The organism is Paenibacillus radicibacter (assembly GCF_024721995.1).
Taxonomy (GTDB): domain Bacteria; phylum Bacillota; class Bacilli; order Paenibacillales; family NBRC-103111; genus Paenibacillus_AM; species Paenibacillus_AM radicibacter.
Genome location: NZ_JANQBC010000017.1, coordinates 1 through 55962 on the forward strand (window position 1 = coordinate 1; position 55962 = coordinate 55962).

Sequence of the window (55962 nt, forward strand, 5' to 3'; positions counted from 1 at the left end):
GGTGAGCCATTACCTCACCAACTAGCTAATGCGCCGCAGGCCCATCTGTAAGTGATAGATTGCTCCATCTTTCCTAACTCTCTCATGCGAGAATGTTATTTATCCGGTATTAGCACACGTTTCCGTGAGTTATCCCAGTCTTACAGGCAGGTTGCCTACGTGTTACTCACCCGTCCGCCGCTAAGCTATCCCCGAAGGAATATCTCCGCTCGACTTGCATGTATTAGGCACGCCGCCAGCGTTCGTCCTGAGCCAGGATCAAACTCTCCATTAAAAGAGCTGATTGCTCAAAATTTACTTACTAGCTTGTCTCAATCAATCGCTCGAAAGCGATGATCTCGACTGTTTGAGATTCGTTAGAATCTCATCTATTCATTCACTCGTTGTTCAGTTTTCAAAGGACAATTTCTCTTTTTTAGCTTCGCGCCGTTTTTAGCGGCGACTTGATTAATATACCATATTCGACTCTTTCGAGTCAAGCACTTTTTTTAATTCTTTTTTCTTGCTTCGTACTTGTCTGTTCTTGTCGAATGCTGCCGTTTTCAGCGGCGAGTTATAGATTAACAAATATTTTGGGATACGTCAACACTTTTTCTAAAACTTTTTTAATGGGGTTAAATTATTAATGATATACCCGATTTCGAGCATACTTGGATATCTCTTTAGCCGGAGCTAATCGAGCATACATACGAAATATTACTCTATATCTAGATTCAATTGCTCCCTTGATTTCACCATCAATGCGCTTATCATTCAGATCGAATAGCATCTCATCTAACTCTTTACGTAGGACATAGTCAAGTTCCTTGCATTCCCGTTCATTAAACATAAATCCGAGCATAACTTCACACAAGCCCCTTTCTAATCGGCAAGTCATTTAGGCGATGACGCAAATCGTCGCTTTATTGTTATGCTCAAATTTTGGTAATTTTATGACGCTAATTGAAAATATATTTAAGATTGTACAAGCCACAATGAGACTGTGCTCTCGATCAATGCTGCAATTAGTAATGAAACAACCAATAGAATAAGTAGCGGCACCATAAGTTTGGATAGTCGAATAAAGTTATCTTTGAATTTGCGCTTACGATCCTCGTTCCCTAATGAGCCAATCCCCTGAATAACAAGCACCCCTAAACGCAGTCCATATGCACAAGCAATAAACAATGCCGGTATTTCTAGTACTCCATGCGGCGCAATACCTTTCACTAAGTCAAGCCATGTTCCCTCTTGCATGTTCCCTACAAAGCCCAGAAGTAAACCATTCGTAAATATGCTTATGATCGGCATAATACCAAATAGGAGTCCCATCAACACCATCAATACCATCGACTTCACGTTGTTAAAGAATATGATTTTGAAAAAAGCGAGCTCGACGACTTCACTGTCCTTAGCTTGCTCAGCGAGCTTCTGAATGTGTTTCATCTGCTCCATGATGATCGCTTCGTTCCAATGATTTGCTCCAAGAACTATTCCCAATATAAATAGCCCTACGATGATACAAAAGTATACCTTCATCTCCTTAAAATGATGAAGCAATGCTCTTAATGACATATTTTTCACTCTCCCTATGGATAGGTTAGCATAAAAACCAAGTGTACGAGCATACATTTCTTAATAACTGGAATGAAACAAGCCCTTGGCTTAAGTCCAAGTTAAAAGGAGGTTTAATCGACCGTGAACTATTTTTATGTCATTAACGGAAAAAAGCTGAAACAAATCATTTTTATCGTAGTTGCCGTGCTTTTTGCCGCTGGGATTGTGTATTCCGAAAAAGGAAACATATCGGTCTTCTCTGGGAATCAACCCGCTGCTATTTACAGTGTCCCCACAGAAAAGAAGTTAATTGCCTTAACTTTTGATATTTCTTGGGGAGACAAGCGTGCCGAGCCTATCTTAAAAATTTTGGAAGACAAAGGCGTTAAGAAAGCAACCTTCTTCCTCTCCTCCCCTTGGAGTAAAACACACCAAGAAACAGTTACTCACATTAAAAACGCTGGATTCGAGATCGGCTCCCATGGAAATAAACACGTCAACTACAGTTCACTAAGTGATGATGAGATCCGCAAACAAATCTCTATCGCACATACCGTGTTGACGGAATTAACTGGACAAGAACCGAATTTGATTCGTATGCCAAATGGCGATTTTGATAAGCGAGTGCTACGAATTGCGAATGAAATGAAATACTCGGTTATCCAATGGGATACAGATTCTCTGGATTGGATGAATATTGGGGTCGATAAGATCATCAACCGCGTGGTATCTAAAGCACACCCTGGCGATATCGTCCTTATGCATGCAAGCGATTCCTGTCAACAAACGCATGAGGCATTACCTGCCATTATCGATAAACTTCGTGAACAAGGATATGAATTCGTTTCTGTCAGTGAACTCATGCAGCAAACAAAAGTGGAAAATAAGGAAGTTAAAGATACAATCACTACACCAGACAGACATGTTTATTAGAATAGTGAAAAGAGCTTGAGGGTCAACCGAAAAGCTCTTTTTTTATGAAAAAATACACCAACATAAAGTTAATCGCATTGCTCCATACTATATGTATTCACCTTTAGAATCGGGGAAAGGAGCATGTAGAATGGTTAAACGCAAAACATGGCTAACACTTATACCGACAGTCACTGTTGCTGCTCTCATCTTGTCAGGCTGTGATAATGAGTCTGGTGTGACAAAGGAATACAAAGACGCCAAAAGTATGGTTCTCGATATTATGAAGTCAGAAGAAGGCAAAAAAGCGATCTCTGAAGCCACAAAAGGCGGAGGAGATGAAGGCGGAGATTCGTCTGGTGGAGATCAAGGCGGCGGACAAGGTGGTCAGGGTGGCGGGCAAAGCGGTGGTGCAAAAGCAAGCGGGCAAGGCGGCGCACAAATGCTCAGCAGTTCGGATTCCAATCAGTTAAAGATGGTCGTTACCGAGGTTATGACCTCTGATGCGAACAATCGTAAATTTTTGCAAAATCTGATGAAGGATCCTAAATTTGCGAGCGATTTCGCGAAGGCTATTAAACAACAAAACAAACAACTACAAGTTGAGTTACTCAAAGATCCTGAGTATCAAAAAGATATGCTGGATGTTATGAAAAACCCGGATTTCAGCAAAATCGTTCAGGATGCGCTCAAAACAATATCCAATCGTCAACAAACGAAGCTTATTGTTCAAGACACGCTACAAAGTCCAATGTTCAAAGCCGAACTTATTACTTTATTAAAGAAAGCAGTTGAAGAACAGCTGCAAGAGCCTGAGAAAAAAGGACAAGAAAAGGATAAGCAAAAAGAAGGCGGAGATCAGGGCGGTCAGGACAAAGAGAAGTCTGAAGGCGATCAAGGGAAAGATAAGTCCAAAGAAGAAAGTGGATCTGGTGATCAATAGGACGCAAAAAAGGACTAATCACAAATGTGTTAGTCCTTCTCTTTTTATATAAAACAAATTAATTTAACTTTGCCGTAACTTGACGCGCAACCTCTAAGTATAATTGACCTGTTGGATGATCTGCTTTATAAACCGAAGGTGCATAATCCGCTTCACTAATATGGTTATCTGGTGCACCTAGCGGTACTTGTGCAAGTAATTCAGTATGCAGTTCTTCAGCGAGCTTCGCACCACCACCACGGCCAAATACGAACTCCTTCTCCCCGCACTTGCCGCATTCATAATACGACATGTTCTCTACAACGCCCAGAATTTCATGATTCGTACTACGAGCCATAGAGCCTGCACGTGCTGCAACGAAAGCTGCAGTTGCATGTGGTGTTGTTACGATAATCTCTGTCGATTGTGGAATCATCTGATGCACATCAAGTGCGATGTCCCCTGTTCCTGGCGGTAAATCGAGCAGCATGTAATCAATTTCGCCCCAGTTCACTTCCGCGAAGAAGTTGCGAAGCATCTTACCAAGCATCGGACCACGCCATACCACTGGCGCATTATCAGGTACGAAGAAACCCATGGATACAACTTTAACACCGTGTTTAACAACAGGAATAATAGCATTGTCGACCAGTTCAGGACGTTCTTCAATCCCCATCATGTCTGGAATACTAAATCCATAAATATCAGCATCAATGATTCCGACCTTGTTACCTAATCTCGCAAGAGCCACAGCTAAATTAACGGTTACAGTCGACTTTCCTACTCCACCCTTACCAGAAGCAATGGCAATGAACTTCGTTTGGGAGTCAAGTGCAAGTAGGTTAGGAATCTCATTTTTCACTGCAGCTTTAATTCCACCTTGCGCAAGTTGTTCTCGTTCAAAATCAGTGATGCTGCGGAAACGAATGTGAACTTGACCTACACCTTTCGCTTCAAGCGCTTGTGTAACAGCTTGTCTAACTTCATTCTGATAATCTTCACTCTCTGTAGTTACAACGAATGTAAGAGAGACATTATTTTCTTTAATCATCATATCTCGAACAAAATTAAGCTCAACGACAGACTTTCCGTATTCAGGATCTTGTAATGACTTTAGGGCTTCCAAGATTAGTTCCTTGCTTACCATGTCAACACCTCGTAAAGTTACTATTTATAATTCTCTTATTATACCAATAAAATCAGGTTGGACCAACCTTCTCACCGGAATAATATCGAAGAATTCCTTGATAAATAGAAGCCGCTACTTTTTGCTGATACGCTTTGGTACGAAGCTGCTGCGCTTCCGTCGGATTCGAAAGGAAACCTGCTTCAATGAGTGCACTTGGCATTTTTAAATTTTCAAGAATAAAGATTCCTTTATCAATACGCTTTACCGTACGGTCTGTGTTTGATAAGTTACGTTTCAATTCTTCCTGAATCAATGTCGCAAGCGTGTAATTCTCTTGATGGATCGGATAGTAGAATGTTTGTGCGCCATTCCATTTACTTGAGGGAACAGCATTCATATGGATAGAGAGGAACATGTCTGCCTTCTTATCCTCAATAAACTTGACCCTAGCCTTTAAATCTTCTGTCTTACGCTTACTATAACCCTTCGTATCAGGAGCTGCGAGATCTGTATCCTCTTCACGAATCATATACACGATTGCCCCTGCTTGCTGCAAATAGTCCCGAATGTATGTTGATATCGCTAGATTTATGTCTTTTTCCACAACACCACTCTTACTAGAAGCCCCGCCATCTACTCCCCCATGTCCCGCATCCAGAACAATTGTTCGACCTGATAGAGGCATCGTCCAATCACTCCAAGTCTTCGTCGTTGGAAGTTCATTGGTGTAGATAAAACCGATTAATGCCACTAAGAAAAGGGACATGATTATTTTCAAAATGGCAGATGGCGTTAGCCAAATGACGAAGCGTTTTCTTTTTTTGTCCATAAAAAAATCCACCTCCGACCCATACAGATTCTTGTTCATCTATATGGGACAAGGCGGACAAATATACCGAACTTCTTTAATCCACTTGTGAAACGGCTATTGCTTTGATGCCATCAATTAAGATTTGTGCGACTTCTGGACGTGTAAATTGCTCAGGAGGACGTTCCCCTGCACGTAGAAGTGCTCGCACTTTCGTACCTGATAAATGCAGATGATCTTTCGTATCGTGCGGACAAGTTTTGCTAGATGCCATATTCCCGCATTTGGTACAGAAGAAACTATGTTCGAAGAACAACGGTGTGATACCTAAATCTTCTTTGGTAAATTGGCTAAAAATCTCTTGGGCTTCATAGGTGCCGTAATAGTCGCCTACACCCGCGTGATCACGTCCTACAATAAAATGGGTGCATCCATAATTCTTACGTACAATCGCGTGAAAAATCGCTTCACGAGGCCCTGCATAGCGCATAGCAGCAGGAAATACACCTAAGAATGTACGATCCTTCGGATAGTAGTTCTCGAGCAATACTAAGTATGAGCGCATGCGCACGTCAGCCGAAATATCATCCGACTTCGTCTCTCCAACCAAAGGATTGAGGAATAAGGCATCGACGATTTCCATAGCAGACTTTTGAATATATTCATGCGCGCGATGAACAGGATTTCTCGTCTGGAAGCCTACAACAGTCCGCCAACCTTTTTCTGAGAAAATGCGTCGCGTTTCTGAGGGATCATAGTAAAAATCATTAAATTGATCGGGTCTTGGGCGATTCAATACTTGTATTGGACCACCAACATAGTACGCAGGCTTGCTGTAAAGCTTGGCAACTCCAGGATGCTCGGGATCAGCTGTCTTAAACACCTTTACAGCTTCGTATTCTTGATCAGCCTGATACACACTTCTAACTTCGATTACACCGTATATTAGCCCATCCTGATCGCCTATAAGCGCCAATTTCTCGCCGACAGTAATCGTCCTTGCAAGTTCTTCCTTGACACCGAGCGTGATCGGAATGCTCCATACATCACCTGTAGCAAGTCGCATATTCTCAACAACAGATTGATAATCATCTTTTTCCATAAACCCTTCTAACGGGGAAAAAGCACCCACTCCAATTAAATCAAGATCAGATAATGCCCAAGTGTTGATTGGTATGGAACGAAGAGAAGAAGCTTGCAGAAGCAGTTGCTCACGTATCTCTCCTATCACCACTTTATTAATTAATACGCCGCCATGCGGTGCAATTGTTGTAGCCATTACTTTTACTCCCCCAGTATTCAATGGATATAATCAAGATTTATGCAGCCCACATTCTGTCTTATCTGAATCCGACCAGCGCCCAGCGCGAGGATCTTCTCCAGGCATTACCTGACGCGTACAGTGTTCACAACCGATACTAGGGTAATGCTGGTCATGCAGTGGATTATAGATGAGCCCGTGAGCTCGGATGTAATTCCACACATCATCAGAGGACCAATTTGCAATAGGATTAAACTTAATAAGGCCAAACTTTGTGTCATACTCAATTTTCTTCGCATTTGCACGAGTAGGTGCCTGATCACGACGTATTCCTGTAATCCATGCCTCATAATTGCGCAAAATCGTTGTTAGCGGATCTACCTTGCGGATATTACAACATGCATTGGGATTACTCTTCCATAACTCATCACCATGTTCAGCTGCTTGCTCTGCTAAAGTAAGTTTAGGCAGCACTTGAACAAACTTTAATCCATAATACTCCTCTAGACGATTACGCGTCTCGTACGTTTCTTTAAAATGAACATTGGTGTCCAAGTAAAAAATATCAGAAGTTGGTGAGATTTTCTGGAGCATATCGACCAATACTACATCTTCTGCACCAAATGAACATGCAAAAGTAATGTTCGGAAATGTATCTACCGCCCATTTAATGATGTTCTCAGGCGTGTCCTGTTCAAACTCTTCACTTTTTTGAGCAATTAGCCTTTCTTTCTCGAACAAATTCATTGTCTTGCGGCCTCCCTTTAATTCCGATTATTTCAATATGAATAATACTATTATAAAGGAGTTCCATAAGTTGTCAATTCATTTAGAACTATAGTCATTTTTTAAAAAAAGAAAAAAACCCTTCCTGCATATACAATGCAGAAAGGGTTTTGATTGTGACAACTGCCTATTAACGTTTCGAGAATTGAGGCGCACGACGAGCAGCTTTTAAGCCGTACTTCTTACGCTCTTTCATACGAGGGTCACGAGTTAGGAAGCCCGCTTTCTTAAGGGATCCACGGTACTCAGGGTCAGCTTTAAGCAATGCACGGGAAATACCGTGACGAATTGCTCCAGCTTGTCCAGAAATACCACCACCATGAGCAATTACTAATACATCATAGTTGCCAAGTGTTTCAGTTAATGTTAAAGGTTGTTTAACGATCAACTTCAAAGTTTCTAGACCAAAATATTCGTTAATATCACGCTTGTTGATTACGATTCGTCCTTCACCCGGTACAAGGCGCACACGTGCTACCGAATGCTTACGACGACCCGTTCCATAGTATTGAACTTGTGCCATGAGTCAGCCCTCCTTTATTATTAACCGCGTAGTTCCCAAACAACTGGTAGTTGTGCAGCATGTGGATGCTCGGAACCTGCATATACTTTTAATTTCATTTTCATGCTGTTGCCAAGACGAGTCTTAGGCAACATACCGTATACTGCTAGCTCAAGCATACGCTCAGGCTTGTTCTTAAGCATGTCTCCAGCGGAAGTTACTTTCAAACCACCATTGTGCATGGAGTGACGGTAGTACATTTTGTTCGTTAATTTCTTACCTGTAAGGTGGATCTTCTCAGCGTTGATGATGATTACGAAATCACCAGTGTCAACGTGAGGTGTAAAAGTAGGTTTGTGTTTACCACGAATGATACTTGCTGCTTCACTAGCAAGACGACCTAGCGTCTTATCCGTAGCATCAATGATGTGCCATTTGCGATCAACTTCTGTAGCCTTAGCCATATATGTTGGTTGCATGCGTAGTTCCTCCTAAACAATATATCTCGATTCTTCAATCGGTTTATTTCAATTATATTCGATAGTTACATTTCATTCATTAGTGGCCGACTTGATCTTCGGGGCCGTGGGATAGCCGATCAAGAAACACCGTTTATTATTGTAACCGATCTTGCGTCTGATTTCAACCTATATTTTTCAATAATGGACATTCTGCAACATCAAACCATGCGCTTCCGCTGTGGGTCCCGCTTTGGAGCGATCTTTAGCCGCTAATATACGAGCCATATCCTCACTCGTTCGTTTACCTCTGCCGATTTGCAGAAGTGTCCCGACAATAATCCGAACCATATTATATAAAAAGCCATTACCAGTCATTACAATGCGAATGACGGATGGTGTGTTATAACCTACATCATAATCATCTTCCAACACGTCAAGACGTAAGTCATAAAGCTTACGTACATGACTTCGCTTGGTGCTGCGTACGGAACAAAAAGAAGTAAAGTCATGTTCACCTAGTAAGTGCATAAGGCCCGCACGCATCGCCTCCACGTCTAAACGCGCAGGGTGGTGCAGTTGGTATTGTCGGTTAAACACGTCCGCAAACCGACCGGTACGAATCGTATAACTGTATGTTTTTAGCTTAGCTTCATGTCGTGAATGAAATTCAAGTGGGACTTCTTCCGCGTTACGCGTCACAATATCAAGAGGTAACCTTGTATTGAGTGCCAAGCACCAACGTTCCACAGGAATTTGGGAAGTGGTAATAAAATTAAACACCTGACCCTTTGCATGCACCCCTGCATCAGTTCTGCCAGAAGCTTGAATTTTTATTGGTTCCCTCGTTAAATTCTCGATTGCTGTCTCCAACTCACCTTGAATCGTTACGGCATCCGGTTGCGATTGAAATCCCGAATACTTGGTGCCATCGTAAGCAACGACAAAGCGTAGGTTTCTCACGTTCAGGTTCCCCCAGTATTACAAGTTGTGTAGCCATTTTAGGTGCAAAAAAAAGGGCTTCATCAGAATCAAATGATTCCATCCACCCTTTCCCAATTTTTATGCGCGATCAACAAGTTCCAAAAATACCATTGGAGCAGCATCTCCGCGACGAGGTCCAACTTTAAGGATACGCGTGTATCCACCTGGACGCTCATTGTAGCGAGGCGCAAGCTCTGCAAACAATTTTTGGATAGCATCTTGTTGTCCGTCAAGTGTTTCACGACGAACAAACGAAGCTACTTGACGACGAGCGTGAAGATCTCCGCGCTTAGCAGTTGTAATCAACTTCTCAGCGATCGAACGAACTTCCTTCGCTTTCGACTCAGTAGTTTGGATGCGTTCATGTAAAAATAGATCCGTTACGAGGTCACGGAACAATGCTTTCCGTGCACTGGAGTTACGGCCTAATTTTTGATAAAGTGCCATGTTCTTTTACCTCCTCTAGTCTTCCGCGCGTAGTCCTAAACCTAGCTCTTCAAGCTTCTCTTGAACTTCTTCAAGTGATTTACGGCCAAGGTTACGCACTTTCATCATATCTTCTTCTGTTTTGGTGATCAATTCTTGAACAGAGTTGATACCCGCACGCTTCAAACAGTTGTAAGAACGAACAGAAAGATCTAGTTCTTCGATCGTCATCTCTAGAACTTTTTCTTTTTTGTCTTCTTCTTTTTCAACCATGATCTCAGCGTCTTTCGCTTCGTCAGTTAGACCAACGAATAGCATCAAGTGTTCTGTTAAGATCTTAGCACCTAAACTAACAGCTTCTTCTGGTCGAATGCTGCCATCAGTCCATACTTCGAGTGTCAACTTGTCATAGTTAGTGACTTGACCAACACGAGTATTTTCCACACTGTAATTCACACGGGTAATTGGCGTGTAAATCGAATCAACCGGAATTAAACCGATGAGTTGCTCTTCTCTCTTATTCTTATCCAAAGCTACATAACCACGACCGCGGTTAGCATGGATTCGCATATGAAGACGAGAATCCGAGGATAATGTAGCAATGTGCAGATCCGGATTAAGAATCTCAACATCACTATCTCCACGGATATCTCCTGCAAGAACAGGGCCTTCGCCCTCTGCATCAATCTCTAATACTTTTTCCTCATCGGAATGAATCTTGAGAGACAACCCTTTCAGGTTTAGGATGATTTCTGTTACATCTTCCATTACACCTGGAATCGTCGAGAACTCGTGCAAGACACCGTCAATTTGAACGGATGTTACTGCTGCTCCCGGCAAAGAAGAGAGTAAGATACGACGTAGTGAATTACCTAAAGTTGTACCGTATCCACGCTCAAGCGGTTCGACTACGAATTTACCGTAAGAACCATCCTCGCTGAGGGCTACGGTTTCTATTTTTGGCTTTTCGATCTCGATCATCAAATGGACCCTCCTTCAAAACGTCGTTTCCTGGGACAAACTATAAAACGCGCAGTATAACTACCCATCAGATTATTATTAACCATATTTGGATAATTATACCACAGCATGATCCTCAAAATTAGACGCGACGACGTTTTGGAGGGCGGCATCCGTTATGTGGTACTGGAGTCACGTCTTTGATTAAGTTAACTTCAAGACCAGCTGCTTGTAAAGAGCGGATTGCTGCTTCACGTCCAGCTCCTGGACCTTTAACCATTACCTCTACAACTTTCATGCCGTGTTCCATTGCAGCTTTAGCTGCAGTTTCAGCAGCCATTTGCGCAGCAAATGGTGTGCTTTTACGGGAACCTTTGAAACCCATACCACCGGAACTAGCCCAAGAGATAGCATTACCGTGTGGATCTGTGATCGTTACGATCGTGTTATTGAAAGTGGAGCGAATGTGCGCAACACCAGTCTCAATATTTTTACGATCGCGACGTTTAGTACGAACGACTTTTTTAGGTTTAGCCATGAGATCTAACCCCCTTTATTATTTTTTCTTGTTAGCTACTGTACGACGAGGACCTTTGCGAGTACGAGCATTAGTCTTCGTGCGTTGTCCACGAACTGGTAAACCACGACGGTGGCGAATACCACGGTAGCAGCCAATTTCGATTAGACGTTTGATGTTAAGTGCGATTTCACGACGAAGGTCACCTTCAACCTTAAGAGTCTTGTCAATCGCTTCACGGATTTTGCTTACTTCGTCTTCAGTTAGATCACGTACGCGAGTATCTGGGCTAATCCCAGTTGCAGCGATAACTTTTTGGGAAGTAGTGTTACCAATACCAAAAATGTATGTCAATGCAATTACTACGCGCTTATCACGAGGTAAGTCAACGCCAGCTATACGAGCCATTTACAAGCACCTCCTTATCCTTGTTTTTGTTTGTGTTTCGGATTTTCGCAAATTACCATTACATTACCCTTACGACGAATGACTTTGCATTTTTCGCAAATTGGTTTGACCGAGGGTCTTACCTTCATTTTGAATCCCTCCTAAATTTATCCGAAGGAGAAATCGCTTCGGAAGCATTCGCTCAAACTTACCATTTATTTAAATCGATAGGTGATACGGCCGCGCGTTAGGTCATAAGGAGAAAGTTCCACTGTTACTTTATCCCCTGGTAAAATTCGAATGAAATGCATACGAATCTTTCCGGACACGTGCGCCAAAATTTTATGACCGTTCTCCAATTCTACTTTGAACATAGCGTTGGGAAGTGGTTCAATTACGGTGCCTTCTACTTCAATCACATCTTCTTTGGCCAACTGTCATTCTCCTCTCTCATCTGTACTTGATTGCATTTTATCTGAAAATCGCTTCAGTGCAAATCGCAACTTTCCGTTTGTTACACGTCCTGTTTCCTTCAAGCTGGTTTCCACTTCAGCAGGGATCTCATCCATGAGCTGCAGATGAAGTATATTCTTCTTCTTCGGTAAATCGAACTTTCGCTTGTCACCGTCAGCAATGAGAACAAATTTATTATCCACGATACTAACGATTACAGCAAATTTAGTTTCTTCTCTACCACGCAGCACCTTGACGATCTGTCCAACTTGAGGCGTTCCTAGTTGTTCCACTCATCCTCACCTACGTTCTGCAATGTTAATCATTTGACTAAAGTCAAAATTTCATAACCATCTGCAGTAATTGCAATCGTATGCTCAAAGTGAGCGCATAAGGAACCATCCACAGTAACGACTGTCCAATTATCCTGCAACGTTTTCACGTAGCGCTCTCCTACGTTAACCATTGGCTCGATGGCAAGCACCATGCCTGGTTTCAAAACTGGACCTTTGTTCGGAAATCCGTAATTCGGTATTTGTGGATCTTCATGCAGTTCAGAGCCTATGCCATGCCCTACATATTCACGCACAATTGAGAATCCAGCTTCCTCAGCACATTTTTGAATCGCGTGAGAAATTGTATACAGCCTTACATCCGGTCCTGCTTCATTAAGGCCAGCATATAAAGATTGTTCGGTCACTTCAAGCAATCGTTTCGCCGTGTCAGATATTTCACCAACCGGATATGTCCATGCAGAGTCCCCGTGATACCCCTTATATTGCGCTCCAATATCAATGGAGATAATGTCGCCTTCACTTAGCTTACGCGGTCCGGGTATACCATGAACCAATTCGTCATTGACGGAAGCACAGATCGAGCCAGAAAAACCGCCATAGCCTTTAAAAGATGGAATTGCTCCTTGACTGCGAATATATTCCTCAGCTATTTGATCAAGTTCCTTTGTTGTGATGTTCGGTCGAATCGCTTGCTTCAGCAAACGATGTGTATCGGCTACGATACGTCCGGCTTCCCGCATTAAATCTAGTTCAACTTCGGACTTACATTTGATCATCCAGCTTAACCTCGCAATAATGAGCTAATTTCTGAAGTAACCAAGTCGATGTCCTGGTCCCCGTTGACTTCACGAAGCAAACCTTTACCGCGATAGTATTCCAAAAGCGGAGCAGTCTTGTTTACATACTCATCTAAACGAGTTCCAACCTTTTCTTCTGTATCATCTGAACGTTGATACAGTTCACCTTCACATTTATCGCATACGCCATCTTGCTTAGGTGGGTTAAACACGACATGGTACGTTGCGCCGCATGATTTACAAATCCGACGGCCTGTAAGTCTAGCCAACAACAGATTACGATCAACGCCAAGATTGATAACATGATCAATCTTCTTACCTAAGGATTCCATAATTACGTCAAGCGCGTCGGCTTGAGCAATCGTTCTTGGAAAACCATCAAGTAGTGAGCCTTCATTGCAATCTGGCTGTTGAAGCCGTTCCCTTACGATTCCATTCGTTATTTCATCAGGTACTAATAGACCTTTATCTACGTATCCCTTTGCCTCAATACCCAAAGGAGTTTCTTGACTCATTGCCAAACGAAACGCATCTCCAGTAGAGATATGAGGAATATGAAACGTACTTACAATTCTTTCCGCCTGAGTGCCTTTACCTGCACCAGGAGGACCCATAAATATAACGTTCACTCCGATACCCTCCCATCGCGATTGACAACGAAACAGCACAATAGGTGCCGATGTCGCCATAACCGCAACCATCAGAACCTATTTAGCTATTTATTAATAAACCCTTTGTAATGACGCTTAATTAGCTGACTCTCAATTGTTTTCATCATTTCAAGAGCTACACCCACCAAGATTAGGATCGATGTTCCACCGATCGAAACAGATGTAGGCAGCCCTGCCGCTTTACCAAAGATCATTGGCAAAATGGAGATTAAAGCAAGGAAGAATGCGCCAGTTAAAGTAATACGTGTCATAATGCGGGTCAAGTATACGGTAGTTGCCTTACCAGGACGAACGCCTGGAATATATCCACCGTTCTTTTTCATTTGATCTGCCATTTGTTCAGGATTCATCTGTACGAAAGTATAGAAGAATGTAAACCCGACAATAAGCAATACGTACAGGACCATCGCAAGCGGTGCGCCTGTAGATATATTCAAATTGTGTTGAATCCAGTCTGCAAGCCAACTTCTTCCTGTCCAGAAAGATGCAATGATTGATGGGAAGGTCATTAGTGAACTCGCAAAAATAACCGGAATAACACCCGCAGCATTGACTTTCATAGGAATATGTGTCGATTGTCCACCGTACATTTTGCGTCCAACTACACGTTTAGCATATTGAACTGGGATCTTACGAATCCCTTGCTGTACGAAGATAACAAAGACAACAATGGCGATTGCAACCACTAGGATCAGAACCGCTTTAATGATGTTCATAAATAAAGCATCGCCAGCATCAACAAACAATTGCGTTGCAATTTTGCCGATACCGCCTGGAATAGCAGCTACGATACCTGCAAAGATGATAATGGAGATACCATTGCCAATTCCATTTTCGGTGATTTGTTCCCCTAGCCACATTAAGAAAGATGTACCTGCTGTAAGCACGATCACGATTAACGCATATGTCGCAACGGATGGGTTAATAACCAATCCCGCATACACATTGTTAAACCCAATCGAAAATCCAATAGCTTGAATTAATCCGAGTACGATTGTGCCGTATCGTGTAATTTGCGTCAACTTCTTCTTACCAACATCGCCCTCTTTTGCCCATTGAGCAAATCTAGGAATAACATCCATGGAGAGCAATTGCACGATAATGGAGGCCGTAATGTAAGGCATAATCCCCATTGCAAAAATGGAGAATTGGAACAATGCGCCCCCCGAGAATGTGTTGAGCAATCCGAAAACATTCGAAGTTGCAGATTGGTCAAATTGACGAATCGCATCTGCGTTAATATTCGGCACTGGAATGAAAGCACCAATACGATAAACAATTAAAACAAGCAGAGTGAAGATTATCCGTTTACGTAAATCCATTACTTTAAAAATATTGGATAAGGTACGAAACATTAAATCACCTCAGATTGACCACCGGCAGCCTGGATTTTATCCACCGCAGATTGAGAGAACTTATTTGCTTTAACTGTTAGTTTAACAGTTAGTTCACCGTTGCCTAAGATCTTGATGCCGTCTTTAGGAGATTTGACAATTCCAGATGTCATTAAAACTTCTGGTGTCACTTCTGTGCCTTCTGCAAATTGATTAAGTTCTGTCAAGTTAACAATCGCAAATACTTTGCGATTCGGGTTGTTGAATCCACGCTTCGGCAAACGACGGTACAATGGGTTTTGACCACCCTCGAATCCTGGACGAACACCGCCGCCTGAACGCGAATTTTGACCTTTGTGACCGCGAGTTGACGTCTTACCCATACCACTACCTGGTCCACGACCAACACGTTTACGAGTATGACGAGCACCTACAGCAGAACTAAGCTCATGTAACTTCATCGTTGCACCTCCTCTAAGCTTTTGTATGCATTACGCTTCAATTTCTTTAACTTCTACTAAGTGACTTACTTGGTTTACCATGCCGCGAATAGCAGCATTGTCAGCTTGAACAACGGTTTGGTGCAACTTACGAAGACCAAGTGTGTTCACAGTCACTCGTTGCCCTTCAGGGCGACCGATAAGACTACGCTTTAGGGTAATTTGAAGTTGTTTTGCCATGTTTACCCCTCCTAACCTAAAAGCTCTTTCACGGTTTTACCGCGAAGTTTAGCTACCTCATCAGCTCTCTTTAGACGGGACAAGCCTTCTAAAGTAGCGTTAACCATGTTCATGGAGTTTGAGGAACCAAGAGATTTTGTCAAGATATCGCCAATACCTGCAAGTTCAAGTACTGCACGAACTGGACCGCCAGCGATTACCCCAGTACCTTGGGAAGCTGGTTTAAGTAGGACATGTCCTGCACCAAATTTTCCGTTCACTAAGTGAGGAATTGTTGTTCCTACGATTGGAATATGGATCAAGTTTTTCTTAGCATCTTCGATTCCTTTACGAATCGCGTCTGGAACCTCGGATGCTTTACCGATCCCTGCGCCTACCCAGCCTTTGCCGTCGCCGACAACAACGAGTGCACTAAAGCTGAAACGACGTCCGCCTTTTACTACTTTAGCAACGCGGTTAATATGAACAACTTTTTCTGTGAGTTCTAAAGTATTCGGATCTACTCGCAAGTCTATACCTCCTTTAAAATTTACTAATTAGAATTCAAGTCCTGCTTCACGCGCTGCATCAGCAAGCGCTTGAACACGACCATGATATAAATAACCGCTACGGTCAAATACCACTTTATCGATGCCTTTTTCTTTAGCACGAGTCGCGATTAGCGCTCCAACTTTACGAGCAGCTTCAACGTTACCGCCATTGCCTTCGCTCAACTCTTTCTCTTGAGTAGAAGCAGCAGCTAGTGTAATGCCTTGAACATCATCGATAATTTGTGCGTACATGTGTTTCTCAGAACGGAAAATGTTCAAACGAGGACGAGCAGTCGTACCTTCGATTTTCTTACGTACACGAAGATGTCTCTTCAAGCGCGCTTTGTTCTTGTCGCTTTTAGTAATCATGGATTGTACTCCTTTCATCTTTATTAAGAAGCCTTTGCCTCTTTAGATGAATTAGCCGTCTTGTAATCAAACATCTCTTTGTAAAAGACTATGAGTGATTGAAAGGCTAGCCAATTAGCTGTCTTATTTCTTCTTACCAGCTTTACCTTCTTTACGAAGTATGCGTTCGCCTTCATACTTGATACCTTTACCTTTATACGGCTCAGGCTCGCGTACGGAACGAACTTTAGCAGCGATTGCACCAACTAGTTCTTTATCAATACCTTTGATGATAATTTTCGTATTCACCGGTACTTCGAACTCGATGCCTGAATCAGGTGTAAACTCAACAGGGTGGGAGTATCCTACGTTTAAAACTAGCTTGTCGCCAGTTTTGTTAGCACGATAACCTACGCCTACTAGTTCAAGAGTCTTAGCATAACCTTCAGTCACACCGTTAACCATGTTTGCGATCACGCTGCGCGTTGTACCGTGCAGGGAGCGATGCAATTTATGTTCGGATGGACGTTCTACGTTAATCATATCGTCTTGAACGCTAACTTTCATATCTTTATGAAGATCACGGGATAAAGAACCTTTCGGTCCCTTAACTGTAATCAAAGTGTTATCTAGGGTTACAGTCACACCGCTAGGAATTGTAATGGGCTTGCGACCAATACGTGACATGTCTTTGCACCTCCATTCAATTGCGTTAAATTACCAAACGTAGCAAATTACCTCGCCACCAGCTTTGGACTGACGAGCTTCTTTGTCTGTCATTACTCCTTTTGAAGTGGAGATAATGGCAATTCCAAGTCCTCCTAGTACGCGAGGAATCTCTTGGCTTTTCGTGTATACGCGAAGACCTGGCTTGGAAATTCTTTTTAGACCGGAAATTACACGCTCGTTGTTGGAGCCGTATTTCAAGAATAAACGGATAATCCCTTGCTTGTTGTCCTCAACATATTCAGCATCACGGATAAATCCTTCTTTTTTAAGGATCTCAGCGATTTCTCTCTTCGACTTGGAAGATGGAATTTCAACTGTTTCATGACGAACGATGTTAGCATTGCGAATGCGTGTTAGCATATCAGCAATTGGATCTGACATAACCATTTGTGTAAACCTCCTTCCCGAAAATCGATTGATTACCAGCTTGCTTTTTTAACACCTGGAATCTGACCTTTATGTGCTAATTCGCGGAAACAAATTCTGCAAACTTTAAACTTGCGAAGTACGGAGTGCGGACGACCACAACGCTCACAGCGTGTATATGCCTGCACTTTGAACTTCGGTGGACGTTGTTGCTTAACTATCATCGAAGTTTTTGCCACTTCAGATTACACCTCCTGAAAGTTTTCAAACAGAAAACTCGGTTCCTTTATTTTACAAAAGGCATTCCCAATTGCGTAAGCAATTCGCGGGACTCTTCATCGGTTTTTGCAGTTGTTACGATTACGATATCCATACCGCGTGTTTTATCCACTTGATCGTACTCGATCTCAGGGAAAATTAGTTGCTCTTTAAGTCCAAGTGTGTAGTTACCGCGACCATCAAATGCTTTTGATGATACACCACGGAAGTCACGTACACGTGGAAGAGAAACGTTGAACAATTTATCAAGGAAGTAGTACATACGCTCGCCGCGTAGTGTTACTTTAGCCCCGATAGGCATGTTCTCACGAAGTTTGAAGCCTGCGATTGATTTTTTAGCTCTTGTGATTACTGGTTTTTGACCAGTGATCTTTTCCAAGTCAGCTACTGCGTGATCAAGCACTTTGGAGTTGGATACTGCTTCACCAACACCCATGTTGATAACAACTTTCTCGATCTTAGGCACTTGCATTACAGTCGTATAGCTGAACTTCTGCATTAGAGCAGGAGTAATTTCATTAAGGTAACGCTCTTTCATTCTTACTGCCATGAGTTAAGGTCCTCCTTTCCGTGGCTATTATTTATCGATTACTTCACCGGATTTTTTCGCTACGCGAACTTTATTACCGTTTTCAAGCGTTTTGTAACCTACACGAGTAGGTTTACCACTCTTCGGATCAACAAGCATCACGTTGGAAACGTGGATTGCTGCTTCTTTAGAGATGATTCCGCCTTGTGGGTTTAGTTGTGAAGGTTTAGTATGTTTCTTAACCATATTCACGCCTTCAACCAACACACGGTTTTGACGAGGGTATGCAGCTAAGATACGGCCTTTTTTGCCTTTATCTTTACCTGTGATAACGAATACCGTATCGTCTTTCTTCACATGAAGCTTATTGTTATGAGACTCAAGTCTCTTTTTAGTTTTTGGCACTGTGGATTACACCTCCTAAGGAAAACTTACTGCGTAAGGATTCACTCTACGGCAATAAATGCCGAATTAGATTACCTCTGGAGCAAGGGACACGATTTTCATGAACTCTCTGTCGCGAAGTTCGCGAGCAACAGGTCCGAAAATACGAGTACCACGTGGGCTCTTATCTTCTTTTACGATTACTGCTGCGTTTTCGTCAAATGTAATATAGGAACCGTCTTTACGGCGTGTCGAATTCTTCGTACGCACGATAACTGCTTTAACTACATCACCTTTTTTGACAACGCCCCCTGGTGTTGCTTCTTTCACGGAGCAAACGATCAAATCGCCGATATAACCAGCACGACGTCCTGTACCACCCAACACGCGGATGCACATTAACTTCTTAGCACCGGAGTTGTCAGCAACGCTTAAACGAGTAAAAGGTTGGATCATTGTATTCCCTCCTCTCGGGTTTCAGGTCTTCTACTTATATAATAACCGCTTTTTGTACAATCTCAACCAATCTCCAAGTTTTATCCTTCGAAAGTGGACGAGTTTCCATGATTTTTACAGTGTCGCCAATTTTAGCGTCATTGTTCTCATCATGTGCTTTGAATTTCTTCGTATATTTGATTCTCTTGTGGTAGAGATCATGCTTCTTATAAGTTTCAACAGCTACAACGATGGTTTTATCCATTTTGTCGCTGACAACTTTACCAAGCTGAACTTTACGTTCATTACGCTTTTCAGTCATTTGAGAAACCTCCTCTTCTTAAGATTTCTTAACCAATACCCAATTCTCTCTCACGCAAAACGGTCTTCGCACGTGCGATTTCTTTACGCAATTCACGAATTTGTACTGGGTTGTCCAGTTGACCGGTAGCTAGCTGAAAACGGAGGTTAAAGAGCTCTTCTTTAAATCCGGTAATTTTTTGTTCGATCTCTGCAGTGGTAAGGTTGCGGAACTCACTAGCCTTCATTTACTTCACCACCCACTTCTTCTCTCTTCACGAACTTACACTTGATTGGCAACTTATGCATTGCCAAACGCATAGCTTCGCGAGCAATTTCTTCGCTAACTCCAGCAAGTTCAAACATAACTTTTCCAGGTTTAACTACGCAAACCCACTTCTCAACGTTACCTTTACCGCTACCCATACGTACTTCTAGAGGTTTTTGAGTAACAGGCTTAGAAGGGAAGATTTTGATCCATACTTTACCACCACGTTTGATGTAACGCGTCATCGCAATACGAGCTGCCTCGATTTGACGGTTTGTTACCCAAGCCGGTTCAAGTGCTTGCAAGCCGAATTCGCCGAAGGACACTTCCGTGCCGCCTTTAGCGCGACCTTTCATGCTACCGCGGTGTTCTTTACGGTGTTTTACACGTTTAGGTACTAACATAATTAGTTGCCTCCTTCCGATTGTACTTTCTTCTTAGCAGTCGGAAGAACCTCTCCACGATAGATCCATACTTTCACACCAATTAGACCATAAGTCGTGTGCGCTTCAGCAGTACCGTAATCGATATCCGCACGAAGAGTATGAAGTGGAACCGTTCCTTCGCTATAACCTTCACTACGAGCGATTTCAGCTCCGCCAAGACGGCCGCTAGTCGCAACTTTAATTCCTTTTGCACCAGATCTCATTGTTCTTTGCATCGCTTGTTTCATCGCACGACGGAAAGATACACGACGCTCTAATTGTTGAGCAATACTCTCAGCAACTAGGATAGCATCTAGATCTGCATATTTAATTTCTGCAATGTTGATGTGGACTTTCTTGCCAGTTAGTGCTGCAAGATGAGTACGAATCACTTCAACTTCTGCTCCACCTTTACCAATTACCATACCAGGCTTAGCTGTATGGATTGTAACATTAACGCGCTGTGCAGCACGTTCAATATCAAAATGGGAAACTGCAGAGTCTTTTAGTTTGTTCTTCAAGTATTCGCGAATTTTCACGTCTTCAATTAGAAGTTTTCCGAAATCCTTTTCAGCGAACCATTTGGATTCCCAATCACGAATAATACCTATTCTAAGTCCTACTGGGTTTACTTTTTGACCCACACGTTATCCCTCCTTATTTTTCAGATACCACTACAGTAATGTGGCTTGTGCGCTTATTAATACGACTTGCACGTCCCATCGCACGAGCGCGGAAGCGTTTCAGAGTCGGTCCTTGATTCACGTAAATCTCACTGATCACTAAGTTGTTAGGATCCATGGAGAAGTTATGCTCTGCATTTGCGATAGCAGAATTCACGACTTTCTCTACAATCGGAGAAGCTGATCTTGGTGTGTGGCGAAGAATCGCAATTGCATCACCTACAGCCTTGCCTCTGATCAAGTCAACAACAAGTTGAGCTTTACGAGGAGCAATCCGAACGAAATTCGCAGCAGCTTTTGCTTGCATGGTAGTACCTCCTCTCTTAACAAAAAATCAATTAACGCTTACCTGTTTTCTTATCGTCATCGTGACTTTTGTAAGTACGAGTTGGTGAGAATTCACCTAGCTTGTGACCTACCATGTCCTCAGTTACATAAACAGGTACGTGTTTTCTTCCATCGTATACGCCGAAAGTGTGACCAACGAATTGTGGGAAAATAGTAGAACGGCGAGACCATGTTTTAATAACAGTCTTCTTGCCAGATGCTTCCATTTCGTCAACTTTCTTCAGCATGTAAGAATCAATAAACGGTCCTTTTTTTAAGCTGCGTCCCATTGATAGTCCTCCCTTCTCTGTATCTGGATATTGCTATCACTGCAAAACTTACTTCGTACGACGGCGAACGATGTACTTGTCGGAAGCTTTGCCTTTTTTACGAGTTTTGAATCCAAGAGTTGGTTTACCCCATGGAGACATTGGAGATTTACGTCCGATTGGAGCGCGGCCTTCACCACCACCGTGTGGGTGATCGTTAGGGTTCATTACTACACCACGAACCTCAGGGCGTTGACCTTTCCAACGATTACGTCCAGCTTTACCAATCTTGATCAATTCGTGATCTTGGTTACCAACGGAACCGATCGTTGCGCGGCAAACTTTCAAGACTTTACGAACTTCACCAGAGGAAAGACGAACTGTAACGTATCTCTCTTCTTTACCCAACAATTGAGCTTCAGTACCTGCTGCACGAACCATTTGACCGCCAGCACCTGGTTTTAACTCGATATTGTGGATAACTGTACCTACAGGAATGTTTTCAAGAGCAAGTGCGTTACCAATCTTGATATCGGAACCGATACCGGATTGAATCACATCGTTAACTTTCAAACCTTTAGGAGCTAAGATATATCTTTTCTCACCATCCGCATAGTGAATCAATGCAATGTTCGCTGTACGGTTTGGATCGTATTCGATTGTAGCAACGCGACCTGGTATTCCATCCTTGTTACGCTTGAAATCGATTAAACGGTATTTACGCTTGTGTCCACCACCACGGTGACGAGTCGTAATTTTACCTTGGTTATTACGTCCAGCAGTCTTGCTAAGCGGAGCTAACAATGACTTTTCCGGTGTTGACGTTGTGATCTCCTCAAAAGTGGAGACGGACATACCACGTCGTGCCGGGGAAGTTGGTTTATACTTTTTAATTGGCACCTTGATTTCCTCCTTACTTTAAGAGATTAACCTTGGAAAATTTCCAAGTCTTTGCTTTCAGCTGTAAGCTTAACGAACGCTTTTTTCCACTCGGAAGTGTAACCAGAATGTTTGCCATAACGCTTTGGTTTAGCAGGCATTCTAAGCGTGTTTACGCTAGCTACTTTAACACCGAAGATCGCTTCAATTGCTTGTTTGATCTCAGTTTTGTTGGATTTCATTTCTACTTCAAAAGTGTACTTTTTATCCGCCATCATTTCACTTGTGCGTTCGGTAATGATGGGGCGCTTAATGATATCGCGTGGATTTTTCATTGAGCAAGCACCTCCTCTACCTTCTGTACCGCATCCTTAGTAATGATCAATTTGTCATAAGTCATTACATCAAGAACGTTAATTCCTTCAGCAACTACAAATTTCACACCAGGGATGTTACGAGTGGATAATGCCACATTCTCATCGAAGCTCGCTGCAACAACTAGTGCTTTGCGTTCTACTTTAAGATTGTTTAAGATTGCTACGAATTCTTTCGTCTTAGGAGCGTTCATTTGCAATGAATCAAGTACGATCAATTCGTTATCGATCACTTTGGAAGACAAAGCAGAACGGATTGCTAAACGACGAACTTTCTTAGGCAATTTGTAAGCGTAGCTGCGTGGTGTTGGTCCGAATACCGTACCGCCACCTTTCCATTGAGGTGCGCGAATGCTACCTTGACGTGCACGACCAGTTCCTTTTTGTTTCCACGGCTTGCGTCCGCCACCGCGTACTTCAGAACGACCTTTAGTCTTGTGTGTTCCTGAGCGCAAGGATGCTTGCTGCATAAGAACAGCTTCGTGTAGAACGTGGATATGAGGCTCAATACCGAATACGGAATCGTTCAATTCCACTTCTCCAACTTGTGCTCCAGTTACGTTATATAAAGCTACTTTTGGCATCGTAATTCCTCCTTTCTACTTTTTAACTGCAGACTTCACAGTTACGTAGCAGTTCTTAGGACCAGGAATGGAACCTTTAACTAGCAATACGTTACGCTCTGCGTCTACTTTGATTACTTGAAGATTTTGAAGTGTTACTGTTTCGCTACCCATGTGACCTGGCAATTTCTTACCTTTAGGAACGCGGTTAGCTTGGATGGAACCCATGGAACCTGGTCCTCTATGGTAACGGGAACCGTGAGACATTGGTCCAGTGGATTGATTGTGGCGTTTGATAACACCTTGGAATCCTTTACCTTTGGAAGTTCCTGTTACGTCAACGAATTCACCTTCTGTGAAGAGATCAGCTTTCAGTTCTTGGCCAACTTCATAGTCACCCATTTGAACGCCGCGGATTTCTTTTACGTAGCGCTTAGGAGTTGCGCCGGCTTTTTTCGCATGACCGATTTCCGGTTTAACTGCATTTTTTTCTTTCTTCTCACCATAACCGATTTGGATGGATTCGTAACCGTCGTTCTCGATGTCTTTCTTTTGAAGAACCACACATGGACCCGCTTGGATCACTGTTACTGGAATCACCAAACCTTCTGGAGTAAACACTTGAGTCATTCCAAGTTTTTTACCTAAGATACCTTTTGTCATCGTTGACACCTCGTTTCTTTTTTGCTTATATAGCTAAAATTACAATTTGATTTCAATGTCCACACCGGACGGCAGATCAAGTCTCATCAACGCATCAACCGTTTGCGGCGTTGGGTTCACGATGTCGATCAAGCGCTTGTGTGTGCGCATTTCGAACTGCTCGCGAGAATCCTTGTACTTGTGTACCGCACGAAGAATCGTAATGATTTGTTTTTCAGTAGGAAGTGGAATCGGACCGGATACACCAGCACCAGAACGCTTCGCAGTTTCCACAATTTTCTCAGCGGACTGATCAATTACACGGTGATCATACGCCTTCAAACGGATACGGATTTTTTGCTTTGCCATTTATAAGTCCCTCCTTCTATCGCCCAATTTCGTATCGGACATACTCAGTGAAAATCCCCTGACATCCTTTCCCATGGCAAAGGGGCCGGGTGTGTCAGCAACCTCTCACGTCATCGCAACGTCTCAGACCAACGCTATTGATTATATACAATTTCTCCGCTTATTGCAAGTATAAATAATGCATATAACTATTTACCATTTAACAAACCAGGTTATGTGTAATGATTTCGGCTTTTTCGCGCAAAATTATAACATGATGATTGAATAAGGAGCTCTGCTATGACGCAACCACATCAATTCAAAAACTCTATATGGATTAGACTTCTCATGATTCTTTTCTTCATTATAATAGTAGGAATTTGTTACACGGTATTTAATTTCAATTGGACAAAAACCAATCAGACGTCCACACGAACTTCCACTCTACATGATAATCAATCAAATAGTGAACTAATCCCTTATACGGGAAAGGTTGAACACATCTTCTTCCACCCTGTTATTGCTTATCCAAACCGCGCCTTCATTGGTGACTACCAAGAGCAAGCCATGAATGATTGGTTCGTCACCGTCAAAGAGTTCAACAAAGTCATTCAATCTATATATGAGAAACAATTCATTCTTATCAACATACAAGAACAATTTGAACAGCGGAAAGTGAATGGTAAACTACAAATTGTTCAAAAGCCGCTCATGCTCCCACGTAACAAAAAACCGTTAGTCATCTCCATTGATGATACAAATTACTATCCTTATATGATTAAGTACGGCATTGTCGAAAAATTAATCTTAGACCCTTTTGGTAATATAGCAGCTTTGTCGACCAATAATGGCGAAGGTACGATTTCTTATGATAATGACATCGTCCCCTTATTAGACGCGTTTGTGAGTAAACATCCTGACTTTTCTCATCAAGGTGCCAAAGCTACTCTTGCTTTAACAGGTTTTGAAGGTATTCTTGGTTATCGAACGAATCACAACAATCCTGGGCATATTATAGAAGAAGAAGCTGTGAAACCTGTTATTAAACGTTTAAAAGAAACCGGTTGGAACTTCGCATCACACAGCTATGGTCATCCCAATCATTTAAACCTTAGTCTAGAACAGATTGAGCGCGATAGTACAAAGTGGCATGCTGAAGTGGGTTCATTAATAGGAGACACACCGATTTATATATATCCGTATGGTCTTGCTTACGCATATAGAGATCCCCGACTTCAATCTTTGCAAAAAATGGGGTATCAGGTGTTCTGCAGCGTTGGATCTTATTCCTATGAGGAACCTCATTCGGACGCCATGCTTATTGACCGCAGATGTGTCGATGGTAAGACACTTCGTAATAAACGTAATGATTTTCTCGATCTGTATGACGCTCAATACATTCTCGATTTACAAGCTCGACCAGCCATAAAATAATAAAAGTGCTCCTCCTGTAGTCAGGGAGTGAGCACTTTTTTCTTTAATTCGTAAGTTAGAGTCCTCTTACTGTTAAATCTATCGTATCTTCGTTACGCTTAAGTACCCAGTTTGGTGCGAGTCTTGCTTCTAAAACCTCAGCATCTACACGACTTAACTTAATACCGGTCAATCGGCCTTCGGTTGCATCAAAATCAGTACCTTCAGTGATATCGAATTTTTCGTGCAACCACACTTGAAGCCCACGGAATGTATTGAACGTAATTCGATATCCATCACGAATTGCAGAAGCCAAATCCTCATGGTGCTCAGTAGCATACGTAATGAAAGTGTCATACCCATACTGTTCAGACTTTGCAGCTGCAAGTTCAGAAATATCACTCGCGGCTACACAAGCTAATAAAGCCTCATCAGATATTTGGCATTTACGTGCATGTTCCAATAAAATTGCTGTTTTCTGGGACAAACGAGCCTGTAGTATCATAAGTATGAATCCTCCCCATTAATCCATTCTATTAATGTATGAGATCTCTTGTTGTCATTTAGGAATTAGTATAGCAAATCACACTAAAAGCGCAATCCTATTTCTCTAAAAAAAGAAGCCCACTACCCAAAGGGTAATGGACTTCTTATTCTTACATTTAAGCAAGCTTAAATGAATATTACTTGGAGATTGTAGCAACCGCGCCAGCGCCAACAGTACGTCCGCCTTCGCGAATAGCGAAACGAGTACCTTCTTCGATAGCGATTGGGTTGATCAATTCTACAGTTACAGTGATGTTATCACCAGGCATTACCATCTCTGTACCTTCTGGAAGGTTGATGATACCTGTAACGTCAGTTGTACGGAAGTAGAACTGTGGACGGTAACCAGTGAAGAAAGGCTTGTGACGGCCACCCTCTTCTTTAGTTAGAACGTAAACTTGAGCGGAGAAGTTAGTGTGTGGCTTAACGGAACCCGTTTTAGCCAATACTTGACCACGCTCGATGTCGTTACGGTCTACACCACGAAGCAACGCTCCGATATTGTCACCAGCTTGAGCGGAATCAAGAAGTTTACGGAACATCTCAACACCTGTAACGATACATTTACGAGTTTCTTCAGCGATACCAACGATTTCAACTTCGTCTTGTACTTTAACAGTACCACGCTCTACACGGCCAGTAGCAACTGTACCACGACCAGTGATGGAGAATACGTCCTCAACAGGCATAAGGAAAGGCTTGTCAGTTTGACGCTCAGGCAATGGGATGTAAGTATCGACTTGTTCGAACAACTCGATAATTTTGTCAGCCCACTCACCAGCTGGGTTTTGCAACGCTTCACGAGCAGAACCACGGATGATTGGAGTGTCGTCGCCTGGGAATTCGTATTCGCTAAGCAAATCACGGATTTCCATTTCAACTAGCTCTAGAAGCTCATCGTCTTCAACCATGTCACATTTGTTCATGAATACTACGATGTATGGTACACCTACTTGTTTGGACAACAAGATGTGCTCACGAGTTTGTGGCATTGGGCCGTCAGCAGCGGATACTACTAGAATAGCGCCGTCCATTTGAGCAGCACCAGTAATCATGTTCTTAACGTAGTCGGCGTGACCAGGGCAGTCAACGTGAGCGTAGTGACGGTTAGGAGTCTCATACTCAACGTGTGCTGTGGAGATCGTGATACCACGTTCGCGCTCTTCTGGAGCTTTATCGATTTGGTCGAATGCTACAGCAGCACCACCGTATCTTGTGGAAAGAACAGTTGTGATTGCAGCAGTTAGAGTTGTTTTACCATGGTCAACGTGACCAATTGTACCGATGTTAACATGCGGTTTATTACGTTCGAATTTTGACTTAGCCATTTCAAACATAGCCTCCTTAGATTAAAAAATCATATATTATTTAAGCAGACCGATCTATCCAATCGGATAGAATCCTAGATAAATCGATCCGCTTAGATTTATAATTATTCGCCTTTGTGCTTAGCGATAATTTCGTCAGCGATGTTCTTAGGTACTTCCTCATAGTGAGAAAGTTCCATGGAGTACGTACCGCGACCTTGTGTACCAGAACGAAGTACAGTGGAGAATCCGAACATTTCGGACAATGGCACTTTACCACGAATGAACTGTGCACCGTGACGGGAATCCATACCCTCAACACGTCCACGACGGGAGTTAAGCATACCCATTGCGTCACCCATGTATTCTTCTGGAACTGTAACTTCTACCTTCATGAGTGGCTCAAGAAGTGCAGGGTTACACTTGTCTTTAGCTGCTTTAAGAGCCATGGAACCAGCGATCTTAAACGCCATCTCATTGGAATCGACATCATGGTAGGAACCGTCTACGACAGTAGCCTTAACGTCAACCAATGGGAATCCAGCGATAACACCGTTCTTCATGGATTCTTCAATACCAGCTTGGATCGGAGCGATGTATTCACGAGGAATAGAACCACCCACGACTTTGCTCTCGAATACAAAGCCGGAACCTGCTTCAAGAGGCTCGAACTCAACCCAACAATGTCCGTATTGACCACGGCCACCGGATTGACGAACGAATTTACCTTCAACTTTCGCAGCGGTGCGGAATGTTTCGCGGTAAGCAACTTGTGGTTTACCCACGTTAGTTTCTACTTTGAACTCACGACGCATACGATCTACGATAATCTCAAGGTGAAGCTCACCCATACCAGAAAGGATCGTTTGACCCGTTTCTTCATCAGTACGCGCTCTAAGAGTCGGATCTTCTTCCGTCAACTTGGAAAGTGCGATACCCATTTTGTCTTGGTCAGCTTTAGTTTTTGGCTCAACTGCAAGGTCGATAACCGGATCAGGGAAGTTCATGGACTCCAAGATTACCGGATGTTTCTCGTCGCAAAGTGTGTCGCCAGTACCTGTATCTTTCAAACCTACTGCAGCTGCAATATCACCGGAGTAAACTTCGGAGATTTCTTGACGGCTGTTCGCATGCATTTGAAGGATACGACCGATACGCTCACGCTTGCCTTTAGTTGCATTGATTACATAAGAACCGGATTGCAATACGCCGGAATACACACGGAAGAACGTGAGTTTACCAACGAAAGGATCCGTAGCAATCTTAAATGCAAGAGCAGCAAACGGCTCATCATCGGAAGATTTACGTACAGTTTCCGTACCATCTTCAAGGGTACCCTTGATATCAGGAACGTCGATTGGAGCTGGTAGGTATTCCACTACAGCATCCATCATCAATTGAACCCCTTTGTTACGGTAAGAGGAACCACAAATTACAGGGAAGATTTTCACTTCACATACGCCCTTACGAAGCGCAGCTTTAAGCTCTGCAGTTGTGATTTCTTCACCTTCAAGGTATTTCATTGTCAATTCTTCGTCAAGCTCAGCAACTTTCTCGATAAGCTCTAAACGAAGTTCTGCAACTTTTGCCTTGAATTCTTCAGGGATATCAGTAACTTCAATATTAAGACCTTTATCGTCTCTGAACATGTGAGCACACTCATCAACGATGTCAATAATACCTGTGAAGTCGTTTTCTGCGCCGATTGGAAGCTGAATCGCTACTGCGTTAGCACCCAATTTAAGACGCATGGATTCGATTACGTTTAGGTAATCTGCACCGATGATGTCCATTTTGTTCACATAAGCAACACGTGGAACACCATATTTGTCAGCCTGTCTCCATACAGTTTCAGACTGTGGCTCTACGCCTTCTTTAGCACTAAATACACCAACTGCTCCATCCAATACGCGAAGGGAACGTTCAACTTCAACAGTGAAGTCAACGTGTCCCGGGGTATCGATGATATTGATGCGGTGACCCTTCCAAGCAGCGGTAGTAGCAGCGGAAGTAATCGTGATTCCGCGCTCCTGCTCTTGTTCCATCCAGTCCATTGTAGCTGCACCTTCGTGCACCTCACCGATTTTGTGAGTACGGCCTGTGAAGAACAAGATACGCTCTGTAGTAGTCGTTTTACCAGCATCAATATGCGCCATGATCCCGATATTACGCGTATCTTTTAAGGAGAACTCTCTAGTCATGAAATCGTCTCCTAACTATATTGCAAATTTTATCCTACCAACGGTAGTGAGCGAACGCTTTGTTTGCTTCCGCCATTTTGTGTGTATCTTCACGTTTCTTAACGGAAGAACCTGTGCTGTTGCTAGCATCGATAATCTCGAAAGCTAGTCTTTCTTCCATCGTTTTCTCGCCACGAAGACGAGAATAGTTTACCAACCAACGAAGACCAAGTGTCGTACGACGCTCTGGCTTAACTTCGATTGGAACTTGATAGTTAGCACCACCAACACGACGAGCTTTTACTTCAAGAACTGGCATAATGTTCTTAATTGCTGTCTCGAACACTTCCATCGGATCTTTACCAGTACGGTCTTTCACGATGTTAAAAGCGTTGTATAGAATGGATTGTGCTACTCCTCTTTTACCATCAATCATAATGCGGTTGATTAGACGAGTAACCAATTTGCTGCTATAAATTGGATCTGGCAATACATCTCTTTTTGTAACAGGACCTTTACGAGGCATAGTTAATCCCCCTTTCTCGAAAGATTCATCCCTTATGACTTATCATCATTGGGTATTATTTTTTAACTTTAGGACGCTTAGTTCCGTATTTGGAACGAGCTTGCATACGGTTGTTAACACCTGAAGTATCAAGTGCACCACGAACGATGTGATAACGTACTCCAGCTAAATCCTTCACTTTACCACCGCGGATCAATACCACGCTGTGTTCTTGTAAGTTATGACCGATACCTGGAATATAAGCAGTTACCTCTAAACGGTTAGTTAGACGTACACGGGCATATTTACGAAGAGCCGAGTTTGGCTTTCTCGGAGTCATTGTACCTACACGAGTACAAACGCCGCGCTTTTGTGGAGCACTAATATCCGTAGTTTCTCTCTTCAAGGCATTAAAACCTTTTTGTAGAGCTGGGGATTTAGATTTAACCACTTTTGCTTGACGGCCTTTACGTACCAATTGGTTAATTGTTGGCATGTCGCCACCTCCTCTCTAATATTAAAACCATTCAATGCTATTTTTGCAAGCCCACAGATCCAGGCGAATCGCAATTGGGCAAAGAGAAAGTTTTTACCTGAGGAACTTAGTATTTCGCACAGTTCTCCTCCAGCAAAAACGGTCTGTTCTACTCATTTACTATCGCAACCATCGCGGCACCAACATCAATCCCGCAAGCTTTACCAAGTAATTTCATAGAGTCCACATATGTGATCTCAACGTTCATTCTCTGACAAAGCATTGTAATCTTATTGAGCAATCGCGAATCGGTATCTTTGGCAATAATCACTTCTTTAGCTATGCCAAGTTCTACACTTCTTGTAGCTTGCTTAGTGCCAATACTTAGCTTTTCAGCCTGCTTCACTTTATCGTAAGACATGTGTCATATCCTCCAAAGTAATGCATGTGTATCGTTATTTCCTAGGCACACTTTGATATATTAGCACCTCATCTAGTGCATGTCAAGAAAATTGCCTGCCTACAGAATGAAAATTTTCTTCCATTTCGTAAGACAGGCACATATTTTCTTGTTATATCAAGGTTTTGCCTTAGATTTTACTCTACTGCTACGGTTTCTTTTTCCACATCTACGGACTCGATTTCGTCATAAGGTGTAGTGATTCTTACATTACGGTAACGAGGCATACCCGTACCAGCTGGAATCAGCTTACCAATAATAACGTTCTCTTTAAGTCCAAGAAGTTGATCGACTTTACCTTTGATCGCTGCATCAGTCAAGACACGAGTTGTCTCTTGGAAGGATGCTGCGGACAAGAAGGAGTCAGTCTCAAGAGAAGCCTTCGTAATACCTAGAAGGATTGGCTTCGCAACTGCCGGCTCAGTACCTGCCATTAACGCAACCTTATTCGCTTCTTCATATTCATGAATGTCGACGAATGCACCCGGCAATAGTGTCGTATCGCCCGCATCAATAATACGGATTTTACGCAACATTTGACGAATCATAACTTCGACGTGCTTATCGTTAATTTCTACCCCTTGGTTACGGTATACGCGTTGCACCTCTTGCAAAATGTAGTTTTGCACGCCGCGGATACCTTTAATACGCAGCATTTCTTTAGGGTCGATAGAACCATCAGTTAGTTCATCCCCTGCTTCGATTTGCTGATTTAGGGAGACACGAATACGAGAACCGTAAGGAACGGAATATACGCGAGACTCTGCTTCACCTTGAACTTCGATTTCACGACGATCTTTGGCTTCGCGAATGTCTTTAACTATACCGTCAACTTCGGTAATAAGCGCTTGACCTTTCGGATTACGAGCTTCAAATAGCTCCTGAATACGAGGCAAACCTTGTGTAATATCGTCTCCCGCAACGCCCCCTGTATGGAACGTACGCATTGTAAGTTGTGTTCCTGGCTCACCGATGGATTGAGCGGCAATAATACCAACTGCTTCCCCGATTTCTACATGCTGTCCTGTAGCCAAGTTACGGCCATAGCACTTTTTGCAGACGCCATGTTTGGAACGGCAAGAAAGTACGGAACGAATCTGTAGTTTTTCAACTCCAGCATCAACAATTGCATTCGCTTCGTCAGCTTCAATTAGCTGATTACGAGCAACAATGACTTCACCAGTCTCCGGATGACGGACAGTACCAAATGAGTAACGTCCTTCAATACGGTCGAACAGGTCTTCGATAACCTCTTTACCATCTTGAATTTTGCTTACTGTAAAGCCTTTATCTGTTCCGCAGTCTTCGTCACGAACGATAACGTCCTGTGCAACGTCAACTAGACGACGAGTCAGGTAACCTGAGTCAGCTGTCCGTAGTGCTGTATCGGCCAAACCTTTACGCGCACCATGCGTAGAAATAAAGTACTCGAGTACCGTCAGACCTTCACGGAAGTTCGATTTAATCGGTAACTCAATAATTTTACCGGACGGATTCGCCATCAATCCACGCATACCGCCAAGCTGTGTAATCTGTGATTTGTTACCACGGGCTTTGGACTCCACCATCATGTTGATAGAATTGTACTTATCCAAGGACTTCATCAGGATATCCGTCAGTTCGTCCTTCGCACGGCTCCAGATCGCAATTACGCGGTCATAACGCTCATCGTTCGTGATCAAACCACGGCGATATTGCATTGTAACTGTACGAACTTTCTCATCTGATTCAGCAAGAATCCTAACTTTCTCAGGTGGAACCGTAACGTCAGATACAGCAACCGTAATACCAGCTTTAGTGGAATATGTGAACCCAAGCTCTTTGATCTTATCCAAGATCATCGAAGTTTGCGTTGTGTGATACTTACGGAAACATTCACCAATGATCGAACCTAAGTAGTCCTTACCAATGGCTTTTGTTTCAGGGAACTCTGCAAGTGCCTTACGAACATCTTCACCTTTACCGAAAATGAAGTAGTTATCTGACGCACCTTGAAGTAGGTTCGCTTTTGTTGCTTCATTAATGAACGGGAAGTCAGTAGGGAAAATCTCGTTAAAGATAATCTTACCGATTGTTGTAATCAACATTGCCTCTTGCTGCTTAGTCGTAAAGCTTTCTTTGTTAAGAGCTTTAACCGGAATTGCAACACGAGCATGTAATTCAGCATTGCCGCTTTGGTAAGCAGATACTGCTTCATGTACGGTACGAACGATTGAGCCACCGCCACGCGCATGAATGTTATCCGTAGTCAGGTAGAATGATCCTAGAACCATATCCTGGGACGGAGTAACTACTGGCTTACCATCTTTCGGGTTCAGAATGTTACCGGAAGCAAGCATGAGTACACGTGCTTCAGCTTGTGCTTCAGCGGAAAGCGGAACGTGAACCGCCATCTGGTCACCGTCAAAGTCAGCGTTATACGCCGTACAAACAAGCGGATGCAATTTAATTGCGCGGCCTTCAACAAGAATGGGTTCAAATGCTTGAATACCAAGTCTATGAAGTGTTGGTGCACGGTTAAGCAGAACCGGATGTTCGCGAATTACTTCTTCTAGTACATCCCATACATCTGGAGATACGCGTTCAACTTTACGCTTCGCGCTCTTGATGTTATGAGCTAATCCTTTATTCACAAGCTCTTTCATAACGAAAGGCTTGAATAATTCAAGTGCCATCTCTTTTGGAAGACCGCATTGGTACATTTTCAAGCTAGGACCTACAACGATAACGGAACGACCTGAGTAGTCAACACGTTTACCTAGTAAGTTCTGACGGAAACGACCTTGCTTACCTTTAAGCATGTGGCTCAAAGATTTAAGCGGACGGTTACCAGGACCTGTAACAGGACGACCACGACGACCATTATCGATCAAAGCATCTACTGCTTCTTGAAGCATACGCTTCTCATTTTGCACGATAATGTCTGGAGCGCCTAAGTCTAACAAACGCTTAAGGCGATTGTTACGGTTAATTACACGACGATACAAATCGTTAAGGTCGGAAGTCGCGAAACGTCCACCATCGAGTTGAACCATCGGACGAAGTTCTGGAGGAATTACCGGCAACACATCAAGTACCATCCAGTCTGGGTGGTTCTTGGAGTTACGGAAAGCTTCCATTACTTCAAGGCGCTTAATCGCACGATTACGACGTTGGCCTTGAGCTGTCTTTAGCTCTTCTTTTAGCGATTCCACTTCTTTATCGATTTCGATGTCCTGTAAAAGTTTCTTTACAGCCTCGGCACCCATTCCAGCGTGGAACGCATATCCGTACTTCTCGCGATAAGAACGATATTCTTTCTCGGAAAGCAGTTGTTTCTTCTCAAGCGGTGTATCACCTGGATCTGTTACCACGTAGGAAGCGAAGTAGATTACTTCTTCCAAAGAACGTGGGGACATATCAAGAGCAAGACCCATACGGGATGGAATACCCTTGAAATACCAAATATGGGATACTGGTGCTGCTAATTCAATGTGTCCCATACGCTCACGACGTACTTTTTGACGCGTCACTTCAACACCGCAACGGTCACAGACTACACCTTTATAACGAACACGCTTGTACTTACCGCAATGACATTCCCAATCTTTAGTCGGCCCGAAGATTTTCTCACAGAATAAGCCCTCTTTTTCGGGCTTTAAGGTTCTGTAGTTAATCGTTTCCGGCTTTTTCACTTCACCACGGGACCAGGAACGAATTTTGTCAGGCGAAGCTAAGCCGATTTTCATGAACTCGAAGTTGTTAACGTCCAACAAGGAGCAACCCTCCTTACAGATATGCTGACTCTTTTTCAAAACCTACTACGAAACCTACAAACCACTATCTATTGTGTGAATCGTGCGAATGTTAGAAGTTACGCCAAGGAAACTACCTTATGGTAGTCTCCTTAGCCGTACTCTCTATTCATTGAACTACTCGCTTGCTACTTCAGAGCCTTCGATGTTCAAATTGAGCTTATCATTCGCTGAATCATCATCTTCGTCACTTTCTTTCAACTCGATCTCTTTTTGATCGCCAGAAAGAATCTTAACATCCATACCTAAACTTTGAAGCTCTTTAATCAATACTTTGAATGATTCCGGAACACCTGGTTCTGGAACATTCTCGCCTTTGACGATGGACTCGTACGTCTTCACCCGGCCGACAACATCATCGGACTTCACAGTCAAGATTTCTTGCAACGTATAAGCTGCACCGTACGCCTCAAGTGCCCAAACCTCCATCTCACCGAAACGCTGACCACCGAATTGCGCTTTACCACCAAGTGGCTGTTGCGTAACTAGGGAGTAAGGTCCAGTGGAACGAGCATGGATCTTATCGTCAACCATGTGCGCCAGTTTGATCATGTACATGACACCAACTGTAACTTCACGCTCAAACAAATCTCCTGTACGACCATCATACAGACGCGTTTTACCATTACGTTGCATACCAGCTTCTTCCATCGTGTCAAATACGTCATACTCATGCGCACCATCAAATACTGGTGATGCAACGTGAATACCTAATGCTTTAGCAGCCATACCGATATGAACTTCTAGTACTTGACCGATGTTCATACGTGATGGTACCCCTAGTGGGTTTAGCACGACTTGGACAGGTGTTCCGTCTGGTAGGAATGGCATGTCTTCTTCTGGCAAAATACGTGCGATAACACCCTTGTTACCGTGACGTCCCGCCATCTTATCTCCCTCAGAAATCTTACGTTTCTGAGCGATATACACACGAACGAGTTGATTCACACCAGGAGGCAGCTCATCGCCGTTCTCACGTGTAAATACTTTAACGTCAACAACGATACCATCCGTACCATGCGGTACACGAAGGGATGTGTCACGAACTTCACGCGCTTTTTCGCCGAAGATTGCATGTAACAAGCGCTCTTCAGCTGTTAGTTCTGTAACACCCTTAGGCGTTACTTTACCAACTAGAATGTCTCCCGCGTTAATTTCCGCACCTACACGGATAATGCCGCGTTCGTCAAGGTTTTTCAGAGCATCTTCACCGACATTCGGAATGTCACGTGTGATTTCCTCTGGACCAAGCTTCGTATCACGAGCTTCAGACTCGTATTCTTCAATATGAATAGACGTATAAACGTCTTCTTTCACTAGTTTCTCACTTAGTAGGATCGCATCCTCATAGTTGTAACCTTCCCAAGTCATAAACGCAACAACGACGTTACGACCTAGTGCCAATTCACCCTGCTCAGTAGAAGGACCATCAGCTAGAATGTCACCCTTACGAACGATATCACCCAATTTACAGATTGGACGTTGATTAATACATGTACCTTGGTTAGAACGCATGAACTTATGAATCTTGTGCTTCACAAGGTCACCTTTCACTAGCTTACCGTCAATTTCTTCGTGACGACGAAGCCAGATCTCGTTACCAGACACACGCTCAATCACACCATCATGTTTCGAAACGATACAAACACCGGAGTCCTTCGCAGCTTTGTGCTCCATTCCAGTACCAACAAGTGGAGCTTTTGGAATTAGAAGTGGAACAGCTTGCCGCTGCATGTTCGATCCCATTAGCGCACGGTTGGAGTCATCGTTCTCTAAGAACGGAATGAGCGCCGTCGCAACGGAAACAACTTGCTTAGGAGAAACGTCCATGTAGTCTACACGTTCGATTGGTAGCGTCAAGATATCATCTTTGAAACGAACGATAACTTGATCTTCTTGGAAAGTACCTTCTTCCGTAAGAACAGCGTTTGCTTGAGCGATAACATAGTTATCCTCTTCATCAGCTGTCAAATACGAAATTTTATCCGTAACAACGCCTGATTTCGGATCTACCCAACGGTATGGAGCTTCAATAAAGCCATACTCATTAATACGGGCAAACGTAGACAAGGAGTTGATCAAACCAATGTTCGGACCCTCTGGTGTCTCAATCGGACACATACGGCCATAGTGGGAGTGATGGACGTCACGTACTTCAAAGCCCGCGCGCTCACGCGTCAAACCACCAGGTCCAAGGGCAGATAAACGACGCTTGTGCGTTAATTCAGCAAGCGGGTTTGTCTGATCCATAAACTGCGACAATTGGGAGCTACCGAAGAACTCTTTAATGGACGCAATAACTGGACGAATATTGATCAATGCCTGAGGTGTAATTACATTCGCATCTTGAATAGACATACGCTCACGAACTACACGCTCCATACGGGATAGACCAATACGGAATTGGTTCTGCAACAATTCACCAACGGAACGCAAACGACGGTTACCTAAGTGGTCAATATCATCCGTGCTGCCGATTCCGCGAAGTAAATTCATAAAGTAGTTAATGGAAGAAATAATATCAGCAGGCGTAATGTTCTTCACTGCTTTATCGATGACACCGTTGGAAATGACTTTCACAACTTTACCATCATCATTTGGTGAGTATACATTAATCGCTTGTACTGGAATCTCATCCGCACCAGAAATACCGTTAGGCACGTTAATTGCTTTCATGCCCACGCCTTCTTCTAAGAAAGGAAGAATTTTATCAAGAAGACGACGGTCAAGTGTTTGACCTACTTCTGCGATAATTTCCCCTGTATTCGGATCATACAAAGTTTCCGCTAGTTTCTGATTGAACAAGCGGTTTTTAATATGAAGCTTTTTATTGATTTTGTAACGACCTACATTCGCTAGGTCATAACGCTTCGGATCGAAGAAACGCGATACTAGTAAGGAACGCGCATTATCAATCGTAGGCGGCTCACCTGGACGCAAGCGCTCATAGATTTCGATAAGTGCTTTTTCCGTAGAGTCTGTGTTATCTTTATCAAGCGTGTTCTGGATGTACTCGTCTTCACCTAGCAAATCCAAGATCTCAGCGTCTGTTCCAAAGCCCATTGCACGAAGCAATACCGTTACCGGAATTTTACGTGTGCGGTCAATACGAACATAGATGATATCCTTAGAATCTGTCTCCAATTCAAGCCATGCACCGCGGTTCGGAATAACCGTCGCCGTGTATGTTTTTTTACCGTTCTTATCCACTTTCGTGCTATAATAAACACTCGGGGAGCGAACTAGTTGGGAGACGATTACTCGCTCTGCACCGTTGATAATGAAAGTACCGGTTTCCGTCATCACAGGGAAATCACCCATGAATACTTCCTGTTCTTTCACTTCGCCCGTCTCGTTATTAATTAAACGCACTTTAACACGCAGCGGAGCTGCATAAGTAACGTCGCGCTCTTTGGATTCATCAACAGAATATTTAGGATCTCCTAAATTGTAATCAATGAATTCTAATACGAGATTTCCCGTAAAATCTTGAATCGGGGAGATATCCTGAAACATTTCACGAAGCCCTTCATCCAAGAACCATTCATATGATTTCTGCTGGATTTCAATCAGGTTCGGAATGCCAAGCACCTCATTGATTCGAGCATAAGTCCTGCGTTTACGTCGACCAAATTGAACAAGATGTCCCGCCAACTTCATCACCCCTCGAGTCTACTCAATATCTTTGTTAAAAATAAATAAGAAAAACTTCACATGGATGGAGGTTTTTCTCGTTGATTCTGCAAGGAAATTCCATATTTTTCTACTCATTTTGTTAGACTTGCCCAAAAACCCAACAATATACCTAGATTTTCAAAAATATACGCGAATTTCTCAAAAACTCTTGACTTTTTATACAGTAACGAAAGTATGGGCATCTTAATACTGACATTTTTTAATGATACCATATCTAAAATGTCAAGTCAAATATTTTTTCCATAGAACGTACGATAACAACGTTTATTTTATAGCTTTAATAATGCGGTAGCCCTTATCCTTCGTCACTTCATCCACTTGAGTGAATAACGATTCTAGCTTACTAAACGCGGAAGGCGCGCCTTGCTTCTTCTGAATAACAATCCAAAGTGCTCCACCAGGTCGAAGAACAGCATGTACTTCTTCAAATATACGATGCACAATCTCTTTCCCCGCGCGAATCGGAGGATTCGTCAGCACCACATCAAAAGTTTGATCGAGTACAGCTGCTAGAGTATCACTTTGCATCACTTTTACATTGCTCAAGCCATTACGTTGTGCATTGCTCCTAGATAACTCTACTGCGCGTTCATTAATATCCAGCATGGTCACATGATTCTCACTGGATAACTTCGCCGCAGTTAAACCAATCGGACCATACCCACAGCCAACATCGAGCACTTTGGAACCTGATTCAATATCCATTGCTTCTATTAATACTTTACTTCCATAATCCACGCCTTTTTTTGAAAAGACACCTGCATCTGTTACGAACTGAAACTTTTGTCGGCGTAGCGACACCTCAAGCTTATGCTGATCATGTGCTGTCGTCGGTTTCTGTGAATAATAATGTTCTGCCATATCCCTACCCCCTTCACATGATTTCAAAAAACATCAATACGTATTAATTTCTTTTGAAATAAAGCAAACCTCTTGAAGCTTACGCCTCAAGAGGTTTGAAAATGAAATATATAATTATTTCACTTCTACGGAAGCGCCAGCTTCTTCAAGCTTAGCTTTAACAGCTTCTGCTTCTTCTTTGCTTACTTTTTCTTTAAGAGCTTTTGGTGCGTTGTCAACTAGGTCTTTAGCTTCTTTCAAGCCTAGGCCTGTGATTTCGCGCACTACTTTAATAACGTTGATTTTGGAAGCACCAGCGTTGTTCAAGATTACGTCGAATTCGGATTGCTCAGCAACAGCTTCTGCTGCGCCGCCAGCTGCTACTACTGTAGGAGCTGCTGCAGTTACACCAAATTCTTCTTCGATTGCTTTAACCAAGTCGTTCAATTCTAAAACAGTCATACCTTTGATAGCTTCCAAGATTTGTGCGTGGCTCATGGGTATACCTCCATTTATTAATCGATTCAATCGATATTATTAGTTTTTGTTCAAACCAAGACTTTAAGCGACTATTACGCTTCTGCGCCTTCTTGCTTTTCAGCAACAGCTTTAACCGCAAGGGCGAAGTTGCGTACAGGAGCTTGAAGAACGCTGAGTAGCATAGAAAGAAGACCGTCTCTGGAAGGAAGAGCTGCAAGTGCTTTGATTTGAGTAAGGTCTACGACTTTACCCTCAACAACGCCACCTTTAACTTCTAGCTTCTCATTTTTCTTAGCGAAATCTGTTAAGATTTTAGCTGGAGAAACAACGTCATCTTTGCTGAATGCAACAGCAGTTGGACCAACCAAGTATTGATCAAGTTCAGTTAACTCAGTGCTTGCAGTCGCACGACGCAACATTGTGTTTTTCAAAACTTCGAATTCAATACCAGCTTCACGTAGAGTTTTACGTAGTTCAGTTACTTGAGCAACGTTAAGACCACGGTAGTCAGTAACGATTGCACAAGAGCTATCACGGAATTTATCGGATAGTTGAGCTACCAACTGTTCTTTGCTAGCGATAACTTTTGCGTTTGCCATTTGATACACCTCACTTCGATCGCATAATCGTTTGCATACTGCAAACAGATATTGATTTCAGCATTCCTTTGCTTTATGGGCAAAAGAAATGCCTTCGCAGACAATACGAAGGCATGTTGTGTTCGCTTGTCACGAGACAAGCGAACTTTATATCACAACACCTCGGCAGGAAATTAAGCTTTTCAGCACCTACTGTCTACGGTCTACTATTCGTTTTAACAACCTTAGATAGATTATCATGAATGACTATGAAAGTCAATTCACATCCTTCTTTTGGAAGGAATCTTATCTAAAGGATTGCAGGTTCACACGTACGCTTGGTCCCATTGTGGAAGAAACAGCAACACCTTTAAGGTATTGACCTTTCGCCGCAGCTGGTTTCGCTCTTACAAGCGCATCAAGCAATGCTTTGAAGTTGTCAGCCAACTTATCAGCATCGAAAGATACTTTACCAAGTGGAGCATGAATTTGTCCTGCTTTATCAAGACGGTACTCGATTTTACCTGCTTTGATCTCTTGAACAGCTTTAGTAACGTCGAAAGTAACTGTGCCTGCTTTAGGGTTTGGCATTAAGCCTTTACCACCAAGAATACGACCCAATTTACCAACTTCGCTCATCATGTCAGGAGTAGCTACGCAGACATCGAAATCGAACCAACCTTGTTGGATTTTGTTAATCATGTCAGCATCGCCTACGAAATCAGCGCCAGCAGCTTCAGCTTCTTTTGCTTTTTCCCCTTTAGCGAATACTAAGACACGCTTAGTTTTACCAGTACCGTGTGGCAATACAACTACACCACGTACAGCTTGGTCTTGTTTTCTTGGGTCAACGCCCAAGCGAACAGCGATATCAACAGTTTCATCAAACTTAGCAGTAGCAAGCTTCTTCACTAGTTCAATCGCTTCTTGCGGATCGTACAACGTTTCAGCTGTAACTTGCTTAGCCGCTTCAACATATTTCTTACCATGTTTAGCCATGTTAGTTCCTCCTTTGTGGTTTTAACGGATAATCCTCCCACCGATTGCGACTAAATAGCCGCCTTACAAATGGAATTAGTCAACGATTGTGATACCCATGCTGCGAGCTGTACCTTCAACCATACGCATTGCAGATTCAACGGATGCAGCGTTAAGGTCAGGCATTTTTTGCTCAGCGATTTCACGAACTTTATCGCGTTTAACAGTTGCAACTTTCTTCTTGTTAGGTTCGCCTGATCCTTTTTCGATACCAGCAACTACGCGAAGAAGAACTGCAGCCGGAGGAGTTTTCGTAATAAACGTAAACGAGCGATCCTCAAATACTGTGATTTCAACTGGGATAATTAGTCCCGCTTGATCAGCAGTCTTAGCGTTAAATTCTTTACAGAAAGCCATAATGTTAACCCCTGCTTGACCCAATGCTGGACCAATCGGTGGAGCTGGATTCGCTTTCCCTGCAGGAACCTGCAGTTTCACCATTTTAATTACCTTTTTAGCCATGTGAGACACCTCCTTGCTCGTATTGTGGTCAGACGGGATGAAATTCCCTCCCACTGAAAAGGCCCACTCCTAGACAGGAACAGGCCAAAGAAACCAGACTTTTATAGCTTCTCCACTTGAGTATAATCTAACTCTAGCGGGGTTTCTCTGCCAAACATATTGACGTGAACTTTTAGCTTGCTCTTCTCAACGATGATCTCTTCGATCGAGCCGACGAAGTTAGCAAACGGACCAACCATAACACGAACATTGTCTTTCAACTCGAAATCAATAACTGGCTTCGGCTCATCCATACCCATATGTTTAAGGATAGCTTCAACCTCTTCCGGTAAAAGAGCTGTCGGTTTGGAACCAGAGCCCGTAGAGCCCACGAATCCGGTAACACCGGGCGTATTACGAACGACATACCAGGAGTCGTCAGTTTGAATCATTTCCACAAGCACATAGCCAGGGTACACTTTTCGCATAACAGACTTCTTCTTACCGTCTTTGTTCACGATTTCTTCTTCCATCGGAACAAGGACGCGGAAGATCTTGTCCGTCATGTCCATTGATTCAACGCGTTTCTCCAAATTAGCTTTGACCTTGTTTTCATACCCAGAATAGGTATGTACGACGTACCATCTTTTCTCCATGTTTTCCATCGCGATTATATGATCGTCCTTAGCAATTCACTAATGCCAAGATCGAGCAAGAAAAAGTAAACCGCGACGAAAGCGACTAATCCAAGAGTAACTAGAGTGTAGCTAGTTAATTCTTTGCGACTTGGCCACTTTACTTTTTTTAATTCAGTACCACTTTCCTTAAAAAAGGTAAACATAGAAGAAAAGCTGCGTTTTACTGGCGTAAATAAAGACACAACTACACCCCCACTAAACTACCTAGTCTCACGATGACCAGTATGTTCATTGCAATGTCTGCAATACTTCTTAAGTTCCATACGGTCTGGATTGTTGCGCTTATTTTTAACGGATGTATAGTTTCTTTGTTTGCAATTTGTACACGCTAATGTAATGAAAACCCGCATGCGTTACACCTCCCGAGACATACTTCAATTCCGCCCCGTTTTTTGTGCATCATAAAGAAACGCTATACAGGGCTACCTGCAATACTTTAGCATAAGTGAATTTTCATGTCAAGAAGAACTGCTATTCAAACAATGCTATACATACCTGTTAGAAACACTCTAAATCCTACGCTGATATAACCATTATGTACGTATACCCGCGGCCTTAAACAGATTCCTCACTATAAGCACTACTCCGAACTATCCCAACAATTAGCACGACAGGTACAATTTTGCGAAATCTATTTCTATTAAAAACAAAAAAAGTGCCCCGCATATGTGAGCACTTGTTTGTATAACGATTCATTTATAATAAGTCCCGTACTTCTAAATAACGTTCCAACTTACGCTTTACTCGCTGCAAAGCATTATCAATTGATTTGACATGACGATCCAAGTCAACTGCAATTTCTTGATACGATCTACCGTCGAGATACAGCATTAATACCCGCCGCTCTAGCTCACTAAGGATTTCACCCATTTTATCTTCAAGCCCTGTGAATTCTTCCCGATTAATAATCAGCTCTTCAGGATCAGATACACGCGAACCGCAAATAACATCAAGCAATGTGCGATCAGAGTCTTCATCATAGATGGGCTTGTCTAGTGAAACATAGGAGTTAAGGGGGATGTGCTTCTGTCTTGTAGCGGTTTTGATTGCGGTGATGATTTGTCTGGTGATACACAATTCTGCGAATGCTTTGAATGAAGCCAATTTATCGCCACGAAAGTCACGAATCGATTTGTATAAACCAATCATGCCTTCTTGCACAATGTCTTCACGATCAGCTCCTATAAGAAAGTAGGAACGGGCTTTCGCTCGAACGAGATTGCGGTATTTATGAATCAAATATTCCAGCGCGTCGCTATTGCCTTGGCGGACCGCTTCGACTATGTCCTCGTCCATTACAGACTCGTAGTCGCTAATTTTCAAATCCTTGAGGTCGACACTCACCTTTCAATCCCTCCGGCCCGGCCTAAAAGTGCTACCAATTTATGCAATATAAAGCTAGGTCAAGTATACATGAACATTTCCGAGGACGTCAACGAGAATAATGCGCATTTAACGGCATAATGGCGCGCTATTTGCCCCTTCGCATCTGTTCAAACCATGCTTTTGTCTTCTCATCCATATTTCCACTTACGGTATTTCTTGTATAATTTTTGACTGGCTTGATCATTCCCTTGATCTCTTCATGACTTTGCTGCACTTTTCTGCGTAATTCATTAGCAGTAAGCCGCAGAGCACCCGCTCCAAATATGACATGCTGCTCAATCATATCCGATGTGGCCACATACACTTGCTTGCGTCTGCCGATCAGGCCAGTAACCAAGCTCTCGATCAATTCATCGGCTGTTTCTTTTTCCTTGGTGTATAGAATAGTCAGTCGTCCTTGATTGTATGTTTTCCCTAGGCCTGGTACTTGATAAGCATCAAAGACGACGTACACTTTCATACCTGAAAAGGATTGATACTCCGAGAGCTTGTGTATAAGCAGATCTCTAGCTTCTTCTAAGTTCGTAATTTTAAGCTGTTTCAGCTCCGGCCACGCTCCAATAATGTTATAGCCGTCTACGACAAGAAACTCCTGCATGGAAGCAATCAGCCCATACTGCGCTGACGCACAACTTCGTACATGAGTACACCCGCTGCAACAGAAGCGTTAAGTGAGTTAATTTGGCCATGCATCGGCAATTTAACAAGGAAATCACATTTTTCTTTGATCAAACGACCAACGCCTTTACCTTCATTTCCAATGACTAGCGCAAGTGGCATCTTGAAATTGTTACGATATACATTCTCTGGTGCAGCTACATCCGTACCCGCTACCCACACACCTAATTCTTTTAGACGTTCAATCGTTTGGGCGATATTCGTCACACGAGCAACGGGCACATATTCAACAGCACCAGCGGAGATCTTGGATACAGTTGCAGTTAAACCTACCGCGCGGCGCTTCGGAATGATAACTCCGTGCACACCAGTGCAATCAGCAGTTCGTAGAATCGAACCTAAGTTATGTGGATCTTCGATCTCGTCCAAAATGAGAATGAACGGATCTTCCCCTTTTTGCTTCGCAACATCAAGAATATGCTCAATTGTTACATACTCATAAGCTGCCGCTTGTGCAACAACACCTTGATGCTGAACATCAGGTACCATTTGATCGAGCTTACGCTTATCAATAAACTGTACGATAATCCCATGATTTTTTGCTTCTGCAATAATAGGTTGTGTAAGTGCCTTCTGTGCATTTTCAGCAATCCAAATCTTGTTTATCGGTCGGCCTGCACGAAGTGCCTCGATAATTGAGTGTTTCCCTGCGATGTAATCTTCTTCTTGACTCATTCGTTATTTACCCTCCATTTGCGGCGCGACAGCGATATCTAGCAGTTCACGCAATCTTGTGTATTCCTCTTTATAGTATAAATAGCCCACTAAACACTCCATACCTGTTGCATGTCGATATTCAAGCAAATCTGCATTCTTCGGGACCGTACCTGATTTGGCATTACGACCGCGACGTACAATATCGAGCTCGTCCTCATTTAAGAGAGGCATCCATCGTTCTAAAATACGTGCCTGCGCTTTGGCAGACACATATTTCGTTGATGAACGATGCAGGTGATTCGGGCGATGATTCGGATTGGTAATAACATGCTGTCTAATATACATTTCAAAAACAGCATCCCCTAAATAAGCAAGAACTAAAGGCTGGATCAAATTCGGCTTTTTCCCTGGTGGTATGAAAAACGGATTCATCATATCACTCATTTGCGGCGCCAGCGGATGCCTTGTGGAGTATCTTCCAAGAAAATACCTTGTTCCGTCAGCAAATCACGAATTTCATCTGCACGCGCCCAATTTTTAGATGTACGTGCTGCTACACGCTCTGCGATCAATTGTTCGATTTCTTCATCGAGCAGTTCATCGGACTCATCCGAAAGTAGACCTAACACTCCATTAAATACTTGCAGTGCATCTAACAAAGCACGAAGAGTCGAAGCCGTTACTTGCTCTTGCTGCAAGTAAACATTCGCTTCAGATACAAGTTCGAATAACGCAGTAATCGCATCTGGCGTATTGAAATCATCGTTCATCTTGCTATCAAACTGCTGTTTAATTTGGTTCATACGATCCACAACATCTTGAGCGATTTCGCCTTCTAAAGCAGTCTCTAGGCGATGGTTCAAGTTGCATACGCAATTATGAATCCGTTCCACAGAGTTATCTGCTTGCTCAATGCTTTCCTCACTAAAGTTCAGCGGATTACGGTAATGTGCATTCAAGATAAAGAAGCGGAACGTCTGTGGACGCACTTGTTCTAACACTTGGCGAAGCAAGATACCGTTACCGAGAGATTTGGACATTTTTTCATTATCAATGTTAAGGAATGCGTTATGCATCCAGTAATTCGCCATCTTCACACCTGTAAAGGCTTCCGTCTGCGCAACTTCACATTCATGATGCGGGAACTGCAAATCTTGACCGCCACCGTGAATATCAATCGTCTCTCCAAGGTACTTATGCACCATCGCAGAGCATTCAATATGCCAACCTGGGCGACCTTCACCCCAAGGAGAGACCCACGAGATCTCACCTGGCTTCGCACCTTTCCATAATACAAAGTCTTGCGGATTCTCTTTGCGCTCATCGACATCAATACGAATACCGAACTGCAGTTCGTTTAAGTTCTGATGAGATAACTTGCCGTATTCTTCAAACTTGGATGTACGATAGTAAACATCGCCACCACTTGGGTACGCATATCCGGTATCGACTAACTTTTGTACCATATCAATAATTTCTTGAATGTTCTCCGTTACACGCGGATGATGAGACACGGGGTGAATACCTGCTGCCTTTACATCCTCAAGGTAAGCATCGATAAAGCGCTGGCTTAGTTCTGGAACGCTCTCACCCATCTCTTCCGCTTTACGGATGAGCTTATCGTCTACATCTGTAAAGTTCACAAGATAATTCACATCATAACCTGCGTGTGTTAAATATCTGCGGACTACATCAAAGAAAATTGCGCCCCGTGCATTTCCAATATGAATATAGTTATATACGGTTGGTCCGCATACATACATCTTCACCTTACCTGGTTCAAGTGGAACAAAAGGTTCCTTCTGCCGTGACATCGTATTATAAATGTGTATTGTCATATGCAACTCCTCCATTCTTACTTCGCTCGATTTCGAGCTGTTGTTTTAATGTTACGATCTGCTCTCGCAGTTTCGGAATTTCGTTAATTTGTTCGCACATGCATTGCATCTCATCAATCTGGGCTTGTAGCTTGCGACAAATGTCAATGACCGGGTCAATGAGAACACCATGATCGAGTCGATTAATACGTACGCCGTCACGCTTGACTATTTTACCAGGAATCCCTACGACTGTACTCATTGGCGGTACCTCTTGCAGCACGACCGAATTCGCACCAATGCGCGAGTTATCTCCGACAGTAAACGAACCAAGTACTTTCGCCCCAGAAGCAATGACCACATTGCTTCCGATCGTCGGGTGACGCTTCCCCTTCTCTTTGCCCGTTCCACCTAAGGTAACCCCTTGATAGAGCACGACATCATCACCAATCTCACAAGTTTCCCCGATAACGACCCCCATGCCATGATCAATGAATAGACGATTGCCAAGATGTGCACCGGGGTGAATCTCAATACCTGTTAGAAAGCGAGAAGCTTGCGATATGATACGTGCGATCGTGAAGAAATGTTTCTTATAAAACCAGTGTGCAATACGATGATGCCATATGGCATGCAGCCCGGAATAGGTAAACACAACTTCAAACGTACTGCGGGCAGCTGGATCATTCTCGAAAACCGCTTGGATATCTGCTTTTATTCTTTCCCACATTCTGTGTCACCTTTCCATTCTCATCTTAAAATAAAAAAGCCTCCACAGCCTATTTCGGTGAAGAAATAAGGCTGCAGAGGCGTCGTGTTCACGCGGTTCCACTCTGCTTTCGTGAGGATGAGTCACGAACTCAATGCTCATAACGGTAGCAAACCGGCTTCATCTACCCTGTACCTGTACAGATCGATCAAGCAGCTCCTAGGTGCATGTTCCGATTATCGGGAATAGACGACTTCCAGCGCAAGGTGCAGGAACACCTCGTTCGCCCTCTCTGTAAACCCTGACATAAGCGTACTTTTCCTATTCATAGCTATTGTTGTTCTTTATTCATGGCGTATGTGGTGTGAAGATAAACCTGCTAGCAGATATCATCGAAGCCTCTTCACCACTCACACACTTGGATTGATTTAGTATAAGCGAAAGTTACCCTTTATGCCAAGGCTTTCTGCAAACGCGCGATAACTTTTTCTTTTCCAAGCAAATGAATCGTCATGTTTAGATCACGACCATGTACTTGACCTGTAAGCCCAACACGGATTGGCATGAATAGGCCTTTGCCCTTCGTACCCGTCTCCGCTTGTACTTTCTTAATAAGAGGTTGAATGTCTGCCGCTTCAAAAGTCTCAGAAGCTTCGACTTGTGCTAAGAATGAACGTAGTACCGCAGGTACCTGCTCTTCTTGCATGACAGCTTCGCCCTCTTCTTCCATTGTGAACCCTTCACTGAAGAACATTTCGGACAGACTCACGATATCTGCACCGAAGCGTAGCTGCTCTTGATATAGACCAATTAACTTCACAGCCCAATCACGAGTTGCTTCATCCAGTTCAGCTGGCAACAGACCTTCTTTTTGCAAATGAGGCAATGCTAATTCAACGACACGCAGGAGCGGCGCTTTCTTGATATAGTGATTGCTCATCCAGTTCAACTTATCCATGTCAAATACAGCAGGGCTCTTCAATACACGATCTAAATCGAATTGCTCGATCAGCTCATCCATTGTGAAGAACTCTTCTTCGCCAACCGGTGACCAACCGATAAGCACGATAAAGTTCACAACAGCCTCAGGCATGTAGCCAAGTTCATTATATTGATCAATAAATTGAATAAGTGATGCATCACGCTTACTCATTTTCTTGCGATTCGGGTTCAGAATTAGCGACAAATGAGCAAACTCAGGCAATTCTTGGCCTAATGCTTCATAGATCATAATCTGGCGCGGTGTATTCGTTAAATGCTCCTCAGCACGAATGACTGTACTCATCTTCATCATATAGTCATCCACTACAACAACAAAGTTATACGTTGGAATACCATCTGGACGCATGATGATGAAATCACCAATACCGTTCGTCTCAAACTCCACTTCGCCACGTACTTTATCCACAAATTGAATCACGCGATCACGTGGTACTTTGAAACGAATCGACGGCTTGCGACCTTCTGCTTCAAATTGTGTACGCTGCTCAAGCGTCAGATTACGACATTTACCCGAATACATCGGCATTTCGCCGCGCTCTTCCTGTTCTGCACGTTCCTTCTCTAAGTCACTCTCTGTACAGTAACAAGGGTAAGACTTATCTTCTTGCACCAATTGGTCGACAAGTGGACGGTAAAGATCAAGACGCTCCATTTGACGGTATGGACCATAAGGACCCCCAATATCAACAGACTCATCCCAGTTAATACCTAACCAACGAAGACCGTTTAACTGCGAATCAATGCCGCTCTCCATGTGTCTTGTCTGATCTGTATCTTCAAAACGGACGATGAATGATCCGTTGTTCTTACGAGCTAATAAGTAATTAAAAAGTGCTGTACGAGCGCCACCGATATGCAGTAGACCCGTTGGACTTGGTGCGTAGCGCACGCGAACCGGTTTTGTCATGGTATTTCCTCATTTCTCCTAATGTTGTAAGCACGAACCTGTATCTATCGATAGCCAATCATAGCATATCTTTCACTAAACAAACAACAGATTGCGCAGCAATACCTTCCCCACGACCCGTGAATCCTAGCCACTCTGTTGTTGTTGCTTTTACATTCACTTGATCAACGTCAGCATCTAGTGCTTCTGCGATAATTTCAGCTATTTGCGGGATATAAGGTGCCATCTTCGGCTTCTGTGCAATAATCGTGGAATCGATATTCCCCAATTTGTAGCCGCGTTCGCGTACCATTGCCCAAACGGCTTTGAGCAATTTTAAGGAATCTGCATCCTTAAATTCTGCATCTGTATCTGGAAAATGCTTGCCGATATCCCCAAGGGCAAGCGCACCTAGGATCGCATCCGTCACCGCGTGAAGCAGAACGTCTGCATCAGAATGGCCTAATAGTCCCTTTTCATAAGGAATATCAACACCCCCAATAATACACTTGCGTCCCTCTACTAATTGATGCACATCAAATCCTTGTCCTACTCGAATCATAATAAAGCCTCTCCCCTCACATTGTGCAAAATCCACTCCGCCCATGGTAAATCTTCTGGAGTCGTTATTTTGATATTATAATAATCACTTTCTACAACTTGAACCGTTACGCCTAATCGCTCAACCAACATCGCATCATCTGTGCCTACAAAATGGTCTTCAAACGCAAGGCGATGCGCTTCTTTAAGTAACGACAGTCGAAAAGCCTGTGGGGTCTGAATCGCCCACAAGCTTCTACGGTCAGGTGTAGACTGAATCCCACCCTGCTCATTTACAACTTTAATTGTATCTTTAACTGGCACAGCAAGCACGGCTGCCTCATGTTTCATCGCTTCCTGCCAGCATGCTTCAATATGTTCTTCTGCTACAAATGGTCGTACGCCGTCATGCACAAGCGCCCAGTCCACATCACTTGGTAAATGATCAAGACCTGCTCGAACAGAGTGTTGGCGCTCTGAACCACCTGCAATTACATGTTCATGGCTCAGCTTCGTTAACCCATACTGCTGAATATAAGTTTGGCAACGAGCCACATCCTCTTGTCCAACAACGAGCACGATCGAATCAATCGCCTTCATCTGATTGAGGCGCATGAGCGTATGTACAAGAATCGGTTTACCGCCAAGGAGTAAATACTGCTTACTTTCTGCAGTTCCCATACGCGATCCCCGACCTGCTGCTACCACAACAATGCCTAGCTTTGCCATCTTAACCCCCGGTATATCCATCTTATTGTGTAGAATATTTCCTATCACAATCATACAAGGATTACTGGGCTTTTTCCAATAGTTTCGGTTTGGCAAAGATCATTCTTCCAGCTGAAGTCTGAAGAACGCTTGTCACCATGACTTCCAGCATCATGCCAATAAAGTCACGTCCACCTTCTACAACAATCATCGTCCCGTCATCTAAGTAAGCAACACCTTGTCCATGTTCCTTACCATCCTTAATCACCTGAACGAGAATCTCTTCACCTGGCAATACAACCGGCTTGATTGCATTCGCAAGATCATTAATGTTCAGAACCGCAACTCCTTGCAGTTCACATACTTTGTTTAAGTTAAAATCATTCGTAATAACACTCCCGCCAAGCACTTTGGCGAGTTTAACAAGTTTGGAGTCTACCTCCGACACATCTTCAAAGTCACCTTCATAAATCAGCACTTTAACGTCCAATTCCTTCTGGATTTTATTCAAAATATCGAGACCTCTACGTCCACGATTACGTTTGAGTAAATCTGAAGAGTCCGCAATATGTTGTAATTCTTCGAGCACGAACTCTGGAATCACAAGTGTTCCTTCGATGAAGCCTGTTTTACAAATATCCGCAATACGCCCATCAATGATGACAGAAGTATCCAAAATTTTGTGTTCAGCAGTCGGTTTAACAGAAGGTGCGCCGCTGACTTGTAGTTTTATTTTACCTAACCACTGTGAAATTTCTTCTTTCTTGCTATGTCCAATTCGCAGCCCCAGAATTCCAAGCAGTGCAGTGACTACAAGAGGAAGTATAGGCTCAACCCCAACGAGATGCTGTAACGAAGGGAACAATAATACCGATATAATCAACCCTGTAACAAGACCAGCCGTACCAGAGAATAATTCTCCAACTGAAACTTGTGAAGCCGAAATTTCACCGTACTCCAGCAGTTTAGCTACGATGCGACCTACTCCAGCTCCAATTGCAAACATTCCAATTACCATCAATAATTTCACAACAAGAGCTTGTCCACTGCCTTCCGAAATAAAAAGTGCATGAACGATGGGTTCACTCCATTGATACCCATATAAACCACCCATAATTGCACATAACATTCCAATCCATTTTTTCAAGGCAGACTCACCTCCTACAATTTTTGGTTCTATTTTGTTCCATCTCTTTATAATTATGGTCCAAAAATTGTCTCGGTAATCATAAAAATTGAAATAATACCCAGCTTCTTATATAATAAGTAGCAACGAATATCAAAAGAGGTGAATGGATTGAACGCGATGACACTTAAACAATTTCAGGACCAAGTCTCTGATTTATTGCTCCGTCACCGAAGCTTACTTGATGTCCTATCTAAATTCCAACAATCCGGTGCGGCTGTCAACCGCTCTGTCATTAAATCGATTACGGAATGCGGATGCGTAGAAGTTAATGCTTCCAAACAACCTTACACACCTGATATGTCCCTTGAAGAAGCGCAAGAGAGCATAAGAACTCACATGCATGGTCACTTGTGCGAGCACTGTTCAGAAGTTGTCCGCTCCGAGATTGGTAAACACATCTTCTACTTGTCGGCACTTTCCAATCTACTTGATGTTGATCTTCAAGAAACGTTGCAGAAAGAATCTCAGAAATGTACCACTCTTGGATTATTCAATATGTCTTAACAAAAAAAGATGTCTTAACAAAAAAAGCATTTATCGCTCCACATTCGGAGCAATAAATGCTTTTATTTTTGTCTTAAAAATTTAATTTTTGATTCACGTCTTCGGATTTTTCGCTGCGTTTTTTTCTGCGCAGTTTTGTGAAGACTCCATCAACGTTTTTTTTTAAGCCCAAGAGCGCATAGAGCAGCAAGAGAACTAAAATTCCGTTGGAAATGTATGTTGGGAATTGAAGCGCTAAGAAGATCGCAACCCCAATTACAATCGGTGTGAACCAAATTGCTGCTTTTGGAATGCCTGATTTCTTGAAGTTTGGATATTTTAAACGGGACACCATTAAGTACGATAATAATACAGTTGCAATAACTGTTACTGCCGCTGGCACATCAGCGTGGAATAACGCTAAAGTACTTAGGATACCGCCTGCTGCTGGAATTGGCATACCGATAAAGTAGCCTGGTGTACCTGCAACAACGTTAAATCTTGCTAAACGAATCGCTCCACAGATTGGGAAGATCGCTGTTACCGTCCATGCAAGCATTGGGTTTAGTTCTGTAAATGCTACATAGTACATGATAAAAGCAGGTGCTACACCAAACGAAATTACATCAGAGAGAGAATCGAGCTCTTTACCAAATTCACTTTGTACATTAAGTGCACGAGCTACTCGACCATCAAGTCCGTCCAAAAGCATCGCAATGATGACAAGTACAGCTGCACGATCAGCATGATCGTTAAACACGAGAATGATCGCTAGCACTCCAAGAAATAAATTACCTATTGTAAAAACACTGGGCAATGATTTTTTTATCATTATTGTCACCTCTAAGTTCTACTGTTCCCTAAACGAAAGATCAATATTACGATTGTATGCAAATTAGATATGTCTGTCAATGAACACTTGCTCCTGAATTCGTTTTAGCCCTTCTTTAATAGCACGAGCCCGAACCTCACCAATTCCGTCCACTTCATCCAAATCTTCAATGGTCGCAGCAACAATTTGCGGCAAATGTCCGAACTCTTCCACCAAGTTATGAATAATAACCGATGGCAATCTTGGGATCTTATTCAGGACGCGGAAGCCGCGTGGAGAAACCTGCTCATCTGCAATCGAATTCGTATGAAGGAAACCTAGTAATCGAATAATATGATGCGCATCAGGCAGCTCATCGCCATTGGATACACGTGTGAGTCCAGCGAAAGCTTCTTTTACTTTCTCATCTGTCAGTTCACGTACATAATCTTTAATTATTAACCGTGCTTCTGATTCCATGTTACCCGCCATCTCTTCGAGCTGCATGGAGATGAGTCTTCCTTCTGTACCTAATTCATTAATAAATTTATTGATCTCACCTTTTATACGTAATACAACCTCAATACGTTGCAGTACATGAATAATATCATGCAAAGTTACAAGTTCTTCGAACTCAGAAGCACCTAAATTCGTAATCGATTGGTCAAGAACGGACTTGTAACGCTCTAACGTCTGAATTGCTTGATTCGCTTTCGTCAGAATGACACCGATGTCTTTAAGAGAATAGCGCAAGTTGCCTTGGTATAATGTAATGATGTTTCTTCTTTGTGAGATTGATACCACAAGTCTTCCCGTTTGCTTCGCTACTCGCTCTGCTGTACGATGCCTGATACCAGTCTCAGTTGAAGCAACATCTGGGCTTGGATTCAGCTGCGCATTGGCATACATAATTCGCTTGCCATCTTCACTTAAGATAATCGCGCCGTCCATCTTGGCAAGTTCATATAAATAAGCAGGCGAAAAGTCACAATTAATTGAAAATCCACCATCGACCACGCTCATGACTTCGTCATCGTACCCAAGCACGATGAGGGCACCGGTCTTCGCACGAAGAACGTTCTCTAAGCCATCCCGCAGCGCTGTACCAGGAGCCACAAACTGCAGCAGCTGGCTCATGACATCCCTTTTTATTTCCTCTTTACTCATGTTGTTTCCTCCTGAAACTTAAATAGCCTCTAATCTTTAATCAAATGCCGCTTTTAATGCCTCGGCCACTGTATTAACCCCGATCAACTGTATTCCTTCAGGATGCTGCCAACCCTTCATGCTCTTCTCTGGTAGTATAACCCGGCGGAAGCCTAACTTCTGCGCTTCCTTCACCCGCTGATCTATTCGAGACACGCCGCGCACTTCTCCTGTTAACCCAATCTCACCGAACACAACATCATAAGGCTGTGTAGGCCGTTCTTTCAGTGAGGATGCAATCGCAATCGCGACAGCTAAATCAACTGCCGGTTCATCTAGCTTTACGCCGCCTGCCACATTGAGGTAAGCATCTTGATTTTGCAAAAACATACCGATTCGCTTCTCGAGTACCGCAATAATTAACGATAACCGATTATGATCAACCCCTGTTGCCATTCGTCTTGGCGCTGGGAAGTTTGTTGAAGATACAAGCGCTTGAATTTCGACCAAAATGGGACGTGTTCCTTCCATCGAAGCAACAACCGTTGAACCTGCAACTCCAAGTGGACGCTCGGATAAAAATAATTCTGAAGGATTATTCACTTCCACGAGTCCCTCTTCACGCATCTCAAAAATTCCAATTTCGTTCGTCGATCCGAATCGATTCTTCACCGCTCGCAGAACACGATAGCTGTGATGACGGTCCCCTTCAAAGTAAAGCACACAATCCACCATGTGCTCAAGGAGCCTAGGTCCTGCAATTGCTCCTTCTTTAGTCACATGTCCAACGAGTATCGTTGCAATACCCTTGGTCTTGGCAATTCGCATGAAATGTCCTGTACAATCACGCACCTGTCCGACCGTTCCCGGTGCTGATGTATTCGCAGGATGATAGACCGTCTGAATCGAGTCAATCACTAAGATATCCGGATCAATATCGGTAATGGCCTCTTCGATATGATCCAAATTCGTCTCACACAGCACAAACAAAGATGCTGCAAT

At 43.1% G+C, this 55962-nt stretch carries 73 protein-coding genes, 1 rRNA gene and 2 other annotated features (1 of these 76 only partly in view); of the genes, 4 read left to right on the plus strand and 70 right to left on the minus strand.

The window, feature by feature from the left end; all coding sequences use genetic code 11:
• From NV379_RS24255 to NV379_RS24265, 3 genes are all read right to left on the minus strand, one after another.
• Positions 1–274, minus strand: a 16S ribosomal RNA gene (locus NV379_RS24255); the annotation flags it as partial.
• Between the two features lie 348 nt (positions 275–622).
• A complete protein-coding gene (locus NV379_RS24260; RefSeq protein ID WP_258209931.1) occupies positions 623–841 on the minus strand; it encodes a hypothetical protein in 219 nt (72 codons plus the stop codon).
• Between the two features lie 113 nt (positions 842–954).
• Positions 955–1554, minus strand: a complete 600-nt coding sequence (locus tag NV379_RS24265) for a stage II sporulation protein M (RefSeq protein WP_258209932.1) — start codon at positions 1552–1554, stop codon at positions 955–957.
• 123 nt (positions 1555–1677) lie between these two features.
• On the opposite strand from NV379_RS24265, the gene pdaB reads away from it, so the two are divergent.
• Together pdaB and gerD are read left to right on the plus strand one after the other, a co-directional pair.
• Positions 1678–2469: a polysaccharide deacetylase family sporulation protein PdaB gene (pdaB, locus tag NV379_RS24270; protein WP_258209933.1), complete on the plus strand. Its 792-nt coding sequence runs from the start codon at positions 1678–1680 to the stop codon at positions 2467–2469.
• Between the two features lie 130 nt (positions 2470–2599).
• Positions 2600–3391 carry a spore germination lipoprotein GerD gene (gerD, locus tag NV379_RS24275; RefSeq protein ID WP_258209934.1) on the plus strand — a complete coding sequence of 264 codons (792 nt, stop codon included), beginning with the start codon at positions 2600–2602 and terminating at the stop codon, positions 3389–3391.
• Between the two features lie 58 nt (positions 3392–3449).
• On the opposite strand, the gene salA is transcribed toward gerD, so the two are convergent.
• The 38 genes from salA to rpsJ form a co-directional block, all read right to left on the minus strand.
• Complete coding sequence (gene salA, locus NV379_RS24280) at positions 3450–4517, minus strand: iron-sulfur carrier protein/transcriptional regulator SalA (protein WP_258209935.1); 1068 nt, start codon at positions 4515–4517, stop codon at positions 3450–3452.
• 52 nt (positions 4518–4569) lie between these two features.
• Positions 4570–5328 (minus strand): N-acetylmuramoyl-L-alanine amidase CwlD, encoded by a 759-nt coding sequence (gene cwlD / locus NV379_RS24285; protein WP_258209936.1) that lies wholly within the window; start codon positions 5326–5328, stop codon positions 4570–4572.
• Positions 5329–5404: 76 nt separating this feature from the next.
• Positions 5405–6586 (minus strand): sulfate adenylyltransferase, encoded by a 1182-nt coding sequence (gene sat, locus NV379_RS24290; RefSeq protein ID WP_258209937.1) that lies wholly within the window; start codon positions 6584–6586, stop codon positions 5405–5407.
• Between the two features lie 33 nt (positions 6587–6619).
• The gene (locus NV379_RS24295) at positions 6620–7315 is read right to left on the minus strand and encodes a phosphoadenylyl-sulfate reductase (RefSeq protein ID WP_258209938.1); all 696 of its coding nucleotides are present in this window, start codon (positions 7313–7315) and stop codon (positions 6620–6622) included.
• A gap of 169 nt (positions 7316–7484) precedes the next feature.
• Positions 7485–7877 (minus strand): 30S ribosomal protein S9, encoded by a 393-nt coding sequence (gene rpsI, locus NV379_RS24300; protein ID WP_258209939.1) that lies wholly within the window; start codon positions 7875–7877, stop codon positions 7485–7487.
• A gap of 20 nt (positions 7878–7897) precedes the next feature.
• Positions 7898–8335, minus strand: coding sequence for a 50S ribosomal protein L13 (gene rplM, locus NV379_RS24305; protein ID WP_258209940.1), 438 nt, complete (start codon positions 8333–8335; stop codon positions 7898–7900).
• 177 nt (positions 8336–8512) lie between these two features.
• Complete coding sequence (gene truA / locus NV379_RS24310) at positions 8513–9277, minus strand: tRNA pseudouridine(38-40) synthase TruA (protein ID WP_258209941.1); 765 nt, start codon at positions 9275–9277, stop codon at positions 8513–8515.
• Between the two features lie 99 nt (positions 9278–9376).
• Positions 9377–9745 carry a 50S ribosomal protein L17 gene (rplQ, locus tag NV379_RS24315; RefSeq protein ID WP_258209942.1) on the minus strand — a complete coding sequence of 123 codons (369 nt, stop codon included), beginning with the start codon at positions 9743–9745 and terminating at the stop codon, positions 9377–9379.
• 15 nt (positions 9746–9760) lie between these two features.
• Positions 9761–10705, minus strand: a complete 945-nt coding sequence (locus NV379_RS24320; protein ID WP_258209943.1) for a DNA-directed RNA polymerase subunit alpha — start codon at positions 10703–10705, stop codon at positions 9761–9763.
• Between the two features lie 121 nt (positions 10706–10826).
• Positions 10827–11222, minus strand: a complete 396-nt coding sequence (rpsK, locus tag NV379_RS24325) for a 30S ribosomal protein S11 (RefSeq protein WP_258209944.1) — start codon at positions 11220–11222, stop codon at positions 10827–10829.
• A gap of 18 nt (positions 11223–11240) precedes the next feature.
• Positions 11241–11609, minus strand: coding sequence for a 30S ribosomal protein S13 (rpsM, locus tag NV379_RS24330; protein WP_258209945.1), 369 nt, complete (start codon positions 11607–11609; stop codon positions 11241–11243).
• A gap of 14 nt (positions 11610–11623) precedes the next feature.
• Positions 11624–11737 carry a 50S ribosomal protein L36 gene (gene rpmJ, locus NV379_RS24335; protein ID WP_003333770.1) on the minus strand — a complete coding sequence of 38 codons (114 nt, stop codon included), beginning with the start codon at positions 11735–11737 and terminating at the stop codon, positions 11624–11626.
• Positions 11738–11803: 66 nt separating this feature from the next.
• The gene (gene infA, locus NV379_RS24340; protein WP_009676800.1) at positions 11804–12022 is read right to left on the minus strand and encodes a translation initiation factor IF-1; all 219 of its coding nucleotides are present in this window, start codon (positions 12020–12022) and stop codon (positions 11804–11806) included.
• A gap of 3 nt (positions 12023–12025) precedes the next feature.
• Positions 12026–12334, minus strand: coding sequence for a KOW domain-containing RNA-binding protein (locus tag NV379_RS24345; RefSeq protein WP_258209946.1), 309 nt, complete (start codon positions 12332–12334; stop codon positions 12026–12028).
• A 29-nt stretch (positions 12335–12363) separates the two neighbouring features.
• Complete coding sequence (gene map / locus NV379_RS24350; RefSeq protein ID WP_258209947.1) at positions 12364–13113, minus strand: type I methionyl aminopeptidase; 750 nt, start codon at positions 13111–13113, stop codon at positions 12364–12366.
• Positions 13114–13118: 5 nt separating this feature from the next.
• Complete coding sequence (locus NV379_RS24355) at positions 13119–13763, minus strand: adenylate kinase (protein ID WP_258209948.1); 645 nt, start codon at positions 13761–13763, stop codon at positions 13119–13121.
• Between the two features lie 86 nt (positions 13764–13849).
• Positions 13850–15160, minus strand: a complete 1311-nt coding sequence (gene secY / locus NV379_RS24360) for a preprotein translocase subunit SecY (protein WP_258209949.1) — start codon at positions 15158–15160, stop codon at positions 13850–13852.
• The gene (gene rplO, locus NV379_RS24365; RefSeq protein ID WP_258209950.1) at positions 15160–15600 is read right to left on the minus strand and encodes a 50S ribosomal protein L15; all 441 of its coding nucleotides are present in this window, start codon (positions 15598–15600) and stop codon (positions 15160–15162) included. The genes secY and rplO overlap by 1 nt, the downstream gene beginning before the upstream one ends.
• 30 nt (positions 15601–15630) lie before the next feature.
• On the minus strand, positions 15631–15819 hold the full coding sequence (gene rpmD / locus NV379_RS24370; protein WP_258209951.1) for a 50S ribosomal protein L30: 189 nt from the start codon (positions 15817–15819) through the stop codon (positions 15631–15633).
• Positions 15820–15830: 11 nt separating this feature from the next.
• The gene (gene rpsE / locus NV379_RS24375; protein ID WP_258209952.1) at positions 15831–16328 is read right to left on the minus strand and encodes a 30S ribosomal protein S5; all 498 of its coding nucleotides are present in this window, start codon (positions 16326–16328) and stop codon (positions 15831–15833) included.
• 27 nt (positions 16329–16355) lie between these two features.
• Positions 16356–16718: a 50S ribosomal protein L18 gene (gene rplR, locus NV379_RS24380; protein WP_258209953.1), complete on the minus strand. Its 363-nt coding sequence runs from the start codon at positions 16716–16718 to the stop codon at positions 16356–16358.
• A 123-nt stretch (positions 16719–16841) separates the two neighbouring features.
• Positions 16842–17384 carry a 50S ribosomal protein L6 gene (rplF, locus tag NV379_RS24385; RefSeq protein ID WP_258209954.1) on the minus strand — a complete coding sequence of 181 codons (543 nt, stop codon included), beginning with the start codon at positions 17382–17384 and terminating at the stop codon, positions 16842–16844.
• Between the two features lie 30 nt (positions 17385–17414).
• Positions 17415–17813, minus strand: a complete 399-nt coding sequence (gene rpsH, locus NV379_RS24390) for a 30S ribosomal protein S8 (RefSeq protein ID WP_258209955.1) — start codon at positions 17811–17813, stop codon at positions 17415–17417.
• Between the two features lie 32 nt (positions 17814–17845).
• Complete coding sequence (locus NV379_RS24395) at positions 17846–18031, minus strand: type Z 30S ribosomal protein S14 (protein ID WP_258209956.1); 186 nt, start codon at positions 18029–18031, stop codon at positions 17846–17848.
• Between the two features lie 47 nt (positions 18032–18078).
• Positions 18079–18621 carry a 50S ribosomal protein L5 gene (gene rplE / locus NV379_RS24400; protein ID WP_258209957.1) on the minus strand — a complete coding sequence of 181 codons (543 nt, stop codon included), beginning with the start codon at positions 18619–18621 and terminating at the stop codon, positions 18079–18081.
• A 27-nt stretch (positions 18622–18648) separates the two neighbouring features.
• The gene (gene rplX / locus NV379_RS24405; RefSeq protein WP_258209958.1) at positions 18649–19005 is read right to left on the minus strand and encodes a 50S ribosomal protein L24; all 357 of its coding nucleotides are present in this window, start codon (positions 19003–19005) and stop codon (positions 18649–18651) included.
• Positions 19006–19071: 66 nt separating this feature from the next.
• On the minus strand, positions 19072–19440 hold the full coding sequence (gene rplN / locus NV379_RS24410) for a 50S ribosomal protein L14 (RefSeq protein WP_258209959.1): 369 nt from the start codon (positions 19438–19440) through the stop codon (positions 19072–19074).
• A gap of 34 nt (positions 19441–19474) precedes the next feature.
• Complete coding sequence (gene rpsQ / locus NV379_RS24415; protein WP_258209960.1) at positions 19475–19741, minus strand: 30S ribosomal protein S17; 267 nt, start codon at positions 19739–19741, stop codon at positions 19475–19477.
• 28 nt (positions 19742–19769) lie between these two features.
• Positions 19770–19967 (minus strand): 50S ribosomal protein L29, encoded by a 198-nt coding sequence (gene rpmC, locus NV379_RS24420; RefSeq protein WP_258209961.1) that lies wholly within the window; start codon positions 19965–19967, stop codon positions 19770–19772.
• On the minus strand, positions 19957–20391 hold the full coding sequence (gene rplP / locus NV379_RS24425) for a 50S ribosomal protein L16 (protein ID WP_258209962.1): 435 nt from the start codon (positions 20389–20391) through the stop codon (positions 19957–19959). Before rplP ends, rpmC begins: the two co-directional genes overlap by 11 nt.
• A 2-nt stretch (positions 20392–20393) precedes the next feature.
• The gene (rpsC, locus tag NV379_RS24430) at positions 20394–21056 is read right to left on the minus strand and encodes a 30S ribosomal protein S3 (protein WP_258209963.1); all 663 of its coding nucleotides are present in this window, start codon (positions 21054–21056) and stop codon (positions 20394–20396) included.
• Positions 21057–21069: 13 nt separating this feature from the next.
• On the minus strand, positions 21070–21402 hold the full coding sequence (gene rplV / locus NV379_RS24435; protein ID WP_258209964.1) for a 50S ribosomal protein L22: 333 nt from the start codon (positions 21400–21402) through the stop codon (positions 21070–21072).
• A gap of 31 nt (positions 21403–21433) precedes the next feature.
• A complete protein-coding gene (gene rpsS / locus NV379_RS24440) occupies positions 21434–21712 on the minus strand; it encodes a 30S ribosomal protein S19 (protein WP_258209965.1) in 279 nt (92 codons plus the stop codon).
• A gap of 48 nt (positions 21713–21760) precedes the next feature.
• A complete protein-coding gene (gene rplB / locus NV379_RS24445; protein ID WP_258209966.1) occupies positions 21761–22591 on the minus strand; it encodes a 50S ribosomal protein L2 in 831 nt (276 codons plus the stop codon).
• Between the two features lie 26 nt (positions 22592–22617).
• Positions 22618–22905 (minus strand): 50S ribosomal protein L23, encoded by a 288-nt coding sequence (gene rplW, locus NV379_RS24450; protein ID WP_258209967.1) that lies wholly within the window; start codon positions 22903–22905, stop codon positions 22618–22620.
• Positions 22902–23528 (minus strand): 50S ribosomal protein L4, encoded by a 627-nt coding sequence (gene rplD / locus NV379_RS24455; protein WP_258209968.1) that lies wholly within the window; start codon positions 23526–23528, stop codon positions 22902–22904. The genes rplW and rplD overlap by 4 nt, the downstream gene beginning before the upstream one ends.
• Positions 23529–23543: 15 nt before the next feature.
• Positions 23544–24170 carry a 50S ribosomal protein L3 gene (rplC, locus tag NV379_RS24460; protein ID WP_258209969.1) on the minus strand — a complete coding sequence of 209 codons (627 nt, stop codon included), beginning with the start codon at positions 24168–24170 and terminating at the stop codon, positions 23544–23546.
• 39 nt (positions 24171–24209) lie between these two features.
• Positions 24210–24518 (minus strand): 30S ribosomal protein S10, encoded by a 309-nt coding sequence (gene rpsJ, locus NV379_RS24465; RefSeq protein WP_023482171.1) that lies wholly within the window; start codon positions 24516–24518, stop codon positions 24210–24212.
• 279 nt (positions 24519–24797) lie between these two features.
• On the opposite strand from rpsJ, the gene NV379_RS24470 reads away from it, so the two are divergent.
• Positions 24798–25931: a polysaccharide deacetylase family protein gene (locus tag NV379_RS24470; protein ID WP_258209970.1), complete on the plus strand. Its 1134-nt coding sequence runs from the start codon at positions 24798–24800 to the stop codon at positions 25929–25931.
• 55 nt (positions 25932–25986) lie between these two features.
• Here NV379_RS24470 and NV379_RS24475 read toward each other — a convergent pair whose 3' ends face one another.
• From NV379_RS24475 to NV379_RS24600, 26 genes are all read right to left on the minus strand, one after another.
• The gene (locus tag NV379_RS24475; RefSeq protein WP_258209971.1) at positions 25987–26415 is read right to left on the minus strand and encodes a hypothetical protein; all 429 of its coding nucleotides are present in this window, start codon (positions 26413–26415) and stop codon (positions 25987–25989) included.
• 178 nt (positions 26416–26593) lie between these two features.
• Complete coding sequence (gene tuf / locus NV379_RS24480) at positions 26594–27784, minus strand: elongation factor Tu (RefSeq protein WP_258209972.1); 1191 nt, start codon at positions 27782–27784, stop codon at positions 26594–26596.
• A 104-nt stretch (positions 27785–27888) separates the two neighbouring features.
• Complete coding sequence (gene fusA, locus NV379_RS24485; protein ID WP_258209973.1) at positions 27889–29964, minus strand: elongation factor G; 2076 nt, start codon at positions 29962–29964, stop codon at positions 27889–27891.
• A gap of 34 nt (positions 29965–29998) precedes the next feature.
• Positions 29999–30469, minus strand: a complete 471-nt coding sequence (gene rpsG / locus NV379_RS24490) for a 30S ribosomal protein S7 (RefSeq protein ID WP_258209974.1) — start codon at positions 30467–30469, stop codon at positions 29999–30001.
• Between the two features lie 55 nt (positions 30470–30524).
• Entirely contained in the window at positions 30525–30944 is a 420-nt protein-coding gene (gene rpsL / locus NV379_RS24495; RefSeq protein WP_258209975.1) for a 30S ribosomal protein S12, read from the minus strand.
• A gap of 148 nt (positions 30945–31092) precedes the next feature.
• Positions 31093–31344: a ribosomal L7Ae/L30e/S12e/Gadd45 family protein gene (locus tag NV379_RS24500; RefSeq protein ID WP_258209976.1), complete on the minus strand. Its 252-nt coding sequence runs from the start codon at positions 31342–31344 to the stop codon at positions 31093–31095.
• Positions 31345–31520: 176 nt separating this feature from the next.
• Positions 31521–35138: a DNA-directed RNA polymerase subunit beta' gene (gene rpoC, locus NV379_RS24505; RefSeq protein WP_258209977.1), complete on the minus strand. Its 3618-nt coding sequence runs from the start codon at positions 35136–35138 to the stop codon at positions 31521–31523.
• Positions 35139–35294: 156 nt separating this feature from the next.
• Positions 35295–38837: a DNA-directed RNA polymerase subunit beta gene (gene rpoB, locus NV379_RS24510; protein WP_258209978.1), complete on the minus strand. Its 3543-nt coding sequence runs from the start codon at positions 38835–38837 to the stop codon at positions 35295–35297.
• A gap of 300 nt (positions 38838–39137) precedes the next feature.
• A complete protein-coding gene (locus tag NV379_RS24515; protein ID WP_258209979.1) occupies positions 39138–39734 on the minus strand; it encodes a class I SAM-dependent methyltransferase in 597 nt (198 codons plus the stop codon).
• A 114-nt stretch (positions 39735–39848) separates the two neighbouring features.
• Positions 39849–40211 carry a 50S ribosomal protein L7/L12 gene (gene rplL, locus NV379_RS24520; protein ID WP_258209980.1) on the minus strand — a complete coding sequence of 121 codons (363 nt, stop codon included), beginning with the start codon at positions 40209–40211 and terminating at the stop codon, positions 39849–39851.
• 74 nt (positions 40212–40285) lie between these two features.
• Entirely contained in the window at positions 40286–40792 is a 507-nt protein-coding gene (rplJ, locus tag NV379_RS24525; RefSeq protein WP_258209981.1) for a 50S ribosomal protein L10, read from the minus strand.
• Positions 40793–40866: 74 nt separating this feature from the next.
• Positions 40867–41012, minus strand: a sequence feature (ribosomal protein L10 leader region).
• A 65-nt stretch (positions 41013–41077) separates the two neighbouring features.
• Entirely contained in the window at positions 41078–41770 is a 693-nt protein-coding gene (gene rplA / locus NV379_RS24530; RefSeq protein ID WP_258209982.1) for a 50S ribosomal protein L1, read from the minus strand.
• A 75-nt stretch (positions 41771–41845) separates the two neighbouring features.
• A complete protein-coding gene (rplK, locus tag NV379_RS24535; protein WP_258209983.1) occupies positions 41846–42271 on the minus strand; it encodes a 50S ribosomal protein L11 in 426 nt (141 codons plus the stop codon).
• A 101-nt stretch (positions 42272–42372) separates the two neighbouring features.
• Positions 42373–42906: a transcription termination/antitermination protein NusG gene (gene nusG / locus NV379_RS24540; RefSeq protein WP_258209984.1), complete on the minus strand. Its 534-nt coding sequence runs from the start codon at positions 42904–42906 to the stop codon at positions 42373–42375.
• Positions 42907–42920: 14 nt separating this feature from the next.
• Positions 42921–43091, minus strand: a complete 171-nt coding sequence (gene secE, locus NV379_RS24545) for a preprotein translocase subunit SecE (protein ID WP_258210003.1) — start codon at positions 43089–43091, stop codon at positions 42921–42923.
• A 57-nt stretch (positions 43092–43148) separates the two neighbouring features.
• Complete coding sequence (gene rpmG / locus NV379_RS24550) at positions 43149–43298, minus strand: 50S ribosomal protein L33 (protein ID WP_258209985.1); 150 nt, start codon at positions 43296–43298, stop codon at positions 43149–43151.
• Positions 43299–43644: 346 nt separating this feature from the next.
• Complete coding sequence (sigH, locus tag NV379_RS24555; protein WP_258209986.1) at positions 43645–44292, minus strand: RNA polymerase sporulation sigma factor SigH; 648 nt, start codon at positions 44290–44292, stop codon at positions 43645–43647.
• A gap of 127 nt (positions 44293–44419) precedes the next feature.
• Positions 44420–44932 (minus strand): NYN domain-containing protein, encoded by a 513-nt coding sequence (locus tag NV379_RS24560; RefSeq protein WP_258209987.1) that lies wholly within the window; start codon positions 44930–44932, stop codon positions 44420–44422.
• Positions 44933–44940: 8 nt separating this feature from the next.
• A complete protein-coding gene (gene rlmB, locus NV379_RS24565) occupies positions 44941–45687 on the minus strand; it encodes a 23S rRNA (guanosine(2251)-2'-O)-methyltransferase RlmB (RefSeq protein WP_258209988.1) in 747 nt (248 codons plus the stop codon).
• 3 nt (positions 45688–45690) lie between these two features.
• The gene (locus NV379_RS24570; RefSeq protein WP_258209989.1) at positions 45691–46101 is read right to left on the minus strand and encodes a Mini-ribonuclease 3; all 411 of its coding nucleotides are present in this window, start codon (positions 46099–46101) and stop codon (positions 45691–45693) included.
• Between the two features lie 8 nt (positions 46102–46109).
• Positions 46110–47507 carry a cysteine--tRNA ligase gene (gene cysS, locus NV379_RS24575; protein WP_258209990.1) on the minus strand — a complete coding sequence of 466 codons (1398 nt, stop codon included), beginning with the start codon at positions 47505–47507 and terminating at the stop codon, positions 46110–46112.
• Entirely contained in the window at positions 47488–48216 is a 729-nt protein-coding gene (gene epsC / locus NV379_RS24580; protein ID WP_258209991.1) for a serine O-acetyltransferase EpsC, read from the minus strand. The genes cysS and epsC overlap by 20 nt, the downstream gene beginning before the upstream one ends.
• A 72-nt stretch (positions 48217–48288) precedes the next feature.
• Positions 48289–48533, minus strand: a binding site (T-box leader).
• 113 nt (positions 48534–48646) lie between these two features.
• The gene (gene gltX, locus NV379_RS24585; RefSeq protein ID WP_258209992.1) at positions 48647–50104 is read right to left on the minus strand and encodes a glutamate--tRNA ligase; all 1458 of its coding nucleotides are present in this window, start codon (positions 50102–50104) and stop codon (positions 48647–48649) included.
• A gap of 58 nt (positions 50105–50162) precedes the next feature.
• Positions 50163–50645 carry a 2-C-methyl-D-erythritol 2,4-cyclodiphosphate synthase gene (gene ispF, locus NV379_RS24590; RefSeq protein WP_258209993.1) on the minus strand — a complete coding sequence of 161 codons (483 nt, stop codon included), beginning with the start codon at positions 50643–50645 and terminating at the stop codon, positions 50163–50165.
• Positions 50642–51352, minus strand: coding sequence for a 2-C-methyl-D-erythritol 4-phosphate cytidylyltransferase (gene ispD / locus NV379_RS24595; protein ID WP_258209994.1), 711 nt, complete (start codon positions 51350–51352; stop codon positions 50642–50644). The genes ispF and ispD overlap by 4 nt, the downstream gene beginning before the upstream one ends.
• Positions 51353–51413: 61 nt before the next feature.
• A complete protein-coding gene (locus tag NV379_RS24600) occupies positions 51414–52478 on the minus strand; it encodes a PIN/TRAM domain-containing protein (protein ID WP_506737382.1) in 1065 nt (354 codons plus the stop codon).
• A gap of 150 nt (positions 52479–52628) precedes the next feature.
• Here NV379_RS24600 and NV379_RS24605 point away from each other — a divergent pair, with 150 nt between their 5' ends.
• Positions 52629–53024 (plus strand): DUF1573 domain-containing protein, encoded by a 396-nt coding sequence (locus tag NV379_RS24605; protein WP_258209995.1) that lies wholly within the window; start codon positions 52629–52631, stop codon positions 53022–53024.
• A 73-nt stretch (positions 53025–53097) separates the two neighbouring features.
• Here NV379_RS24605 and pssA read toward each other — a convergent pair whose 3' ends face one another.
• The 3 genes from pssA to radA all read right to left on the minus strand — a co-directional run.
• The gene (gene pssA / locus NV379_RS24610) at positions 53098–53835 is read right to left on the minus strand and encodes a CDP-diacylglycerol--serine O-phosphatidyltransferase (protein ID WP_258209996.1); all 738 of its coding nucleotides are present in this window, start codon (positions 53833–53835) and stop codon (positions 53098–53100) included.
• Between the two features lie 63 nt (positions 53836–53898).
• The gene (gene disA / locus NV379_RS24615; protein WP_258209997.1) at positions 53899–54981 is read right to left on the minus strand and encodes a DNA integrity scanning diadenylate cyclase DisA; all 1083 of its coding nucleotides are present in this window, start codon (positions 54979–54981) and stop codon (positions 53899–53901) included.
• A 36-nt stretch (positions 54982–55017) separates the two neighbouring features.
• Positions 55018–55962: the 3' portion of a DNA repair protein RadA gene (gene radA, locus NV379_RS24620; protein ID WP_258209998.1), read on the minus strand. 423 nt of this gene lie beyond the right edge of the window; 945 of the gene's 1368 nt are visible here — the last part of the coding sequence; its start codon lies beyond the right edge, outside the window; it ends in the stop codon at positions 55018–55020.

What these genes read in the sequence shown, in the direction of transcription:
- NV379_RS24260 (WP_258209931.1), bottom strand. Translation starts at nt 841, where the DNA reads ATGCTCGGATTTATGTTTAATGAACGGGAATGCAAGGAACTTGACTAT.
- NV379_RS24265 (WP_258209932.1), bottom strand. Translation starts at nt 1,554, where the DNA reads ATGTCATTAAGAGCATTGCTTCATCATTTTAAGGAGATGAAGGTATAC.
- gerD (WP_258209934.1), top strand. Translation starts at nt 2,600, where the DNA reads ATGGTTAAACGCAAAACATGGCTAACACTTATACCGACAGTCACTGTT.
- salA (WP_258209935.1), bottom strand. Translation starts at nt 4,517, where the DNA reads ATGGTAAGCAAGGAACTAATCTTGGAAGCCCTAAAGTCATTACAAGAT.
- cwlD (WP_258209936.1), bottom strand. Translation starts at nt 5,328, where the DNA reads ATGGACAAAAAAAGAAAACGCTTCGTCATTTGGCTAACGCCATCTGCC.
- sat (WP_258209937.1), bottom strand. Translation starts at nt 6,586, where the DNA reads ATGGCTACAACAATTGCACCGCATGGCGGCGTATTAATTAATAAAGTG.
- NV379_RS24295 (WP_258209938.1), bottom strand. Translation starts at nt 7,315, where the DNA reads ATGAATTTGTTCGAGAAAGAAAGGCTAATTGCTCAAAAAAGTGAAGAG.
- rpsI (WP_258209939.1), bottom strand. Translation starts at nt 7,877, where the DNA reads ATGGCACAAGTTCAATACTATGGAACGGGTCGTCGTAAGCATTCGGTA.
- rplM (WP_258209940.1), bottom strand. Translation starts at nt 8,335, where the DNA reads ATGCAACCAACATATATGGCTAAGGCTACAGAAGTTGATCGCAAATGG.
- rplQ (WP_258209942.1), bottom strand. Translation starts at nt 9,745, where the DNA reads ATGGCACTTTATCAAAAATTAGGCCGTAACTCCAGTGCACGGAAAGCA.
- NV379_RS24320 (WP_258209943.1), bottom strand. Translation starts at nt 10,705, where the DNA reads ATGATCGAGATCGAAAAGCCAAAAATAGAAACCGTAGCCCTCAGCGAG.
- rpsK (WP_258209944.1), bottom strand. Translation starts at nt 11,222, where the DNA reads ATGGCTAAACCTAAAAAAGTCGTTCGTACTAAACGTCGCGATCGTAAA.
- rpsM (WP_258209945.1), bottom strand. Translation starts at nt 11,609, where the DNA reads ATGGCTCGTATAGCTGGCGTTGACTTACCTCGTGATAAGCGCGTAGTA.
- rpmJ (WP_003333770.1), bottom strand. Translation starts at nt 11,737, where the DNA reads ATGAAGGTAAGACCCTCGGTCAAACCAATTTGCGAAAAATGCAAAGTC.
- map (WP_258209947.1), bottom strand. Translation starts at nt 13,113, where the DNA reads ATGATCAAATGTAAGTCCGAAGTTGAACTAGATTTAATGCGGGAAGCC.
- secY (WP_258209949.1), bottom strand. Translation starts at nt 15,160, where the DNA reads ATGTTTCGTACCTTATCCAATATTTTTAAAGTAATGGATTTACGTAAA.
- rplO (WP_258209950.1), bottom strand. Translation starts at nt 15,600, where the DNA reads ATGAAGTTACATGAGCTTAGTTCTGCTGTAGGTGCTCGTCATACTCGT.
- rpmD (WP_258209951.1), bottom strand. Translation starts at nt 15,819, where the DNA reads ATGGCAAAACAACTTCAAATTACCCTAAAGCGTAGTCTTATCGGTCGC.
- rplR (WP_258209953.1), bottom strand. Translation starts at nt 16,718, where the DNA reads ATGATTACTAAAAGCGACAAGAACAAAGCGCGCTTGAAGAGACATCTT.
- rplF (WP_258209954.1), bottom strand. Translation starts at nt 17,384, where the DNA reads ATGTCACGTATTGGTCGCAAGCCCATTACAATTCCTAGCGGTGTGACT.
- rpsH (WP_258209955.1), bottom strand. Translation starts at nt 17,813, where the DNA reads ATGGTTATGTCAGATCCAATTGCTGATATGCTAACACGCATTCGCAAT.
- rplE (WP_258209957.1), bottom strand. Translation starts at nt 18,621, where the DNA reads ATGGCAGTAAGAATGAAAGAGCGTTACCTTAATGAAATTACTCCTGCT.
- rplN (WP_258209959.1), bottom strand. Translation starts at nt 19,440, where the DNA reads ATGATCCAACCTTTTACTCGTTTAAGCGTTGCTGACAACTCCGGTGCT.
- rpsQ (WP_258209960.1), bottom strand. Translation starts at nt 19,741, where the DNA reads ATGACTGAAAAGCGTAATGAACGTAAAGTTCAGCTTGGTAAAGTTGTC.
- rpmC (WP_258209961.1), bottom strand. Translation starts at nt 19,967, where the DNA reads ATGAAGGCTAGTGAGTTCCGCAACCTTACCACTGCAGAGATCGAACAA.
- rplP (WP_258209962.1), bottom strand. Translation starts at nt 20,391, where the DNA reads ATGTTAGTACCTAAACGTGTAAAACACCGTAAAGAACACCGCGGTAGC.
- rplV (WP_258209964.1), bottom strand. Translation starts at nt 21,402, where the DNA reads ATGCAAGCAAAAGCTGCTGCGAATTTCGTTCGGATTGCTCCTCGTAAA.
- rpsS (WP_258209965.1), bottom strand. Translation starts at nt 21,712, where the DNA reads ATGGGACGCAGCTTAAAAAAAGGACCGTTTATTGATTCTTACATGCTG.
- rplW (WP_258209967.1), bottom strand. Translation starts at nt 22,905, where the DNA reads ATGAAAAATCCACGCGATATCATTAAGCGCCCCATCATTACCGAACGC.
- rplD (WP_258209968.1), bottom strand. Translation starts at nt 23,528, where the DNA reads ATGCCAAAAGTAGCTTTATATAACGTAACTGGAGCACAAGTTGGAGAA.
- rplC (WP_258209969.1), bottom strand. Translation starts at nt 24,170, where the DNA reads ATGACAAAAGGTATCTTAGGTAAAAAACTTGGAATGACTCAAGTGTTT.
- rpsJ (WP_023482171.1), bottom strand. Translation starts at nt 24,518, where the DNA reads ATGGCAAAGCAAAAAATCCGTATCCGTTTGAAGGCGTATGATCACCGT.
- NV379_RS24470 (WP_258209970.1), top strand. Translation starts at nt 24,798, where the DNA reads ATGACGCAACCACATCAATTCAAAAACTCTATATGGATTAGACTTCTC.
- NV379_RS24475 (WP_258209971.1), bottom strand. Translation starts at nt 26,415, where the DNA reads ATGATACTACAGGCTCGTTTGTCCCAGAAAACAGCAATTTTATTGGAA.
- tuf (WP_258209972.1), bottom strand. Translation starts at nt 27,784, where the DNA reads ATGGCTAAGTCAAAATTCGAACGTAATAAACCGCATGTTAACATCGGT.
- fusA (WP_258209973.1), bottom strand. Translation starts at nt 29,964, where the DNA reads ATGACTAGAGAGTTCTCCTTAAAAGATACGCGTAATATCGGGATCATG.
- rpsG (WP_258209974.1), bottom strand. Translation starts at nt 30,469, where the DNA reads ATGCCTCGTAAAGGTCCTGTTACAAAAAGAGATGTATTGCCAGATCCA.
- rpsL (WP_258209975.1), bottom strand. Translation starts at nt 30,944, where the DNA reads ATGCCAACAATTAACCAATTGGTACGTAAAGGCCGTCAAGCAAAAGTG.
- NV379_RS24500 (WP_258209976.1), bottom strand. Translation starts at nt 31,344, where the DNA reads ATGTCTTACGATAAAGTGAAGCAGGCTGAAAAGCTAAGTATTGGCACT.
- rpoB (WP_258209978.1), bottom strand. Translation starts at nt 38,837, where the DNA reads ATGAAGTTGGCGGGACATCTTGTTCAATTTGGTCGACGTAAACGCAGG.
- NV379_RS24515 (WP_258209979.1), bottom strand. Translation starts at nt 39,734, where the DNA reads ATGGCAGAACATTATTATTCACAGAAACCGACGACAGCACATGATCAG.
- rplL (WP_258209980.1), bottom strand. Translation starts at nt 40,211, where the DNA reads ATGAGCCACGCACAAATCTTGGAAGCTATCAAAGGTATGACTGTTTTA.
- rplJ (WP_258209981.1), bottom strand. Translation starts at nt 40,792, where the DNA reads ATGGCAAACGCAAAAGTTATCGCTAGCAAAGAACAGTTGGTAGCTCAA.
- rplA (WP_258209982.1), bottom strand. Translation starts at nt 41,770, where the DNA reads ATGGCTAAACATGGTAAGAAATATGTTGAAGCGGCTAAGCAAGTTACA.
- rplK (WP_258209983.1), bottom strand. Translation starts at nt 42,271, where the DNA reads ATGGCTAAAAAGGTAATTAAAATGGTGAAACTGCAGGTTCCTGCAGGG.
- nusG (WP_258209984.1), bottom strand. Translation starts at nt 42,906, where the DNA reads ATGGAGAAAAGATGGTACGTCGTACATACCTATTCTGGGTATGAAAAC.
- secE (WP_258210003.1), bottom strand. Translation starts at nt 43,091, where the DNA reads ATGTTTACCTTTTTTAAGGAAAGTGGTACTGAATTAAAAAAAGTAAAG.
- rpmG (WP_258209985.1), bottom strand. Translation starts at nt 43,298, where the DNA reads ATGCGGGTTTTCATTACATTAGCGTGTACAAATTGCAAACAAAGAAAC.
- NV379_RS24560 (WP_258209987.1), bottom strand. Translation starts at nt 44,932, where the DNA reads ATGCAGGAGTTTCTTGTCGTAGACGGCTATAACATTATTGGAGCGTGG.
- rlmB (WP_258209988.1), bottom strand. Translation starts at nt 45,687, where the DNA reads ATGAGTCAAGAAGAAGATTACATCGCAGGGAAACACTCAATTATCGAG.
- NV379_RS24570 (WP_258209989.1), bottom strand. Translation starts at nt 46,101, where the DNA reads ATGAATCCGTTTTTCATACCACCAGGGAAAAAGCCGAATTTGATCCAG.
- cysS (WP_258209990.1), bottom strand. Translation starts at nt 47,507, where the DNA reads ATGACAATACACATTTATAATACGATGTCACGGCAGAAGGAACCTTTT.
- epsC (WP_258209991.1), bottom strand. Translation starts at nt 48,216, where the DNA reads ATGTGGGAAAGAATAAAAGCAGATATCCAAGCGGTTTTCGAGAATGAT.
- gltX (WP_258209992.1), bottom strand. Translation starts at nt 50,104, where the DNA reads ATGACAAAACCGGTTCGCGTGCGCTACGCACCAAGTCCAACGGGTCTA.
- ispF (WP_258209993.1), bottom strand. Translation starts at nt 50,645, where the DNA reads ATGATTCGAGTAGGACAAGGATTTGATGTGCATCAATTAGTAGAGGGA.
- ispD (WP_258209994.1), bottom strand. Translation starts at nt 51,352, where the DNA reads ATGGCAAAGCTAGGCATTGTTGTGGTAGCAGCAGGTCGGGGATCGCGT.
- pssA (WP_258209996.1), bottom strand. Translation starts at nt 53,835, where the DNA reads ATGATAAAAAAATCATTGCCCAGTGTTTTTACAATAGGTAATTTATTT.
- disA (WP_258209997.1), bottom strand. Translation starts at nt 54,981, where the DNA reads ATGAGTAAAGAGGAAATAAAAAGGGATGTCATGAGCCAGCTGCTGCAG.